We start from the raw sequence: 57,671 nt of genomic DNA, 5'->3' as shown, positions 1-57,671 counted from the left end.
CAGGTCGCCATAACTTCCGACAATTTGCGGGTACGGCGGGCTCACCTGGCGCCGCGGGGTCACCTGGCGCCCGCGGGTCACATGGCGTAGGAGTGCAGCCCCGAGACCAGCAGGTTGATGCCGACGAAGTTGAACCAGAAGGAGATCGCGCCGATGATCGCGATCACGGCCGGGACGATGGTTCGCCAGCCGGCGGTCAGTCGGGCGTGCAGGTAGCAGGCGTAGATCACCCAGGTCACCAGGGACCAGGTCTCCTTCGGGTCCCAGCCCCAGAACCGGCCCCAGGCGTACTGGGCCCAGATGGCACCGGCGGTGATGGTGAAGGTCCACAGCGGGAAGGCGAAGGCCAGGCACCAGTAGGCGATCCGGTCCAGGGCCTGGGTGCTGGGCAGCTTGTCCAGGTAGTTGCGGTGGGCGGTGCCGGCGGCGACGCGGTTGTCGTGGTGGCGCCGGACCAGGTACAGGATGGAGACGATCGCGGCGAGGTTGAACGCGGCCGCGCAGATCGCGGCGGCCGAGATGTGGAAGTTGAACCAGGCCGACTGCAGCGCCGGGATCAGCGGCACGATGTCGACGTAGAACCAGGTCACCGCCGCACCCAGGCCGATCGTCTCCAGCAAGGTGACGGGCAGCCCGAGGAAGGTCATACCGAACTTCAGGTTGGCCACCAGATAGGCCACCGCGATCATGCCCATCGCCATCGAGGTGAACTCGAACATGTTCGCCAGCGGCAGCCGCTCGGCGACCATCCCGCGGGTGATCAGACCGGCGAAGATCAATCCGGTGCCGACCACGCTCAGGCCCAGCCCCATCCGTCCCCAGCCGCTGGACTTCTCCTCCGCGACCTCGACCGCCTCACTGCTCGGGCGCGCGCCGGCGGAATCGGTCACCCCGGTCACCTCGGCACCCTTGGCGCCGGCGGTGGCCGCCGCGAGTTGTCTGCCCCGGGCCGCCGATTGCCGCCGCACGGTGGCCGTGGCCCATTCCGCGGCGTGCATCATCGTGGCGAACAGGAACACCACGGCAGCACTCACCGTGGACAGGTAGGACAGTTCGGACAGGCTCATGCGGGTTCCTTCCCACGCGATTCGTCACCGGGTGTGTGGTCCCCGCGCGATCGATCGATATCGGCATCCTGCACCACGCCCAGGACTGCCGCCAGTTCATCCTCCAGACCGATCCGGCCACCGACCCGGTCCAGTCCGCCCACCTCGACCCAGGTCGGGCCACTCGGCGCGACCGAGGCCGATTCCGCCGGCTCGGTATCCGCCGGGTCGACCTGCGTGGATCCGGCATCGGCCGTCGCGTTGCCGGCAGCTTCGCCAGCGGCTCCCATGGCAGCCGATTCACTGGCCTCGGTGGGTACGGGGTCCGGCTTCGGCGTACGGCCGGGCGGCGCCTCCCCGGTGCCTGCCTTCACCCAGATCCGTCGAGGCCGGACGAACAGCGACAGGCACAGGCCGGCCACCGCCAGCCCGATCGCCACCAGCGTCTCGGCCGCGCCGGGACTGCTCGAGTACTGCAACCGGACCCACCGGGTGTAACCGTCGAAGGACAAGGTCCCCTGCCCGTCAGGGAGCTGATAGCTCTCCCCCGGCGCCAGCCGGATCCGCAGCGGCTCGCCGTCGGCCGAGGTCAGCTGCTCCAAGCCGGTGGTGTCGAGCTGGTAGACGTTCTCCGGCACCCCGGTCTCGGCCGTGGGCTCACCGGCCCAGGCATTGAGAAAGAGCTCGGGGACGTAGGCATCGGGGAAGACCGAGCGCGGCCCCATCTCGTCGACGGTCGCGGTCGGCAGGAAGAAGCCCTGGAAGGCGACCTGCTCGGGTCGCGCATCGGGTGCCTTGATCACACCGGCAGAGGTGAAGTTCCCGTCCTGGGGCAGGAACAGCACCGGCCCGGAGTAGGCCACCTGACCCTCGCCGTCGGTGACGGTGACCACCGGCGCGAACCCGTACCCCAACAGGTGCACCTGCACCCCGTCGATGGTGATCGGGTGGTTGACGGTGATGGTCTCCGACCGCGGCTGAGCCCCCGGCCGGTCGATCACGGTGACATTGGTCTCGAAGTGCAGCGGCTGGGAGGCGTTCTGCGGGTCGCCCAGGTTGTACTCGACGGTGAAGTCGTCGACCTGCAGGGTGAACGGCGACAACTGGTCGGTACGGAACAGGCCGCCGGCGGTGACATCGTCGTAGAAGGCGAGGTTGTTGGAGAAGCCCCGGCCGACGATCGTCGCCGAGGTCCCGCGGAAGCCCCAGAGCACGCTGACGGCGATGGTGGCCAGGATCAGCACCAGGCAGATGTGGAAGGTGAGGTTGCCGACCTCGCGCAGGTAGCCCTTCTCCGCGCTCAGCTCACCGTCTCGGCGGACCACCCGGAAACGCTTGCGGCGCAGGAAGGCCGCGGCGGTGTCGAGTACCTCCTCGGGGTCGGAGCCGACCCGAGTCTCGGCGTTCTCCGGCAGCCTGGAGAGCCGCTTGGGCGCCCGCGGCGGTTCAGCCTTCACGGCCTTGTAGTGCTGACCGATCCGGGGAACGATGCAGCCGACCAGGGAGATCAACAACAGCAGGTAGATGGCGGCGAACCAGGGCGAGGTGTAGACCGAGAACATCCCGATCGCGTCGTAGAAACTGCCCAGGGTCGGGTTGTCGGCGATGAACTGCTCGACCTCGAAGGGTGAGATCGACCGCTGCGGTACGAAGGAGCCGGGGATCGCGGCCAGGGCGCCGAGGAACAGCAGCGCCAACGCGGTACGCATGGCCGTCAGCTGGTTCCACAGCCACCGGAGCCAGTCGGTCAGCCCGAATCCGGTCGAGGAGTCCTTGCGCCGTTCCTGTGCCACCCGGTCGGCGGCGGTGTCGTTGCCGACCTCGTCGGCGCTCGGTCCCTCGGTCAGCAGATCGTCCTTCGCCATCAGATCACCGTCATTCCGAATGCGCCGACCCATTGGCGGACCAGGCCGAGCAGCAGATCCCAGACACCGGTCAGCATCAACACCCCGATGGCGACCATGCTCAGGCCGCCGATCCGCTGGATCGCCAGGCTGTGCCGGCGGGCCCACTGGACGGTCCGGTTGAACCGCCCGAACGCGATCCCGGCGATCACGAACGGGATCCCGAGGCCGAGGGCGTAGACACCACTGAGGGCGGCCCCGCGGACCGCCGAGGCCTCGGTGTAGGCCATCGTCAGCACCACCGTCAGGGTGGGTCCGATGCACGGGGTCCAGCCGAGACCGAAGAGTGCGCCGAGCAGTGGCGCGGTGGTCAGGCCGATGCTGCTCGGGGCGGCGAACCGCTTGGTCGACTGACCGATCCCCACCCAGCCGGTGAAGATCAGCCCGACGACGATCAGCACCACCCCGAGGATCCGGGTCAGCAGACTGGCCTGGGCCAGCAGGAGTTGGCCCAGGCCACCGAAGGCGGCGCCGAAGGAGATGAAGACGAAGGTGAACCCGGCGACGAACAGGATCGATCCCAGCAGCAACCGGCCGCGCTGGCGTTCACCGCCGACGACCTCACTGGCGCTCATACCCGAGGCATAGGACAGGTACCCCGGAAGCAGGGGCAGGACACAGGGCGAGAAGAACGAGACAGCTCCGGCGAGCAGCGCGATCGGCAACGCCACCAGAAGCGTCCCCTGGACGAGTTCCTGTGCCCATGCAGCCAAGTCCATGATCAACATCCGTCCATGATCATTTGCCCTCGGCCGTGTCCTCGACCAGACCGACCAAGGTGGTGGCGGTGGTCGGCCCGAGGATCCGGGCAGCGACCCGACCCTCGGTGTCGATGATCAAGGTGCTGGGGATCCCGTTCGGCGGCAGGGTGTCGGCGAAGCTGACGATCGCCTGGCCGTCGACATCGAAGATGCTCGGATAGGAGACGCCGTTCTCCCGTTCGAAGGCGATCGCCGCGGCCGGGGCCTGGTCGCGGGTGTTGATGCCGATGAACTGGGCCACGTCGGCGGTCTCCTCCGAGGCCCGGACGAGCTCGGGGGCCTCCTTGCGGCAGGGCGCGCACCACGATCCCCAGACGTTGACCACCAGCACCTTGCCCGGGTAGTCGGCGAAGCTGATCGGTTCCCCGGTCAAGGTGGTCCCGGTGAGCACCGGCGCCGGCTGGCGCTCCTGCGGCGGCACCTGGGTCAGCCCCGGTTCGGGGGAGACGAAGCCGTCGGTGGTACGCCCCGAGGAGCACCCGGTGAGAACCAGCAGTGCCACCAGGGTCGCGACGACACCACCACGCAGCCGAGCCCTCACGACCCGGCCACGAACTTCTTGTCCCGGCCCTTGACGGGCAACAGGTCGGCGGCGGGCTCGTCGTAGCTGACCGAGGTGACCCGGCCGTCGACGACGGTCAGGGAGGTGATCGAGGCCAGGGTCGTCTCCCGGTTGCGGGGGTCGTGGGCCAACCGCCGTCCCTCGGCGGCACTGCGGGCCATCCAGATCGGCAGCTGGTGGGAGACGATCAGCGCCTGCCCGTCCGGTCCGGCCTGGCGGGCGGCGTCGCGTACCAGCTCATCCATCCGGGCGACGATCGCGGTGTAGGGCTCACCCCAGGACGGGCGCAGCGGATTGCGCAGCATCCACCAGATCCGCGGGTCGCGCAGGGAGGAGGCCTTGTCGGAGAAGACCCGACCCTGCAGTTCGTTGCCGGACTCGATCGCCCGGTCGTCGATCACCACGTCCAGTTCGGGATGATTGGCCGCGATCGGCGCCATCGTCTCCTGGGCGCGTTCCAGCGGTGAACAGCGCAGGTGGGTCAGCGGCCAGTCGGCGGTACGCGCGGCAACCCGCTCGGCCATCTCCCGGCCGAGTGCGGACAGGTGGAAGTTCGGCAGCCGGCCGTAGAGCACACCGCCGGGGTTCTCCACCTGGCCATGGCGGACCAGGTGGACGACCGCCCGGACGGGTCCGGGGGCGGTCTCGTTCTGCGGTTCGCCGTCGGCGGGGCTCATCTGGTCTCTCCTCAGGCTTGCGACGAACGGGACTGGGCTGCTGCCCGGGCGGCTGCGGGGAGCGCGCTGATGACCTTGTCGATGGCGGCGTCGTCATGCGCGGCGGACAGGAACCACACCTCGAAGGCGCTCGGCGGCAGGTAGACCCCGGCGTCCAGCATGGCGTGGAAGAAGGCTGCATAGGCGGTGGTGTCCTGGGCCGCTGCGGTGGCGTAATCGGGTACGGCCGGCGCATCGGTGAAGAAGACGCTGAACATGTTCCCGGCGTGCTGCAGCACATGTGGCACACCTGCTGCCGACAAGGCCTCGGTGACCGCGCTCGACAGTTCCCCGGCCCGCTTGTCGATCCCGGCGTAGACCTCCTCGGTCGCCAGTTTCAGCGTGGTCGTACCGGCGGCGGCAGCGATCGGGTTCCCGCTCAGGGTGCCTGCCTGGTAGACGCCGCCGAGCGGTGCCAACTGGGCCATGTACTCAGCCCGGCCGCCGAAGGCGGCGCAGGGGAACCCGCCGCCCATCACCTTGCCGAAGGTGACCAGATCCGGCTCCACCTTGTCGATGCCGTAGTAGCCCGATCGGGTCACCCGGAATCCGGTCATCACCTCGTCGGAGACGAACAGTGCGCCGTGTTCGTGGGCGGTCGCGGCGAGGAAGGCGTTGAACCCCTCGGCCGGTGGCACCACGCCCATGTTGCCCGGGCTCGCCTCGGTGATCAGGGCCGCGATGTCGGCACCGTGTTCGGCGAAGGCGGCCGTGACCGCTTCGCGGTCGTTGTACGGCAGCACGATGGTGTCGGCGGTGGTGCCCGCGGTGACCCCCGGGGTGCCGGGGATGCCGAGGGTGGCGAGCCCGGAGCCGGCACTGGCCAGCAGCGAGTCGGCGTGACCGTGGTAGCAGCCGGCGAACTTCACGATCTTGTCCCGGCCGGTGACGCCGCGGGCGAGCCGCAGCACACTCATGGTGGCCTCGGTGCCGGAGTTGACCAGTCGGAGTTGTTCGGCCGGAGCACGCTCGATGATGGTCTCGACCAGTTCGGTCTCGGCCTGGGTGGGAGCGCCGTAGCTGGTCCCCCGGGCCGCGGCGGTGGTGACCGCCTCGATCACCTGCGGATGGGCGTGGCCGAGCAGCATCGGCCCCCAGGAACAGACCAGGTCGACCAGTTCGTTGCCGTCGACATCGACCAGGTACGGCCCGTGCGCCTCGGCGATGAACCGGGGCGTACCGCCGACCGAGTTGAATGCACGCACCGGGGAGTTGACTCCACCCGGGATGACGCGTTTCGCGGCGTCGAACATGGCAGCAGAACGCGACGTCATGGTCACTATTTCTACGCGCTGTAGGAGAAAATCCCAAACCGGGAAGCGACCCGGTGCGCGACGGTCGCCGGTGCCGCCGGCGAGGCGGACCGGATCCGCCTGCGCCCGGCCCGGTGGTGCAGCCTCAGCGGTTCGTCGCCGACTTGTCGAAGCGGGCACCCATCGGGTTCGACGGCAGCACGCAAAGGATCATCACGATCAGCGAGGCGATCAGGTTGAGCAGCCAGAACCAGCCGCTGAAATTGGCATCGTGCAGCCGCCGCACGGTGAGGGGAATGAGCAGCAGCGAGATGATGACCGAGACGACCAACCACGCGATCAGCACGACGATGCCGGCAATCCCGACCGGCCCGGGCGAGCCCTCCGATGTCCGGACCGCTGGGTCGCTGAGCAACAGCGCGTAGCCGAGGATCAGCATGATCACCGACAGCAGGAACTGAGCCAGGATCACCCACCAGTACTCACCGCGGCTGGCCCGGCCGTCGAAGACGAAGGCCTTGCTGAAGGCGCGCTTGATCGCCGCAGTGAAACCGATTCCGTACCACGGCAGGTCCAGGGTTCCCGGGTCACCGGGGACAGGCGTGGCGGCGACCGGGTAGGCGGCCTGGGGCTGACCGTAACCCGGCTGCCCGTAGGGATCCTGGCCGTAGCCGCCCTGCTGCTGGGCGGATTGCCCGTAGGCGTCCTGGCCGTAGGAACCCTGGTCGTACGAACCCTGGTCGTAGGAACCCTGACCGTACGAACCCTGGTCGTACGAGCCCTGCCCGTAGGAACCCTGACCGTAGGAACCCTGGTCGTACGAACCCTGCCCGTACGGATCCTGACCATAGGAACCCTGGCCGGACGACTGCTGGCCGTACGCCTCATCGGCCGGAGTCGCCGACTGGTCGTTGTCGCGTGGGGTCCAAGGGTTCTGCGGGTCCTGGCTCATCGGAGTCCTTCTGGTTCGTGGGGGGCGTCCGGACGGCAACGAGCGCCCTGACGAGGCTGGTGCGGCGAGCCTAGCGGGATCGGGGTTCGTCTCCGGGATGTCCCACGCACCCCAGCGCGACACTCACCGAGCGAGAAGACCCCACCGGTTTCACCGGGGACATGCGTGGCCCCGACACCTACGAAGGTGCCGGGGCCACGGTTCGGGTGGGACTCACCCGTCGGCGCTCTCTGCGACTGCGCGATCACGCAGTGTCGAAGCGCGCACCCTCGGGCTTCGACGGCAGGATCGTCAGGATCAGCACGATCAGCGATCCGATGCAGGGGATGAGCAACAACAGCGCCAGCCAGCCGCTGAAGTTGGCGTCATGCAGTCGACGCACCAGCAATCCCAGGGTGAGCACGAAGAACACGAGGCTGATCAGATAGCTGATCATCGTGGTGGGGCCGCTGGAGGAGAACGAGGTGCCGGTGACCACTGCCTCGCCGGTCCCCAGGCCGATGGCCCCCAGCAGGGCACCGAGCACGGTCGAGACGATGACCACGAAGAGGGTCACCCACCAGTACTCGCCCCGGCTGGCACGGCCGTTGAAGACGAAGAATTTCTTGGTCCATCGCTTGAGGGCATCGCCGAAGCCGATGCCGTACCAGGGTTGGTTGAGCGGCGGTTCGCCACCGGGCGCGTATCCAGCACTCATGTTCTGTTCCTTCTGTGAGACAGGTTGTCAGGAAGGAACACTAGGCCACAGCGGGTTCACAGGTCGATGCCCGGAGCGCCAACTTTCGGCAACGATCCGAACACGCCTCACCGGTGACGTCGGGCGTACTCCAGGGCCCAGTAGGTGAGGATGATCGTCGCGCCTGCCCGGGTGATCGAGAGCAGGGTCTCGTCGATGGTCCGCTCCCGGTCCAGCCAGCCGTTCGCCGCCGCCGCCTCGACCATCGCGTACTCACCGGAGATGTTGTACGCAGCGACCGGTACGTCCACCCGCTCGCGTACCTTCGCGATCACGTCCAGGTAGGCAAGAGCGGGCTTCACCATGACGATGTCGGCGCCCTGCTGCAGGTCGAGCTCCACCTCCCCGAAGGACTCCGCGACATTGGCCGGATCCTGCTGATAGGTCTTGCGATCCCCCTGCAGGGAGGAGCCGACGGCCTCTCGGAACGGCCCGTAGAACGCGCTGGCGTACTTCGCCGAGTAGGCCATGATCACCGTGTCGGTGTGCCCGGTCGCGTCCAGCGCCTGCCGGATCACCGCGACCTGGCCGTCCATCATCCCGCTCGGCCCGACCACATCGGCACCCGCCTCGGCGTGCACCACCGCCATCTCGGCGTAGGCGGCCAGGGTGGCGTCGTTGTCGACCGTCCCATCGGTACGCAGGACACCGCAGTGGCCGTGATCGGTGAACTCGTCCAGACAGACGTCGGTCATCACCAGCAGGTCCTCACCGACCGCCTGCTTGATCGCCCGCACGGCCCGGGGAAGGATCCCCGTCGGGTCCAGGGCACCGGAACCGGCAGCGTCCTTGTGCTCGGGTACGCCGAAGAGCATCACCCCGGCAAGCCCGGCCTCGGCACACCGCCGCGCCTCGGCGACCACCGAGTCGAGGGTGTGCTGCACCACCCCGGGCATGGAGCTGATCGGTCGCGGCTCGGTCAGCCCCCCGGCGACGAAGACCGGCAGGATCAACCGGCCGGGATCGACCAGCGTCTCGGCAACCATGCGGCGGATCGCCCGGTTCGCCCGCAGACGCCGCGGACGGACCACCGGCGGCTGCACCGTGAAGTCGTCGGGCAGCGGTGAATCCGTCCCGCTCACCGGCGACGCGCCTTCCCCCGTACCTCCGAGGGGCGCAGGACCGGTTCGTCCTTGGCCAGGAAGGCATCGCGGCGTTCGGCGGCGAAGTTCGCCAGACCGTCGGCCAGTTCGATCGCCGACGGCTTGGAGGCCATCACATCGACACTCAGACCGTGCTCGATACAGGTCTGGGCGGTGGCCGGGCCAATCACCGCGATCACCGTCGAGGCGTGCGGTTTGCCGGCGATACCGACCAGGTTGCGCACGGTCGAGGAGGAGGTGAAGACGACCGCGTCGAACTTGCCGGTCTTGATCGCCTCCCGCACCTCGGCCGGCGGCGGCGAGGCCCGCACGGTCCGGTAGGCGGTGACATCCTCGACCTCCCAGCCGAGCTTGGTCAGACCGGCGGTGAGGGTCTCGGTGGCGATGTCGGCGCGCGGCAGGAAGACCCGGTTTATCGGGTCCAAGGTGTCGTCGTACGGCGGGAACTCCGCGGCCAGACCGGCCGCCGAGTGCTCCCCGGTGGGCACCAGGTCGGGTTCGATCCCCCAGGCCTGCAGGGCGGCACCGGTGGTGTTGCCGACCGCCGCGACCTTCAACCCGGAGAACGCCCGGGCATCCAGGCCGTAGGCCTCGAAGCGTTCGCGGACCGCGCGGACCGCATTCACCGAGGTGAACACCACCCATTCGTAGCGTCCCTCGACCAGGCCCCGTACCGCCTTGTCCATCTGCTGCGGGCTGCGCGGCGGCTCGACCGAGATGGTCGGCACCTCCTCGCTGTGCGCGCCGTAGCTGCGCAGACGGGTGGTCATCGGACCGGCCTGTTCCTTGGTCCGGGGCACCAGCACCCGCCAGCCGAACAGCGGCTTGCTCTCGTACCAGGACAGATCGTCGCGGGCGCTGACGGCCGGGCCGACCATCACGTGCACCGGGTCCTCGGGATCGGTTCCGCTGTCGGCGATGGCGGCGGTGATGTCCTCGGCGAGTTCGGACAACACACTCATCAGCGAGTTCTGCAAGGTGGTGCCACCGTCGAAGGTGACCAGCACCGCGTCCTCACCGGGGCGGCCGTTGGCCAGGGCGGCGTCGGCGATCTCGGCGACCAGTCCGGCCTTGGTGGAGATCACCAGGGTGCCGGAGTTCGACCACTGGGCCGACTGGGCCTTGGTCACCCGATCCGGGGCGGCGGCGAAATGGATACCGGCGGCATTCTGCATCGCGATCCCGGCGTACTCGGGTACGGCGGTCAGGCTGGAGACACCGGGCACCACTTCGAAGTCGATCCCGCCGCGGACACAGGCAGCGGCCTCATCGGCGATCCCGCCGTCCAGGAACGGATCCCCGGCGATCAGCCGGACCACCCGACGGCCGCCGGTGGACTGCTTCAGCACGGTCCGGGCGCGGCTCGAGGGCGGCTGCAGCTTGCCCGAGGGCTGGCGGCCGACCACCGTCACCGGTACGTCCTCGTTCTTGGTGCTGACCGAGGGGTGTTCGAGGATCGTCCGCAGATCCTCATGATCAAGAACCAAGGCATCGGCGTCGGCGATCGCGGCCACCGCGCCGAGGGTCAGCAGGTCGGGGTCACCGGGCCCGGTGCCGACGAAGATCACCCGGCCGCGGGTGGGCAGGGACAGCGAGGAATGGTCGGGTGGGGTGCTCTGGGAATCCGCGGAAGGGTCGGTGTCCGGGGTTCCTTGCACCGAATCGGGCATCGTTTGGCGGGCCGTGCTGGTCATTCGGTCACGCGTCCTTTCGCCCGCCGACGGTGGCAGTCCGCCGGATCAGGTCCGGTCAAGTCGAGCCAGCAGGTCCTCGGCCAGTCGAGCGCCGAGTGCTGCTGCTTCGTCCGCCGATCCACTGCCTGCGACCCGGATCAGCGATCCCTCGGCAGCCGTTTCGTCGAACGTGCTCGGATACGTTCTCCCAATTACCGCCGCCATAGTCAAATCGGAGGCAATATCACGTCCCCGGTCGAGCTCGGCAAGCGCCCCCACCGGAGCGGTGCAGCCGGCCTCCAGACGGGCCAGCAGTGACCGCTCGGCGATCACCCGCGTGCGGGTCGGTTGATGGTCCAGTACGGCGGCCAGTTCGGCCGCCGGCGAGCCGGCGACGGCCTCCACCGCCAGTGCCCCCTGGGCGGCCGCCGGCAGCATCACCTCGGGATCGAGCAGTTCGGCCGGACACTGCGGCACACCGGCGGCATCGATCACCTGCAGTTCCTGCCCGGTACCGCTGAGCCGGCCGAGTCGGCGCAGGCCGGCGGCGGCCAACAAGGTGGCGTCGACCTCGCCGCTGCGGACCAGCGAGATCCGCCGGTCGACATTGCCGCGGATCGGCTGCACGGTGATCTCGATCCCGCGGGCCCGCGCCCAGGCCTGCAGTTGGCTTGCCCGGCGTGGCGATCCCGTACCCACCCGGGCACCGTCCAGGTCGGCCAGCCGGAGCCCGATCAGCACATCGCGGGGGTCCTCCCGCTCGGGGTGGGCGACGACCTCCAGCCCGGGCACCGGGGCGGTCGGCAGATCCTTGCCCGAGTGCACGGCGAGGTCGATGGTGTCGGCGTGCAGGGCGTCCCGCACCGCACTGGCGAAGACCCCGGTGCCGCCGATCTGGGTGAGTTCGCGGCGATCGACATCGCCTTGGGTGGTGATGCCCACGACCTCGGTCGGAACACCCCGCAGCTGCAACTGCCCGGCCACCCATTCGGCCTGGGCGACGGCCAGCGGGGAACGCCGGGCACCGATCCGGATCGTCCCCGGCTCACTCACGTCCGAGGTCACCCCCGCCGACCGCCCGGACCGTCTGCGGGTCGAGGGCGAACAGCTCGCGCAGGGCACCGGCGTAGTCGGTGTCGGACTCCGAGGAGAGCTGGCGTACCCGCACCGTCGGCTGGTGCAGCAATTTCTCCACCACCCGCCGCATGGACTTGCCGACCTCGGCCCGTTCGGCCTCGGACAGCTCCGGGGTACGCGACTGCAGGCGGGAGAGTTCGGCGTCGAGGATCTCGCTGGCCATGGTCCGCAGGGCGACCACGGTCGGGGTCACCGCAGCGGCCCGGCGGGCGGCCAGGAAGTCGGCGACCTCGTCGGCGACCAGCTGCATCGCATCGGCCAGGTCGTCCTCGGAGGCGGCGTCGTACCCGCCCTCGGCCAGGCTGGCCAGGTTGATCAGCCGCAGCCCGGGGATCTCGGCGACCTCCGGGGCGATGTCGGCGGGAAGTGCGAGGTCGACCACGGTACGCAGCCCGCTGCCCAGCAGGTCGTCGACACCCAGTTGCAGGTCCCGGCCGCCGGTGCAGCTGATCAGCACCTCGGCGTCGGCGATCGCCGAACGCAGCTCGGACAGGTCGCGTACCTGCGCACCGAGGGTGCCGGCGAGCCGCTCGGCCTTGGACCGGGTCCGGTTCACCAGCACCAGGTCGGCACCGGCGGCCGCAGCCGTGGCGGCAGCCATCGAGGACATGGTCCCGGCGCCGATGATCACGGTCCGGCGACCTGCCAGGTCACCGATCTGGTCGAAGGCGGCGGTGACCAGCGAACGGCCGGCGGCACCGGCCGCGGTCTCGTGCTGGACCCGCTTGCCGACCCGCAATGCCTGCTGGAACAAGGAGTTCAGCGAGGTGCCGACGGTGCCTGCGCGCTGGCCCTCGGTGAGGGCGGAACGGACCTGACCGAGGATCTGCTGCTCACCGCGGACCATCGAATCCATACCGGAGGCGACCGAGAAGGCGTGCTGCACGGCCCGCTCGTCGTAGCTGACCGCACAGCCGCTCTGCAAGGCAGTCAGCGGCACCCCGGAGACCAGGGACAGCGCCCCGGCGAGTTCCTCCAGACCACCGTGGAAGCGGGACACCGCGGCATAGATCTCGGTCCGGTTGCAGGTGGACAGCACCAAGGCCTCGTCGACATAGGCGCTGCGTTCGAGCTCGGTGAGCACCTTCGCGCGCTGGTCGGGCACCAGCGTCAGCTCGGCCAGCAGGTCGAGGGACGCGGTGTGGTGGGAGGCACTCAGGGCGAGAATGCTCACAGTGGGTCAGCTCCGGCAAGTTCGTTGGACTGCTCGTTCCAGGCGGACAACAGGCTGTCCTTCGATCCCGGGACTCGACAGTGGTAGGCGAGGATCTGCAGCTCCGACCCGAGGTCGACCTTGCGTACCGTCACATTCGACGGGACCGACAACGCGGTCGGAGCGAAGTTGAGGATACCGATGATGCCACTGGCGACCAGACGGTCGGTCACCTGTTGTGCCACCTCGGCGGGGGTGGTGATCACGGCGATCGTGGCGCCGGTGCGTGCGATCAGCGTTTCCAGTCCGGCGTCGCCGACGATCGTCAGCCCCTCGACCTGTTCACCGGTCAGCGCCGGATCGGCGTCGACGAGGCCGACGACCTTGAACCCGCGGGAGGAGAATCCGGTGTGGTTCACCAGTGCTCGCCCGAGGTTGCCAACGCCGACGATCACCACCGGCAGGTCGAGACCGGCACCCAGGTGCTGGTCGAGCTGGATCTGCAGGTAGGAGACGTCGTAGCCGACCCCGCGGGTGCCGTAGGAGCCGAGATGGGACAGGTCCTTGCGAAGCTGCGCCGGGTTGGCCCCGGCGGCCTCGGCCAGTTCGTTGCTGGAGACCTTGCTCACCCCGGCATCGGCCAGGCGGGTCAGCACGGCGAGGTAGTCGACCAGGCGGGCGACGGTGGCACCCGGAATCGGTGACTCCGCATCGCTCATCCCCTGCTCCTTGCCGACCTGGCGACCCGGAAACCCGGGACGCCTCATCGTAGGACCTTGTGAACTTGTGCACAAAGTAAGGTATGGCGAAGTCCCGCCCCCTCGGGTGGTGCGCGAGGGCACCTCCCTCAGCGTCCCGTCAGCAGGTCCGCCCGCAGTCGGTCGGCGTCCACCCGCCAGTAGTCGTGCTGCCGTCCGTCCACGGTGGTCACCGGGACCTGGTCGGTGTAGCGGTCGGTCAGCTGCGGGTCGCCGGTGATGTCGACCTCGCGCCAGCTCTCGCCGAGTTCGTCGCAGACCTGGGCGATGGTGAGCATCGCCACCTCACACAGATGACAGCCCGGTCGCGTGTAGACCACGACCCGGCTGTCTGCGGTGTTCCCCGACTTCTCGGGGTCCCGGTCTCCCACGACCGGTGTCGGTCGCCTTACTTGCCTGCGCGGCGACGCTGGATACGGGTGCGCTTCAGCAGCTTGCGATGCTTCTTCTTCGCCATCCGCTTGCGGCGCTTCTTGATGACAGAACCCACCTGTGGCCTCTTTCGTCGTCGTCTCGTTCGGTGCGCTGGGGAGCGCTCCGGTTGATGTCGGATCTCGGCAGCTGCAGCCTGCGGGCAGAGCCCGTCGGTCGGCGCCAGCCGGTCAAGAAGCACAGCTTACCCGCGTACCCCGGGCATCGCCCAATCGTCGGCATCCGGACCGACTCGCCGGGCCGCTGCGCTGCTCTGTCGACCGCTGCCGACCGACCGCTGCCGACCGCCGCCGTTCAGAAGGTGTCGGGGTCCAGGCCCAGCTCGGGGAAGGCGGCCCGGCGGGTGGCCAGGATCGCCTGGTCGACCGGGTCGGCCGGGTCGATCCCGGCGGTGATCGGAGTGAACTCCGGTTCGGGTTCGCCGACGGTGGCCGGGCCCGGACCGGCGATCGAACGCCAGGTCTCGGGCATCCAGCCGCTCGGCATCGGGGTCTCGGGGTCCACCGGATGTCCCGAGACGACACCGATCAGCTGGGCCCAGGCCCGCGGCAGCACCCAGGGCATCGCGTACCCACCACCACCGGTGACCACCCACCGGCCGTGGGCGTACTGATCGGCCAGCTCACCGAGTCGCCGATAACTCTCCACCTGCCCGCCCAGGGTCAGGGTCAGGTCGGTCAGCGGATCGTCGGCATGGGAGTCGCAGCCGTGCTGGGTGATCAGGATGTCGGGCTGGAAGGCCTCCAGCACCGGCGGCACGATCGCCTCGAAGGCCCGCAGCCAGCCGGCATCACCGGTTCCCGGCGGTAGCGCCACGTTCACCGCCGAACCGAGTGCACCGACGCCACCGACCTCGGTCGGGTACCCGGTCCCGGGGAACAGGTACGCGGGATTCTCATGGATGCTGACGGTGAGCACATCGGGGTCGTTGTAGAAGATCTTCTGCACCCCGTCACCGTGGTGAGCGTCGACGTCGACATAGGCGATCCGCTTCGCCCCGTTGGCCTTCAGCCACTGCGCGGCGACCCCGAGATCGTTGTAGACACAGAACCCGCTGGTACCGGTCGGCATCGCATGGTGCAGGCCGCCGGAGACGTTGATCGCTCGCTGGGCGCGACCGGTCCAGACCTGCCGGGCGGCCTCGGTGGTGGCTGCGCAAATCTGCGAGGCGATGTCGTGCATCCCTTGCACCAAAGGATTGTCGGCGGTTCCGATACCGAAGATCGATGCCTCCCGATCAGCCCTCACCGCGGCGATGTAGATCTCGTCGTGGACGCTGGCGAGCAGCGACTGGTCCCCCAGCGGCGGCTCGATCACCTGTACCCCGTCGAGGATCCCCAGCTGTCGGGCCAGGGCCAGGGTCAGTTCGACCCGACCGGGGCCCATCGGATGATCAACTCCGAAGCTGTAGCGTTCCAGCTCCGGTGAATGGACCAGCACCGTCTTCATGATCAACCACCCAGTTCCACGCTTCGATCGCGAGCTGCCCGGGTGGCCGCGGCGAAGGCCGCCCGTACCCGGTACTCCTCCAGCTGTCCCAAACCGGCCGCGGTCGTCCCACCCGGTGAGGTCACCTGCTCGCGCAGCAGAGCCGGATGGGTTCCCGACTCCCGCAACAACGTGGCCGAACCGAAGATCGTCTGCACCGCCAGCTCGGTGGCGATGTCGCGGGGCAGGCCCAGGTTCACCCCGGATTCGATCAGCGACTCCGCGACCAGGAACAGGTACGCCGGCCCGGAGCCCGAGACCGCGGTGACGGCATCGAGATAGCTCTCCGGGACGATCACCGCCGTACCCACTGTCTGCAGCAGGTCGCGGGCCAGTTCGGTCTGCTCGGTGGTGGCGGCGCTGCCGGCCGAGACCGCCGCGGCGCCGGCACCCACCTGGGCGGGGGTGTTCGGCATCACCCGTACCACCGGCTGCCCGGCGGGCAGCGCGTCCTCGATCCGGGAACAGGAGATGCCCGCGCACAGCGACACCAGCACAGCCTCGGCGGGCAGCTGCTCGGCGAGCTCGGCCAGCGCCGCGTCGACGGCCTGCGGTTTGACCGCCAGTACCACGACCTCGGCGCCACTGATCGCCGACATCTCGGCGACGGCCTCGATGCCGTACTCCTGGCTGAGCTTCGAGCGCCGTTCGGCGCGGTTCTCCACCGCGACGATGTCGGCGGGTTGCCTGCCGGCGGCGAGCAGACCGGCGATCAGGGTCCCACCCATCATGCCGGCGCCGACGAAGGCCAGCCGCTGGCTCACGCAGTCACCCGGGAGGCGATCAGATCGGCGATCTGCACCGCGTTCAGGGCCGCTCCCTTGCGCAGGTTGTCATTGGACAGGAACAGCACCAGACCCTTGCCTGCCGGCGCCGACTGATCGGCCCGGATCCGGCCGACGTAGACCGGGTCGTTGCCGGCGGCCTGCAACGGGGTGGGGATCTCGGACAGCTCCACCCCGGGCGCGGCGGCGAGCAGCTCGGTCGCCCGCTCGGGGCTGAGGTCCTCGGCGAACTCGGCATGCACCACCAGCGAGTGTCCGGTGAAGACCGGCACCCGGACACAGGTGCCGGCGACCAGCAGGTCGTCGATGCCGAGGATCTTGCGCGATTCGTTGCGCAGCTTCTGTTCCTCGTCGGTCTCCCCGGTGCCGTCGTCGACCAGCGAGCCGGCCAGGGCGACCACGTCGTGGGCGATCGGGCGGGGGAACTTGTTCGGCTCCGGGTAGGCCGAGGTGTCACCGTCGAAGGCGAGCTTCGCCGGGTCCTCGACGGCTGCGAGCTGCTCGGCGAGCTCGGCGACACCGGCACCTCCCGAACCGGAGACGGCCTGGTAGGTGGCCACGACCAGCCGGCGCAGACCGGCCTCGTCGTGCAGCGGCTTCAGTACCGGCATCGCCGCCATCGTGGTGCAGTTCGGGTTGGCGATGATGCCCTTGGGCAGGTCCTCGACGGTCTCGGGATTGACCTCGGCGACCACCAGCGGCACCTCGGGGTCACCGCGCCAGCCCGAGGAGTTGTCGATCACCACCGCACCGGCCGCGGCGACCTTCGGCGCGAACTCCAGCGAGGTCTGCTTGCCGGCGGAGAACAGGGCGAGGTCCAGGCCGCTGAAATCGGCGGTGGCGGTGTCCTCGACGACCACCTGCTTGTCCTTGAACGGCAACGTCGACCCGGCCGAGCGGGCCGAGGCGAAGAAACGAATCTCGTCGACGGGGAAGTCACGCTCCTCGAGAAGGGCACGCATGACTCCGCCGACCTGACCGGTGGCACCGAATACTCCAACACGCATGCCGCAAGGGTACGCGGCAGACGGTGACCTCGCACACATCGAGGTCTCGATGAGACTCACTGAGCGAAAACCGCCACTCGATCGCCGAATCGCGGCCGGATGGGCGCAAAAGGCCATCGAGTGGCAGTTCTCGCTCAGCCTCGCGGCCTCACAACCAGTCGACGACCGGGGCCAGCAGCGCGTACCCGACGAAGGAGAACACATCCAGCAACAGGTGCACCACGATCAGCGGCCCGACCCGCTTCCAGCGCAGGAACAGCAGCCCGAAGACCAGTCCCATCAGGAAGTTGGCGATCCCCTGCCCCACCCCTTGGTACAGGTGATAGGAGCCCCGGATGAGCGCCGACAACAGCACCATCTGCCACCAGGACCAGCCCAGCTGGGTGAGCCGGATCAGGAAGTACCCGGCGATCACGATCTCCTCCAGCAGGCTGGCCTCCAGCGCTGCCAGCACCAGTACCGGGATGGTCCACCAGTTCTCGGCCAGGTTCGCCGCGGCGATGGTGGTGTTCAGGCCGAGGGCGCGGGCGCCGAGGTAGATGCCGATGCCGGGGATCCCGATCACCGCCAGCAGCACCGCTCCCCTGCTCAGGTCGAAACCGGGCCGGCGCAGGTCGAGGCCGAGGGCGGCGAACGGGCTGCGTCCCCACAGCATCGGCCCGGCGCGGAAGAGCAGCAGATAGACCGCCAGCGCCGCCGGTGCGACACCGAAGAGGATCTGCGCCAGCTGGTAGGACAGGTCCAGCCACGGCCGGTCGGGGGTGATCGAGGAGTTCATCGAGGTCGTCTGCGACGACAACGCCTCCGGCCGGGTCAGCTTCTCGATCAGGTTCAGCACCGAATAGACCGCTGACCGTCCGAGCGACAGCGCCAGGACGACCACGATCTCGACGCCGAGTCCCCGCGTCGAGGCCGGATCGAGTCCCGAGGACGCAGTCCCGATCGACGGATCGCCGCCGGATCGGTCAGGGACGCTCAAGCAGTCCTCGCAGCAGCTCCTGCCGATTCTGCGGTTGGGCCAGCAGGCGCATCGTGTACTCGTAGCCGAGCGGGCCGTAGGGGACGAAGACCCGTACCCGCTGCCCGAGGCCGGCCAGTTTGGCCTGCATGGCCGGGCGTACCCCGCGCAACATCGACAGCTCGTAGTCGTCGATGCCGCGGCCGGCACGCTGGGCGACGTCCTGGGCGACGGCGATCAACCGCGAGGAGTGGGTGGCGACGACCGGATAGGCCTCGCTGTACATCACCGCCTTCAGGCAGCGGACGAAGCTCAACTCGGCATCGGCGTTGTTCAGGAAGGCCAGATCCTCGACCTCTCGATGACCGCCGGCGTAGAGCCTGACCCGGGTGCCCGGAGTGGCCACGGCCGCGCAGTCGTCCTCGCTGCGCCGTAGGGAGGTCTGCACGGTCACCCCGATGGTCGGGAAGTCGGTACGCAGCTCGCCCAGCAGGGCGGTCACGTCATCCATCCGACGGTCGCCACCGGACAGGGTCACCGGCACGCCGAGGCGGGTGGCCCGGCGGGCGATCCGGCGCAGGCGTTCGGCGGCCTCGGTCGCACCATCGGGCAGGTCGAAGCCGATGCCGGCGATGTCGATCGACAGCTCGGTGACCGAGGTCAACTCGTTCAGTCGTAGTTGATCAAGTACCTGCAGGTGGTGCTCGGTGGTGTGATCGGCGGCACGGGGGTTGGCGGCCCGCGGGCCGAGGTGGTGGATCGTCGCCAGGCGCCGGGTCGCGGCGAGTTCGGCGACAGCACCGATCATCTCGTCGATGCCGTCCCCGGCGATCAACCGCTGCATCAGCGAACGGGTGAGCGGCAGCCGACTGGCCAGTCCCCTCACGGTGTCACCGTTCGACAGCTTCAGCATTGCTGCAGCCACCCTCTTGCTCCTACTCACCCACGAACTCCCGGTTACGGGCGCAATCCCACCGGCACACCCGACGTGACCGACATGATCAAGTGTGACAGTGATCGGCGGCTTCGGATACCGGATCTCACCGTGTCGTCACCGATCGGTAGCCGCACGCCTGAGGGGAAACGATCCGGTGGGACACAGAAGTTCCGTCACGCCTCAGGCGGTGGCGGTAGCGACCCGGGCGCCCGCGGCGAGGTGGGTACGGGCGAAGGCGAGCGATTCGCTCAGGTCGATCTCGCGCTGCTCCCGGCTGCCGCTGCGCCGGGTGTTCGCCTCCAGCACGACCTGCCCGGCGTACCCGGCCGAAGCCAGGTAGCGCAGGACCTCGTCGGCATGTTGATCACCGTGTCCGGGCAGCACATGTTCGTCCTTGATCGACCCGCGGCCGTCGCCCAGGTGGACGTGCTGCAGCCGCGTACCCCAGGCCTTGGCCAGGTCCAGCGACTGCTGCCGGGCGGTCGAGGCATGGGAGAAGTCGAGGGTGAGATGGGCGAAGTCGTGGTCGGTGGGGTCGAATCCGGGCTGGTAGGCCTTGAAGGTTCCGGGTTCCCGGCTGCCGGCCTTCGGCGCCCGCCACGGGTACATGTTCTCGACACAGAACCGGACGCCGAGTTCGTCGTGGAGTTCGGCGATCCCGGTGACGAAGTTCTCGGCGTACCCCTTCTGCCAGCGGAACGGCGGATGCACGACCACGACGTCGCAGCCGAGGCGCTGGGCGGCCTTGCCGGAACGGCGCAGTTTCTCCCACGGGTCGGTGCCCCAGGTGCGCACGGTGAAGATCAGGCAGGGGGCGTGGATCGAGAGCACCGGGACCTGGTGGAAGTCGCGGAGTCGCTCCAGCTCGTCCTCGTTGGTGGAGACACCGTCGATGCCGACCATCACCTCGACGCCGTCGTAGCCGAGTCGGCCGGCGAGTTCGAAGGTACGGGCGGTGCCCTCGGGGTAGACCGAGGAGCTCGACAGGCCGACCTGGTTCTCACCGGGTACCGGCGGCGTGGCCCCGTCGGTGACCGGACCGGCGCCCCAGACGGTACGCGAAGCTGCACTGTCATCGTCGCCGGCGTGCCCGGCGGCCGCCCCCTCCGGGGCGCTTCCCATGTGTGGACTCACCGCTCCAATGTACGCCTCAGGCCACAGAAGGCCATGTCGAGCATCCGGCTATCCGACCGCGGCAGGTGGGGCGTGCGGCCCGGGCCTGGCGGACGGATGACCCTGTGCCTGACCCGGCGACCCACAACGATCAGTCGTGCTGTCCGAACCCGACGGTCAGATGACCCCTATGCCGAACCGGCGCCCAGGACGGTTGAGTCACACAGCCCGACCCAGCAATCCCGCAGCGGTCAGTCGTGCCGCCCGGACCCATTGGTCAGGTGGTCCATGTGCCGCAGCAGCACCCCTTCACGCAGGGCCCACGGGCAGAGGATCAGCTGGTTCACGCCGAACAGGTCCATCACCGATTCGGCCACCACTGCCCCGGCAAGGATCTGCGGGGCGCGATCGAGCGAGACCCCGGGGAGCTTGGCCCGATCCGAGATCTCCATCTCGGCCAGTTTCGGCATCCACTGCTGCAAGTCGTGGCGTTCCAGGCGGCGGGTGACGAACGGTCCCTCGCTGCGCGGCGCGGCCCCGGTGATCCGGCCCAGGGCCCGGAAGGTCTTCGACGTACCGACGGCGCGGTCGAACGGCCCGTGACGGCTGAGGTCACCGATGACCGCTCCCAGGGTGATCCGGGCGTGCCGCCGCATCGCTGCCAGGTCGTCGCCGAACTCGCGGTACATCCGACCGGCGCCCAGCGGGACCGAGAGGGCGACATCGGGGTCCTCGTCCGGTCCGCCGGCGATCTCCAGCGACCCGCCGCCGATGTCGAAGACGGCGAGTTTGCCGGCCGACCAGCCGAACCAGCGGCGGGCGGCGAGGAAGGTCACCCGGGCTTCGTCGCGACCCGACATCACCTCCAGGGAGACCCCGGAGCGTTGACGTACCTGTGCCAGCACCTGTTCACCGTTGACCGCCTCGCGTACCGCGGAGGTGACGAAGGTCAGCAGTTCGGCACAACCCGCGTCGTCGGCACGCACCCGGCACTCGGTCAGGGTGTCGGCCAGCAGCCCGACGGCCTCGTCGTCGATCGCGCCGTCGGCGTCGAGATGTTCGGCCAGCCGCAGCGGCCACTTGTGGGAGGCGGCCGCCGAGGGCGCACCGCCCGGGCGTGCATCCACGACCAGCAGGTGGACGGTGTTCGATCCGACGTCGAGTACCCCGAGGCGCATGAAGCAGCACCCTAGCGGGACCGCGGCCGCTCCCGCGGGCGAACGGCTCTTCGCCCCGGCCGCTGCCGCGGGCGCACGACTCTTCGGCCCGAGCACGTCGGTGGAGACCGGACACCGCCGAGCTGAACACCGCTGACGTGGCGCCAGATCGACAAATCGGCCCCCAAGTCACCGAAATCAGCATCTGAAGCCACGAAAACGGTGCGCCACCCCCGAGAGCGAGCCCCGCACAGCAGCCGAACCCGTCACCGAGGAACCGGACGACCAGCACGGGACGAACACCGCTGACGTGGCGCCAGATCGACGAATCGGCCCCCAAGTCACCGAAATCAGCATCTGAAGCCACGAGAACGGTGCGCCACCCCCGAGCCAGCTACCGGATCAACCACCGAGAAGCCCGCGCCAGCCGCATGCGCCGTCCCAGTTACGGGGACAGCCCAATCCATCCAGTCCATGCCCCCACGGGCTGGACGAACACCGCTGACGTGGCGCCAGATCGACGAACCGGCCCCCAAATCACCGAAATCAGCATCTGGAGCCACGAAAACGGTGCAGCAGGACCCGCACGAAAGTCGATTACATGGGCAACCACCCGTGATGGCCGACTGCGATCACCACACCAGCCGATCACCGCCAGACCCCACCTGCGATCACCCACAGCAGCGGGCTGCCACCGAATGACCCACCGGGCTTCGACCCGGGGTCTATCGTGGCGACCATGCCCGAGGTGCTCTCCAACTTCCCCCGCGCCTGGGTGGAGTTCCCCGACCCGGCCGATCCCGAACAGGTCTTCCGCTGCGATCTGACCTGGCTGACCTCGCGTTGGAACTGCATCTTCGGTCAGGGCTGCCCGGGCATCTACGCCAACGCCCCCGATGCCGGCTGCTGCACCCTCGGGGCCCACTTCGCCGATGCCGAGGACGAGCAGCGGGTGGCGAAGTCGGTGAAGCGACTCACCCCGGAGCTGTGGCAGTACCGCAAGGAGGGGCGCCGCAACGGCTGGGCCGTCGATGAGGAGGCCGACGACCCGAACGATCCGCCCGAGCGCAAGACCCGGACCGTCGACGGTGCCTGCATCTTCCAGAACCGGCCCGGTTTCCCGGCCGGAGCCGGTTGTGCACTGCATCTGCTGGCGATGCGGGAGGGGCGCAGTTTCGTCGAGACCAAACCCGATGTGTGCTGGCAATTGCCGCTGCGGCGTACCTACCGCGAGGTCGAGCGCAACGACGGCACCAGCTACACCGAGGTGTCGATCGGCGAGTACACCAGGGACGGCTGGGGTGCCGGCGGCCACGACTTCGACTGGTACTGCACCTCGAACACCGAGGCCCACGGCGGCCGGTTGCCGGTGTATCAGGAGAACGTCGACGAGCTGACCGAGCTGATGGGTCCGCAGGGGTACGCCGAACTGGCGCGACACTGCCGCCGGTTCGAGAAGGCGAATGGGCTCGGCATGGACCATCCGGCCAGCCGCAAGCAGCTGAAACTGGTGCGGAAGTCCTGACCTAGGCGGCTACGTGTCGCTTATCACATTGACATCACGCCGCCTGCCCTACCCCGTGCAATGAGCCCGAAACATCGATCGGGAGAATGCTCCTCATGCGTGTTGACCATCTTTCCTTCGCAGCAGGCCCCGACGGGCTCCGCGGCACCGCCGACCGACTCAGCCAGGCCTTGGGCACCGATTCCCTCGACGGCGGTTTCCACCCTCGCTTCGGCACCCGCAACAGACTGATTCCCCTGCGCGACGGAAGGTACGTGGAGGTGGTCGAGGTACTCGATCATCCCGCGGCCGAGAGCGCGCCCTACGGGCAGATCGTCCGTGCCCGTTCCGAGGCCGGTGGCGGCTGGATGGGCTGGGTGGTCTCGGTCGACGACCTGAGCCCGTTCGAGGAGCGGCTGGGCCGCCCGGCCGTGCCGGGCAGTCGGCACCTGCCGGACGGCAGGCTGCTGGAATGGCGGCAGGTCGGCACCAAGGGAACGATGGCCGATCCGCAGTTGCCGTTCTTCCTCAAGTGGGTGTCCGAACCCTCGGTGCTGCCGAGCGCCCTGGACAGCGAGATCCGGTTGACCCAGTTGGACATCGCCGGTGACCGTGCCCGGTTGGAGGACTGGCTCGGCGGTTCGGCCGACAGCCTGCTCGAGGACCTGGAGATCAACTGGCTGGCACCGAACGGCCAACCGGGCATCTTGGCCGCCCACTTCGAGACACCGTCCGGTACGGTCAGTTTGTGAACATCCGGATCCGCCCCGAGATCAGCGCACTGCCCGCCTACAAGGCCGGAAAGCCGGCCCCGATCGGACCGAGCGGGGCATCGTGGAAGTTGTCGTCGAACGAGAATCCCTATGCGCCCCTGCCGGGTGTGCTGCAGAAGGTCGGCGAGTCGCTGGAGCTGATGAACCGGTATCCGGACATGGCCAATGCGGCCCTCACCGAGAGCTTGTCCGAGCATCTGCAGGTGGCACCCGAGCAGATTGCGCTCGGTGTCGGTTCGGTGTCGGTGCTCGGTCACCTGCTCGGCGCGGTCTGCAGCCCCGGGGACGAGGTCGTCTACGCCTGGCGTTCGTTCGAGGCGTACCCGATCTCGGTCCTGAGCCATGGCGCGACACCGGTCCAGGTGCCGCTCGGCCCCGGTTGGACCCACGATCTGGAGGCGATGCGTGCCGCGGTGACCGAGCGGACGAAGGTGGTGATGGTCTGCACGCCGAACAACCCGACCGGCACGGTGATCTCCCAGGCCGCGCTGGAGGCGTTCATCGATGATCTTCCGGACAATGTGTTGATCATGGTCGACGAGGCCTACGCCGAGTTCGTCACCGATGACCGGGCGGCGAACGGGCTGGCGCTGGCCAAGAAGTACGACAATGTGGCGACCCTGCGTACCTTCTCCAAGGCGTACGGGTTGGCCGGGATGCGCGTCGGCTACTGCGTCACCTCGCCCGAGTTGGCAGCGGCTGCCCGCACCCTGAATCCGCCGTTCTCGGTGTCGGCGCCGGCACAGGTTGCCGCAATCACTTCCCTGCAAGCGAAAGCGGAGCTTCTCGCCCGGGTGGCCGAGATCGTGAACCAGCGAGCGACCATGATCGACTCTCTGCGGGCACTGGGGTTCGAGGTGCCCGATTCGGGAGGCAACTTCGTCTGGCTGCCGGCCGGGAAACGTACCGCCGAGTGGACCGATCGCTTCGCCGCCGAGGGCATCATGGTCCGCGGCTATGTCGCCGACGACGAGTTCGACGGGGTACGGATCACCGTCGGCGAACCGGAGGCCAATGCGTTGGCCGTCGAAGTGGCGGCGAACCTTCCCCGCTGATCGCCACCGACATCCCCAACCGTTCCACAAAGACACCCGGCAACAGGCATCACCGGCAACGGCCGGTGGTGATTGCCGACCGACTGAGCACTGTTGATCATTTTGGGAAGGACCTCGCGATCTCCTGACCGATCCCGAAGAAGTTGATCATCCTCGCCCGAGGGTACGGCCGGATCAGCCGCGCCGCCGGCCGGGGAACCCGAGGAAGCCGAGGGCGTCCATCACGGTGGCCGCCGGTTGCACCGTGACGCCGGCCTGGGTGTAGGACTTCAGGCCCGTCTGCAGGCTGGCCGGCACGATCACGGTGTCGAAGCCGAGGCGTCCGGCTTCGGCGATCCGCCGGTCGACCCCGGGCACCCGGCGCAGTTCACCGGCCAGGCCGATCTCGCCCAGCGCAACCGCCCGCCCCACCCCTTCGGGCACGGCGTCGACATAGCTGGAGGCGACCGCCACCGCCAGGGCGAGGTCGGCGCTGGGCTCGGTCACCCGGGCGCCACCGACCGAGGAGGCATGACAGTCCTGGGTGTGCAGGGGCATCCGGCACCGCTTCTGCAGCACCGCCAGCAACATCAGCAACCGTTGCCGATCCAGCCCGGCGCTGACCCTGGAGGGGTTCTGCTGCGGGCCGGTGGTGCTGACCAGTGCCTGCACCTCGGCGAGCAGCGGTCGCCGCCCCTCCATGGTGACCGTGATCGCCGTCCCGGGGACTGCCACGGACTGGGAGATGAACAGGCCTGAGGGGTCGGGAACCTCGTTGATCCCGGCGTCGACCAGCTCGAAACAGCCGACCTCGTCGGCCGGGCCGTATCGGTTCTTGGTCGCCCGGACCATCCGGAATCCGGAGTGACGGTCACCTTCGAAGGCGAGCACCACATCGACCAGGTGCTCCAGCAGACGGGGGCCGGCGATGTTGCCGTCCTTGGTGACGTGACCGATCAGCAGCACCGCCATGCCGCGGGACTTCGCGATCCGGACCAGCGCCCCGGTGACCTCCCGTACCTGGGTCACACCTCCGGGGGAGCCGTCGGCCTCGGCGGTGGCGATGGTCTGCACCGAGTCGACGACCAGCAGACTGGGGTTGGTCTGCTCGACATGCCCGAGCACCGTCCCCAGGTCGGTCTCGGCAGCCAGGTAGAGCTCATCGGCCAGGGCATTGGTCCGCCCGGCCCGCAACCGGACCTGGGCCGCGGACTCCTCACCGGAGACGTACAGGGTGCGCCGACCGGCGCGGGCCCAGTGGGCGGCCACCTCCAACAACAAGGTGGACTTGCCGACGCCGGGCTCACCGGCGAGCAGCACCACGGCGCCGGGGACGAGCCCGCCGCCGAGCACCCGGTCGAGTTCACCGATCCCGCTCAGTGCACGCTCGGAGGCCTCGGTCGGCACCTCGGCGATCGGCACCGCCCCCCTGCTCGGCGGCTGGGCCCGTACCTCCTTGAGCTTCGGCGCCCCCTGCTCCTGCACGGTCCCCCACGCCTGGCACTCACCGCAACGGCCGACCCAGCGCACAGTCGTCCATCCGCACTCGGTGCATCGGAAGGCAGGTTTCGCCGCAGTTCTGGCCATGGCTGCGATCCTAGGGCCCGGCACCGACACCACCGGTACGACGACCCGGGACGCCGACCCGGTGCGTTCGCGCACCGGTCCCGAGACTCTCCCCTGCTACGTTCGGCCCCGTGGAATCACCGGTCGACACCGAGACCCTGCACCGGCATCTGGCGATGCTGGCGCCGGGGACCGCGCTGCGTGACGGGATCGACCGGATCCTGTCCGGCCGTACGGGGGCACTGATCGTGCTCGGCAACACCCGGCAGGTGGAGCAGGTCTCCACCGGCGGTTTCCAGATCGACGTCCCGTTCGTACCGACGAAACTGCGCGAACTGGCGAAGATGGACGGCGCGATCGTGCTGTCCGGCGATGCCGAGCGGATCATCACCGCCGGGGTGCACCTGATGCCGGATGCCGGATTCCCCACCGAGGAAACCGGTACCCGGCATCGGACCGCGGACCGGGTTTCCCAGCAGACCGGCAAACCGGTGATCTCGGTCTCCGCGGCATTGTCCACGATCACGCTCTTCCTTCGTGGTACCCGCCGGGTGCTCGAACGCAGCGAGGTGCTGTTGGGACGGGCCAATCTGGCGGTGCAGACGATGGAGCGCTACCGGACGCGGCTGTTCGAGCAGACCGATCGGCTCTCGGGCCTGGAGATCCGCGACCAGGTGACGGTGAAGGATGTGGTCGGGCTCGCCCAGCGGCTGGAGATGATCCGCCGCCTGGACGCCGAGACGATCGGGTACGTGATCGAGCTCGGGACCTTGGGCCGGCTGCCGGATCTGCAACGCCAGGAGCTCAGTGCCGGCACCACCGAGATCGGACAGTTGCTGGTGATGGACTATCCGCCGCCCGGCGGGGAGTCGCCGTCGCTGGAATCGCTTGCCACGTTGACCGATGCCGAATTGTTGGAGCCGCAGCTGATTGCCCGGACGCTCGGTTTCGGCGGCAACGAGCACCTGGACGCCAAGCTGCGCACCAAGGGGCACCGACAGCTGGCCCAGATCACCCGCCTGCCGGCGGCCTACAGCACCCGCCTGATCGACCATTTCGGCGATCTGCAGCATCTGTTCGCGGCCTCGATCACCGATCTGCTGCAGGTCGAGGGGATCGGTGAGAACCGGGCGAACCTGATTCGCGACGGACTGGCCCGGATCGCCGAGGCCTCCTACAGCGACGCCGCCGACTGAGCCGATGTGACGCGTTCCACACGCCGCTCGTCAACGAAAATCGTGCCGCTCCGCATTGATCGGATAGGCATTGCCACATTCCTCACATAGCATTCGGGTCGATATCAGATCGGCGAAGCACCGAGCGTGAGGCGGGGTATGAACGACAACGAGGGCTTGGCACTGTTCGATGAACCGGGCCAGCCCGCGCGATCCGCCGGACCGGTGAGTGAGGAGGAGCCGCAACGTCGGCGCGGACGCCCGCTGTTGATCCTGCTCGGTATCGCTCTTGCCCTGGTACTGATCGTCGGTGGCGTGGCCGCCTTCTACGTCGCCACGTTGCGCGGTGCGGTGGACAATTTCGCCACCGAACCGGTCGCCAACTATCCCGACCGGCCGGCTGCCGCGGAGCCGGCGGCCGACGGCTCGGTGGCCCGCAACTATGTGCTGATCGGCACCGATGCCGGTTCGGTCTCGGTCGACGACCCTGGCCGCAGCGATGCCCTGCTGCTGGCCCACGTACCGGCCGACAAGTCGCAGGTGTACCTGATCTCGATCCCGCGCGATCTGTACGCCGAGATCCCCGGGTACGAGAAGCAGAAGATCACCCATGCCTACGCCTACGGCGGGATGAACCTGACCGTGCAGAGCGTGGAAACCCTGCTCGACGTCCGGGTCGACCATGCCGCCAGTGTCGACTTCCAGTCCTTCGCGGAGCTGACCACCGCCCTCGGCGGGGTGACGGTGGACAATGCCACTGCCTTCCAGCGCAAGGCGATCGACGGCGCCCAGTGCGATTACCCCGAAGGTGAGATCACCATCGAGGGCACCTGCGCATTGCAGTTCGCCCGTGAGCGGAAGAAGTTGCCGAACGGGGATCTGAGCCGGGAGGAGAACCACCGGCTGATCCTGCAGGCCATCATGCGCAAGACGATGAGCCCGTCGGTGCTGGCCAACCCGGCCCAGTTCCGCGATGTGGTGTACACGATCTCGCGCTACGTGACCGTGGATTCGGAGCTGAACGCCGATGTGATCACCGACCAGGCACTGGAGTACCGGGACCTGGGCGATGAGATGACCTCCCTGCAGGCGCCGATCACCGGTTTCGGCCGGGATCCGCAGACCAACGCCAGCATCGCCGTACCGGACGAGGCGAAGATGGCCGAGCTGAGCGAGGCATTGCAGAACGACACCGTCGGCGAGTACGTCGAGAAGTACCCGGAGAATTGATCCGGCGATTTGCCGGAATCGGTTGCTGTGCTATCGATTCCGGCAATTGACCGGCAACAAGGGATGCCGCCGGGAACGGCAGGTCTCAACCGGGGATTGAGACCTCCGTCGCATCTAGGTCGCATTACCATGCGTTGCCTAGACAGCACATATGATTCCGATTAGCGTTCTTCAGACAGTGAAATGCGCCGAGGTTGACGCCCTGTGTGCTCTCGCTGCAGTTCTCGCGACGGACCCGCGGGGCTGATCCCCCCACTGACGCGCCGGACGAGACCCAAGGAGCTGCGGTGAACCCACGAGTGATGACCGTCTACGGCACCCGACCGGAGGCGATCAAGGTGGCTCCCGTCATCCGCGCCCTGGAGGCCTCGTCGAAGGTCGACTCCATCACCTTGGTCACTGGCCAGCACCGCGAGATGCTGGACCAGGTCAACCAGTTCTTCTCCATCACCCCCGATCACGACCTGAACGTGTTCGAACCGGGCCAGACCCTGAACGCCCTGGTCTCCAAGGTCTTCTCCCGGCTGGATCAGCATTTCGCCGAGAACGCCCCGGATGCGGTGCTGGTCCAGGGCGACACCTCCACCGCGCTGGCCGCCGCACAGGCGGCATTCCACCAGCAGATCCCGGTGGTGCACCTGGAGGCCGGTCTGCGCAGCGGCAACCTGCATTCGCCGTTCCCCGAGGAGGCGAACCGCCGGTTGATCTCGCAGATCAGCAGCCTGCATCTGGCCGCCACCCAGACCGCGCGTTCCAACCTGACCCGCGAAGGCATTGCCGAGCGCGACATCGCCGTGACCGGCAACACCGTCATCGATGCCTTGCTGGAGGCGGTGCAGAAGCCGGCCCGGATCGAGGATCCGCGGATCGCGCAGGCCGTCGCCGACGAGCGGCCGATCCTGCTGGTCACCACCCACCGGCGGGAGAACTGGGGTTCGGCGATGGAGGGTGTCGGCCGGGCGCTGCGGGTGCTGGCCGAGCGGAATCCGGAATGGCTGGTCGTGTTGCCGACGCACCGCAACCCGGTGGTACGCCAGGCGATCCTGCCGCAGATCGGTGATCTGCCGAACGTGCTCGCCGGTGAGCCCCTGCCCTACGACCAGTTCACCCATCTGCTCGCCGCCAGCCGGATCGTGCTGACCGATTCCGGCGGCATCCAGGAGGAGGCCCCCTCGCTGGGCAAGCCGGTGCTGGTGATGCGGGACAACACCGAACGTCCGGAGGCGGTGGTCGCCGGTACGGTGCAGCTGATCGGCACCGATGAGCACGTGATCATCCGGGAGGTCTCCCGACTGATCAACGATCGGCTTTGGTACGACAGCTTCGCGAACACGACCAATCCCTACGGTGACGGGCATGCAGCCCCGCGCGCCTGCGCTGCGATCGAGCAGCTGCTCGGGGTCGGTACGCGGATCAAGGACTTCGGCAGTGGCTATCCCGACGTGTCGACCTGGACGCTGGAACAGGCGGCCCGGGCCCAGAGTCTGCAGGCCGGTGCTCCGTTGAGAATGGGAGCCGCGTGAGCGCACACCGCCGTATCGCGGTGGCAGGACTCGGCTACATCGGCCTGCCCACCGCTGTCGTTCTGGCCGACAACGGCCATACCGTGATCGGTGTCGACCCCGATTCGTCGCGGGTGGAGCAGATCGGCCGCGGCGACCTCCCGTTCGTCGAACCGGGTCTGGACATCGCACTGGGCCGGGTCGTCGCCGACGGTTCGCTGACGGTACGTACCACGCCGACCGAGGCTGAGGTGCACATCATCGCGGTGCCCACGCCGCACACCGATGATCATCGGGTCGACACCAGCTACATCGACGCCGTGGCGAGGAATCTGGCGCCGCACCTGCGCGGTGACGAGTTGATCATCCTGGAGTCGACCGTGGCGCCGGGGACGACCGATCATCTGGCTGAGCTGCTGCTGTCCGAACGACCGGATCTGTCCCTGGACGGTGAGGCCGGGCGTCCGCTGATCCATGTGGCGCACTGCCCCGAGCGGGTGTTGCCGGGCAAGGTGATGGAGGAGCTGGTCACCAACGACCGGTTGATCGGCGGGTTGACCCCCGAGGCCGGACGCCGGGCCACCGAGGTCTATGCCTCCTTCTGCACCGGTGAGATCCGGTCCACCGCGGCGCGTACCGCGGAGATGGCCAAGCTGACCGAGAACGCGTTCCGGGATGTCAACATCGCCTTCGCCAACGAGCTGTCGGTCATCTGCGACCGGCTGGGGATCGACGTCTGGGAACTGATCGAGCTGGCGAACCTGCACCCGCGGGTGAATGTGCTGCAGCCCGGTCCGGGTGTGGGCGGGCATTGCATCGCTGTCGATCCCTGGTTCATCGTCGCCTCGGCCCCGGAGGAGGCCCGGCTGATCCATCAGGCCCGGCTGGTCAATGATGGCAAGCCGTTGACGGTGATCGACAAGGTGCTGGCAGCGGTCGACGGACAGGCCGATGCGGTCGTCGCCACCTTGGGACTGTCGTTCAAGCCCGACATCGACGATCTGCGGGAGTCTCCCGCACTCGACATCACCGTGAAGCTGGCCGACAAGTTGCCGAACGCTCCCCTGTTGGTGGTCGAGCCGTACGTGGACTCGTTGCCGGCGCCGCTGGCGGATGCGCCGAATGTCTCGCTGCACGGGCTGGGCGAGGCGATCGAGCGGGCGAGCGTCGTGGTGCTGCTGGTCGACCACCAGGAGTTCAAGCAGCTGGATCGGACCCGCTTGCGAGGCAAGACCGTGATCGACACCCGAGGTGCATGGCGTTGAGGACCGGGCCCGGGTCGCCGGGCCCCGGTGCCGCTGCGCGGCTGGTCGTCGTCGGTACCGCCTGCGTACTGCTGGCTGCCTGTTCGCCGCCTGCGCCGCCGCAGGTGCCGGCGCCGGCGCCATCGACGGAATCGGCCGGGCCGACGACGGTCGAACCCACTGCCGATCCGTGGGCCGATGTCTCCGATTTCGTACCCGGACTGGTCACCTGGGACAGTGCGCTGCCCGAGCAGTCAGTGGAGGGCGACCCGGTGGAGATCAGCCTGGGCGAGGGTGAGGACCCGGTCGGCAGTTTCCGGCGTACCAATGTCGGGCTGTCCTTCGAGGCCAGCGATCTGGCCGACGAGCGCTGGGAGCCCGGTACGTCCAGCCTGACCCCGCTGATCGCTGCCCTGAACCAGCCGTCGTTGCGCTTCGGTGGCAATGCGGTGGATCGCCGTGTCTGGTGGACCTCCTCGGATGAATCGGCGCCGGATTGGGCGGAGTTCACGATCGGCCCGGATGATCTTGACCGGATCGCCCGGTTCGCCGAGGCGACCGATGCCTCGGTCACCCTGGTGCTGCCGCTCGGCCATTTCGACCCCGAACGCGCGGCGGACATGGCCGCCCATGCCGAGCGGGCCTTGGGTGATCGGCTGGTCGCGGTCGCGTTCGGCAATGAACCGAACGGTTTCCATCACCAGTCACAGCTCGACCTGGCGCTGCGGGACGAGGGCTGGGACGCCGAGGCCTGGGTGGGCGAGGCCGAGGACTACGGCCAGGCGGTTCATGATCGGGTGCCGGAGCTGGCGGTCGACGGACCGGGCGCCTATGACGCGCCGTGGTGGCGCGCCTTCGGTGAGGCCGAGATCGAGAACAAGGTCGCGTTGTCCCAGCACTGGTACCCGTTGTGGTCGTGCCCGGACCGCAGCGGTGAGACCGAGGAGCGGGCCGAACCCGAGGTCGAGAACCTCACTTCGCAGTGGCTGCACGAGCGGGCCGAGACGGTGTTCGGCCAGGGCAAGGACACTGCGGACAACTATGACCTGCCGCTGTGGATCGAGGAGACGGGACCCACTTCGTGTCCGGGTACGAATGACTCCTCCCGCACCCATGCCCAGACCTTGTGGACCGCCGACTTCGTGATGATCGGCGCGGCCGTCGGCGCGCAGCGGATGAACCACCACTCCAGCCTGGCTGCCTGCCGCGGTGGCGCCCCGATGAGCATGGTCTGCGGTATGGGAGCGGTGCCGAACGAGAGCCCGCGAGTCATTGCGCAGTCGAACTATCTGGCGCTGTTGATGTTGAGCCAGGTCGGTACGGGCGAGCTGGTGGAGATCTCCAGCTCGGACCCCGAGGTACGCGCCTACGCCGTGGCCGGAGAGGGCTACACCGACATCGTGCTGGTCGACACCGGAGAGCCCGGAACCGACCGAGCCATGGACCTGTCGGTCGACGCCGACCGTCTGCACGGCATCTCCACGCTCACCGCCGAATCGCTCGAGGCGACCAATGAGGGGCGATTGCGGCTGCTGTCCGAGGCCGATGCCGTACCCGACTCACTGCCGCGCGGGTCGGTGACGCTGCTGCGTTTCAGCGACGAGTGATCAGCTGCGTTCCCGTTCGTACACGGTACGCAGATACCTTCCGTATCCGCTCTTGGCCAACCGGTCCGCAGTCGCCAACAGTTGGTCATCACTGATCAGACCGCGGCGCCAGGCGATCTCCTCCGGGCACCCGATCGACAGGCCCTGCCGGTGCTGGATGGTACGGACGAACTCGCTCGCTTCGTTCATTCCCTCGAACGTGCCGGTGTCCAGCCAAGCGGTTCCGCGCGGCAGGAGCTCGACCCGCAGTGCCTTGTCGTCGAGGTAGCTCTGGTTGAGGTCGGTGATCTCCAACTCGCCACGCGGCGACGGTGTGAGAGCTTTGGCCCGGGCGACCACGGAATTGTCGTAGAAGTAGAGTCCCGGCACGGCGTAACTGCTCTTCGGGCTGGTCGGCTTCTCCTCCAGACCGGCCACACTTCCATCGTCGTTGAACTCGACCACGCCGTAGGCAGTCGGGTCAGCGACCCAGTATCCGAAGATCAACCCACCGTCGGGATCTGCATACTGTGCAAGCTGGCTGCCGAGGCCCGTGCCGTAGAAGATGTTGTCGCCGAGGACCAAGGCTACCGAGTCATCGCCGATGTGCTCCTCGCCGATCACGAACGCCTGGGCCAGACCGTCGGGAGAAGGCTGGGTGGCATAGGTCAGCGTGATGCCGAACTGGCTGCCATCGCCCAGCAACTTCTCGAACTGATCCTGATCGGCCGGGGTCGTGATCACCAGGATGTCGGTCACCCCGGCGAGCATCAACGTGCTCAGCGGGAAGTAGATCATCGGCTTGTCGTAGATCGGCACCAGCTGCTTGCTGATGGCCTTGGTGATAGGCCACAAGCGAGTGCCGGACCCGCCTGCGAGGATGATTCCCTTCATCGGTTCTGCTGTCCCGTCTGGTCCGTCGGTTGATATCCGGTGGCGATGATCTTGTCCAGCGACAAGACGCTGTGGGTGGGTCTGGGGGCATGTGGTTTGTCACCGAAGTAGTCGGCCGTGCTGACCGGGGTCACCACACCGGCAGCACCGGACGCGTCGAACACCTGCGAAGCGATCTCTGCCCAGGTGGTGGCAGGGCCGGAATCGGTCACGTTGTAGGTGCCGTACGGCGCCTTCACCGAGAGCAGATGGGCGACCGCGGCGGCGATGTTGTCGGTATGGCTCAGGCGGCCGTGTTGATCACTGACGACCGACGGCGAGATGCCGCGCTCGGCAAGGCTGCGCATGGTGGCGATGAAGTTGTGGCCCTCGCCGATCACCCAGCTCGTGCGGATCAGGTAGTGCCGTGGGAAACAGGAGACCACCAGATCGCCGGCGGCCTTGGACTGTCCGTACACACCCAGTGGCGCGATCGGTGAGTCCTCGTCGGACACCTCGTCGGATCCGTCATGGACGTAGTCGGAGGAGAAGTGGACCAATGTCGCGGGGGTCCCGGCCAGATTGCGGACCAGCGCCGCCACCGACGTGGCGTTGACCTGCCAGGCCTCACGACGGCCCTCGTCAGTCTCGGCGGCGTCCACCTTGGTCATTGCCACGGCATTGATCACCGTCGAGAAGTCGCCGAAGTCGAACGACTCCACCGCGGCGGCATCGGCGAAGTCCAGCTCGGCGCGGCCGATCAGCCTTGCCTCCGGATACACCTTCTGCAGCGCCTTGGCGACCTGTCCCCCGCCCAGGATCGCGATCCGGCCCTCGGCGAACGGAACGGCGTCGGCCAGCAGCGGGTGCTGACGATCCTTGTCGGAGACTGTTGCCTGTTCCAACGGCACCGGCCAGGGGACCGCCAGCTCCGGGTCGGCCAGGTTGACCATGGAATAGGTCAGGTCGGGGCGCCAATGATCATTCACCAGGTAGCTGTAGGCGGTGTTCGGTTCCAGGGTCTGGAAACCGTTGGCCACACCCCGGGGCACGAACATCGACTCACCGGGCCCGAGTTCGCGAGTGACCAAGGTGCCGAAACCGTCACCCTCGCGCAGTTCCACCCAGGCGCCGAAGACCCGACCGGTGGCGACCGAGACCAGCTTGTCCCAGGGCTCTGCATGCAGACCACGGGTGGTCCCGGAGTCGGTGTTGAAGGACACGTTGTTCTGCACCGGCCCGAAATCAGGCAGACCCAGCGCCGTCATCTTCGCGCGTTGCCAGTTCTCCTTGAACCAGCCACGGGCGTCACCGTGGACCGGCAGGGTCAGGGCGAGCAGCCCGTCGATGGCGGTCTGTTCGATGCTGAGCTCTGCAGTCACTGGCCCACCTTGGAGTACTTGGCCTCGGTCTCGGCCTTGGAGCCCCGCCACCATTCCTCGTTGTCGCGGTACCACTCGACGGTTGCCGCAAGACCCTCGGCGAAGGAGATGTGCTTCGGGGCCCAGCCGAGTTCACTGGTCAGCTTGCTGGGGTCGATCGCGTAGCGCAGGTCGTGACCCGGGCGGTCGTTGACGTGGTCGAAGTCGTCGTCCGGCCGGCCGAAGATTCGCAGGAGATCCTTGACCACATCGAGATTGGAGCGCTCACCTTCGGCACCGATCAGGTAGGTGTCGCCGATACGTCCGCGGTCCAGAATCGCCATCACCGCGCTGTTGTGGTCATCGACATGGATCCAGTCGCGGACGTTCTGTCCGGTCCCGTAGAGCCGGGGCCGAACACCGTCGATCAGATTGGTGATCTGCCGCGGGATGAACTTCTCCACGTGCTGGCGCGGACCGTAGTTGTTGGAGCAGTTCGACAGGGTCGCCTCCACCCCGTAGGTACGGATCCAGGCCCGGACCAGGTGATCGGATGCGGCCTTGGTCGAGGAGTAGGGCGAGGACGGGTTGTACGGAGTTTCCGGGGTGAACCGGTTCGGATCATCCAGCTCCAGATCGCCGTAGACCTCATCGGTGGAGATGTGATGCAACCGCACCTTGTGCCGGCGCACCGCTTCGAGGACCTCGAAGGTTCCGATCACGTTGCTGCGGACGAACTCCGCCGGTCCGGCGATGGAGTTGTCGTTGTGCGACTCGGCGGCACAATGGATGATCGCATCGCAATCCTCCACCAGCGGGTCGATGACGCCGGCATCGCAGATATCTCCGATCACCACTTGGGCCCTCTCAACGGGAAGGCCCTGCAGCGACTCACGACGGGACGCGTAGCCTCCCTTATCCAGGATTGTCACTGAATGATCGGTCATCCGGATCACATGGTGTACCAAGTTCGACCCGATGAAGCCGAGCCCGCCGGTGATCAAAAATTTCACGGACAGACCCTAGCAAGGCCAGTCCCGCATTTGACCCTTCTTATACTCCTCGCCCCGGAGACGAACCACTTCATCAGGTGCCGATGAGCCGTGCTCAAAATTGACGCAGCGGCTGGACCTCGCTGAAGGTCAGTCCGTCGCCATCACGCGAACAACTCATCTGCGCCAGGCGACTTGATCCTTTCAAGTGCGCCAAGCCCAACGGGGTGACTCAGCGACAAGGCTCGTTCGCCTGAGTCCCCTCAAACCCAGCCCGCAAGGAGGAACTCAACACGGTGAATGCTCCGCACAGAACAGGCCATCGGACCAGTAGGGTGCCTACCGTGCAGAATCCCGCCGAGATCTCCAGCCCGCCGCAGTGGCATTCGAACGACTTCCTGATCCGGGTCCGGAGCGGAGAATTCGCAGGCACGACTCATGGTTCCGACAGCCCCCAGCTCCACGCAGAGACCGCGACCTCTCCCGGCGTGGGAGACGCGAGTCTCGGTTTGGTCGCTGGAGACCCCACACGTCACGAACACCTGTCGGTGCTGCGTTCGCCGGTGCTGCCGACCCCCCGAGTGCGTGCCTTCGCCGGCCGGCACGGCTCCACTTGGGCACTCGACTTGCTCGCCGAACGATACAGCCGCGGATCGCACGACTGGGGCAGCCTTCGCACGATCGCGCTCCGGTTCGCTGCCGCGCCCCGCGAGTTCGAGCCGACTCTGGATCGTCTGAAGCTGAAGGATCTCTGGACCATTGCCGAGGTGCTCCACGAGCGTGGTGTTGACCACGACGGGGAGCGAGCGCTCCTGACCTTCATCTCCACTCGTGTCCTCGAAGGTGCTGACTTCGACACGCCGTTGATGGAGTTGCTGCTCGAACGGCTGATTTATGCAGGGATTTCGGGCCCGGCTCGGGCGTTTGTCTCCCAACTCGACAGCAACAGTTGGCGCAAGCACGCGCTCGCCGTCGATCTGGAGCACCCTCGGTTCGGTGGCACCTATGACGGCATGCTGCTCGCCCTGAACTCGAAGTTCCACCAACTCGGACTGGAACGGATCCGCCTCGACGGGGACGGGCAGTCGGCGTTCCAGCGACTCGACGCCGACCCCCATGGGTCGGCACAGCCCGGGCCACTGGTCACGGTGATTCTGACCACGCGGAGCCCCGGGCCCGAGGCACTAACCGCGGCACGCTCGATCCTCGCCCAGACCTACCGGGAACTCGAACTCATCGTCATCGACGATGGCTCACCCGATGAGTGCGCTCCCCTCTTGGATCACATTGCCGCGATGGACCCGCGCGTTCGAGTCATTCGGTCCACCGACAATGCCGGCCCCTATGTGCGCCGCAACGAAGCTCTCGAACTCGCAGAAGGCGAGTTCGTCACCTTCCAGGACGCTTCCGGATGGTCACATCCGCGCCGGATCGAGATCCAGGTGCGTGATTTAGTCAACGCCCCTGGGAAACTGGCCAACCTCGTCCGCGCCGCACGCGCTCGCGAGGACCTCTCGTTGGTCGGCCCACGAGGTGCCCGGCTGGTGTTGTCCGAATCGTCGCTGCTGTTCCGGCGTGACCCAGTGCTCACTGCCATCGGCTTCTTCGACACCGTGCGTCGAGGCGCAGGCACCGAGTTCCGCAGCCGCCTCAAGGCCGCCACGGGCGCCGACGTCGGCTTCGTTGGACCGGACCTGCCATTGGAATTCTTGTCGACTTCGACCGATCGCGACGCCCAGAACGACTTCGAGAACGGCAGCTTCGTGGATCCGCAGTGGCTGGCCTATCGCGAAGCCGCCTCGCGGTTCCACGGCGAGATCCGGTCCGGCAGTCGGTCTGCGGTGGTGCCGTTTCCCCAGGCCCAACGCGCATTTTCGGCCCCGTCGAGTTGGCTGGCCAGCGAACCCTCTCAGCATGAGGTAGATCTGCTGCTGGTTCTGGATGCGCAGTGGTCCGAGCATCGGCGCGATTTCCTCAACGCAGTGGCGGATGAGTGCGTCGTCGCCCTCGCGGCGGGCATGCGCTTGGCCATTCTGCAATCCGATTCCACGACTGGCCCTGAGCCGGGGCCGATCGCAAGTGTGCTGCAGCAACTGATCGACTCCGGTCAGGTCACACGGGTTTTCGACATCGACCAGGTGCAGACTGCCGCAGTTGTTGTCCGGCACGCAGGAGCGGCGCAGGGACATGCGCCGGATCGGCGGCCGGTCACGGCTGAGCGGGTCGTGGTCGTCGAGGACCCGGCAGCCGGCGACACTCGTGGAGAGACCATCGCCTGTGTCGACGTGGATGCGACCGTCACCGGTTGGTTCGGCGTGGAGCCGTCATGGCTGGCGGCCAGCCCCGTGCGGCCGCGCCCGAGGCTCAGATCGGTCATCGTCAAGGAAGGCAAAGTCCATGTCACCCTCCAAGCGACCGATGCGAGACAGTTGCGAGCCGTCAGGATCGGTGTCGGTGCGGAGTCACATGACTTCCCTGTGACGATCAACAAGCGTGGATTTGCTGTCGCCGTCGGGGAGTTGGAACTGTTGCCCATCGGCCACCTTCCGGTCTCCGTGGTGCGCGGGGAGGGCGCGTCCGTGTCCCTCCAGGGTCTCCTGATCGCACCTGAGAACATCGTCGCGACTGGCGCCGGCCGACTCCTGATCGCCGATGGCCGAGTTCTGCGCGTGCTCCCGGAGGAGGCGTCCGCGGGCGAGACCGGAGCCCGCGAGTTCCGTGACCGATATCTGTCGGCTCGGATTACCTATGCGCGGGTCTTCCGTGACCAACTCGAACTGACGGTGAAATGTCCCCCTGGGGTCGAGGTGTCGGCGATCCACGCGGTGCGCGAGGATCGCGGTCGGATACGCCGCCGGGCCTTCGATATTGAGACAACAAAGGACGGTCGGCATCGAGGGATCCGGGAGCTGGGCGATGTCCTTGACCAACGCTGGCGGACATTTGCCATCTTCCAGACGCCGCTGGGCCCGGTGCAGGCACCGATCCGTTTCGATCGCAGCACGCTGCTCCAAGACTCCGCGGAGTATCAGATCCGCCAGCTGCACCGGGGCGGCCTCGATGTGATTCACGTGGTAGAGAAGCCCGCGCCGCCGGCTCCGGACCGGGTACCGATGCTGTCGATCGTCATGCCCGTGTTCAACGTGGGCCCCTACCTCGACACCGCCATCCAGTCGGTGCTGATGCAGGACTTCCAAGATTTCGAGTTGATCATCGTCGATGATGCGTCGACCGACAATGGACGCCAGGTGATCGATATGCATCGGTCGCTCGACCCCCGGATCCGAGTCATCGCTCTGGACCACAACACTCTCGGCGGAGCGGGAGTCCCGAGCAACCTCGGCATTCGTGCCGCCCGCGGCAGGTATCTGGCGTTCGTGGACAGCGACGACTGGGTGACGAAGACCGCGTTCGCGAAACTGGTGCAGCTCGCGGAGGACAACGACACCGAGTTGGTGATCGGCAATTTCTGCACCTTCGACGAGAACGACCGCACGGTCTCCGAGGCGTATGACAGCGATCGGTGGAGGGACGTTCCGCTGAACCAGGTGATCTCGGCCTCCAGCCACCCGGATTTGTTGCGGATCTCGCCGGTGCCTTGGCGCAAGCTGTACCGACGAGACTTCGTGCAGGCGCACCACGTGCTCTATCCCGAGGGCGACTACTTCTACGAGGACAACCCGCTGCATTGGCACGTCCTCTCCCGCGCCGAACGAGTCATCGCTTGTGACGAGATCGTCAGCTATCACCGGATGGCGCGCGAGGGACAAACGATGGGCGCCTACGAGTACAAGCTGGGCGCAATCGCCAGCCATGCCAACACGACGCTCAACTCCCTCACTGGAAGTGTGGCCGCCCACCGGGAACTGCTGTTCGAGCAGTTCATCGACTACGTGAGCCGGCAGCGTTGGATCGTGCGGCGGCAGACCCAGCCGGCGGCGGCTCACATGATTCAGCGTCGCCTCGCCGACATCTACGAACGTGCCCGGTCTGCCGAACCGGACGCCGACATTCCCCAAGCCACCATCGCTCATTTCACCCGCTACCAAAAGGCGTACCCGGAGCTTGACCTGACGATCGTCATCCCGGTCTACAACAGTGCAGACCTGCTGCGGGACACGCTCGACTCGGTGCTGCAACTCGAGGGGCTCGCCTACGACGTACTGCTGATCGACGACGGCTCGACCGATGAGTCGCTGGAGATCCTTCGGGAGTACGAGCAGAACCACGAGAATGTGCATGTCTTCGAGCAGAAGAACCGTGGCGCAGGCCGCGCCCGCAACGCGGTGATTCCCCTGTGTACTGGTCGCTACACCTATTTCTTGGATGCTGACGACACGATCGATGCGCGTGCACTGCGGGAGGCGGTGACCAAGGCCACCAGCGAAGATGCTGACCTGTTGTTCGTCCAGTACCGCATTGAATACACGGACGAGAACCGCTCCCGTGGCATGTTCAACGCCGATGCCGAGATCTGGCAACAGCTTCCCGACGCGACAGAGAACATCGAGAAGCAGGTTCTGCTGGCCGGGTTGATCAACTACCCGTGGAACCGGATCATCCGCACCTCCTTGCTGCACGATGCGAACATCTTCTTCGGCCCAACCATCGTCCATAACGACGTGCTCTACCACTGGCACAGCATCCTCAGCGCGACCCATATCAGCTACCTCGACGTGGAGGTGTGCACACACCGGAAGTTCACCCGACGGGCGCAGGTGACCAACATCGACGACGGTCGCCGCATGGCCGTGCTGGAAGCTCTGCGTGGCACACACGAACGAATCTCTGAGCTGGACGCCTATCTGGTCGCCCAGGGGCAATGGAAAGCGTTCGCGCTTCATGTGCTCGACTGGGCGAGAAGCCGGATCCCTGCATCCCTGCAATCGGCGTATCGCGAGCGGAGCGCCGCACTTGCGGAGACGCTGGATGGCCGAGCGACACAGGTCGATCACGAGGTATGGCACTGCTCGAGGCGACGCCCTCTGGCCGAGCGTTCCATGGCCAGCGATGCACAAGGGTGAGGCGAGAGCCTAGGACCTTTAGAGGCTCATCCGAATCGAGGGTGTAACTGCGGCCTGAAGCCGCCAGTCTCGAGCAGGGATCTCGCGATGTAGTTGGTGAGGTTTCGGAATCCGAGCGCGGAGCCGCGGAGGTGTTCTAGCCGGCCGTTGATCGCTTCTGTGGGGCCGTTGGACGTGCCGGGGCGGTCGAAAGTAGGCGAGCACGTCGTCGGTGCGCTTCTTCAGCGTCCGCCCCAGCGTGCGGACCTCGACCAGCGCGGTTGGAACGCCGTGGCTGATCGATTCGATGAGCTTGAGCAGTACCTCGCGGCCCTTCGACCGGTCGGGTTCGCGGTAGGCGGCGATCATCCGCTGGTAGATCGACCAGGTCACCTCGACCTCGACATGCCGGTCGCCGTGGGCATCGGGATCGAACAGAGCCGCGAGTCGGGCCTTCTGCCTGTCGGTGAGCAGGCCGGCGCCGGTGTGCAGGGTCCGGCGTGCGCGGTAGAGCGGGTCGTCCTTGCGGCCGCGGTGGCCGTGGATGGTCTGCTGCACGCGGCGCCGGCAGCGGTCGAGGGCGTCGCCGGCGAGCCTGACGACGTGGAAGGGGTCCATGACCGCGACGGCTTCGGGCAGTTCCTCGGTGGTGGCGGTCTTGAAGCCGGCGAACCCGTCCATCGCGACCACCTCCACCTGGTCACGCCAGGCCCGGGGGCGTTCGGCGAGCCAGGTCTTGAACGCCTGCTTGGAGCGACCCTCGACCATGTCCAGCAGCCTCGCCGGGCCGGTGCCGTCACGAATCCCGGTCAAGTCGATGACCACGGTGACGTACTTGTCGCCGCGCCGGGTGTGCCGCCAGACATGCTCGTCGACCCCGATGGCGGTGACGCCGTCGAATCGGTGCTCGTCATCGATCAGGACCCGCCTGCCTTCGGCCAGGACCGCGTCATTGGCGGTGTCCCACGCCACCCCGAGGCCTTCGGCCACCCTGGCCACCGTCAGGTGCTGCACGACGATGCCTTCCAGTGCCCACCGCAGCCCGCGCCGCGAGAGCTTCGCTCGCGGCCCGGCCACCTGGCTGGTGTCCTGGCGCCACACGTGCCCGCAACCGGTGCACCGGTAGCGACGGACGGTCACCTCCAGCGTGGTCGGTCGCCAACCCAGCGGCTCGTGCGCCAGCCGACGCACCACGCTGTCACGCGGCGCACCCTCGCAACCGCAGCGTCGGCACCACTGATCCGACTCGACGACCCGACACGCGAGCACCGCACGGTCGGGTTCAAGCCGTTGGCCAGTGGCTTCGAGCCCGAGTTCGTCGAGTCGGCAGAACACGGTCAGGTCAGGGCAGGCGAAGCCGGCCACCGAGGTAGCGTCAGACACGTCGAGGTCTTTCGGATGAGGCGTGTAGGAACCTTCATCTTCGGGAGACCTCGACCTCTCTCCCGGGACCGACGCGCGCCGACCACCTCACACCGCCACTACACCCTCATCTGGGAAGAGCCCCTTTAGAAAAGAAGCCGCAGAATTCGAGACAGTCCACAGTTGGTTGCAGTCAGCGCGCCTGCTGTGGGGGTGCAATACTAAACGCCCGAACTGGTGCGCGTCCTCCCATTGTGTCCCCGCTCGACACGTCTGACGCCGCGGCCACAACCTTCAGAGGGACAGAGAACTTGGCAAATTACTACTGACATTCCTCACGACCAAGGACACCGATTAACTTGCTCGCGTCGAACCCGAACAAGCGATTGAACTCATCAAACTGGAATTCTGACAAGCCGCCACTATAACTCTTTCCGCGCACCTGCTTCTCTAAGGGTCGAGGCTTCCAAAACTTGTTCGCCAGATTGGATCCGTGCAGCAATTGCCACCACAACACCCCTTCGAGTAGTATCGGCTGCAATTCTGTCACGTTTTGATGGTTGCGGAAGATGGATTCCGAGGTCCTGTTTTTAACAAAACGGGAGATGAATGGAGAGTTCACGTAGTGAAATGACTGCACTTGCCGTAGATCCGAGCGCTGACCATCGACCGCCACAAACCACTGGTCCGGCATTCCGGATTCGAGTGCCGCACGCGACAACCGCTCAACATAATCCGCCGTAATCAAATCATCCGAATCGACTCTCGACAGAAGCACATCGCTGCCAAAACCGTCGCGAGACAACGCTTTCCGCAACCCTGGATTTGACTCCTTTCCCGCAGGAATATATACCGGCCTAAAGACACTGGAGTCGATATACTTCTCAAAGAACGCTTCGTCACCCTCCGCTAATAGAAGATACGCTGCGTCGAACGGGGTTGACTGATGCGAAATGCAGTACCCCAGACCAACGTTGATCAATTCGGCGCGCCACCGCATCCATGCTTGGCGCGATTGCTCGTCTCCGAACGGCGTCTGCCATGTGCTACTTCGCACGCTAAATCGAGTCGCTACAACTGGATGCACTCCTGCAACATATCACCACCGCCACACTCGGTCGATTCGCAACATCTTGCTCCGAGCAGGGCATCACGACTTCATGCGCCTAAGCAACCCTCACCCCAAGACCCAACAACGGTATCCGCGGCCTTCTGAACAACGGTTTCGTGCCGCTCGCTCTTCCCAGTCCTCATCCCGCGGCAGCCAAACGTTAACCAGCGTCAGTGAACCAACCCGGCGATCCTGGCAGGAGACTCTGCCGCACAGACGACTGGTTGCGATGGTCATCCCAAATTTTCCGGCTTAGCGACTTCAGGGAATCGATCGCGTCAGCACGGAGCTTCGCCACCTTGTCCATCGGGACTTCGGGAACTCCACCTTCAATGATGTCAAACACTCGGCGATCATTCGCCGGAAGCGCCAAGTCCTCGCGATCAATCGATCGCATAAATGCCCGCGCCTTTGCAACGGGATTCATGGAAATTGTGGGGACACCATACATCGTCGCCACCAATGTCGTGTGCAACTTCATGCTAAGAACCAAGGAACACTCGCCAAGTGCGCGACTGATGTCGTCCAAGTTTTCGGTGTAGCAGGTTTCCTTGCCTTCCACTTTGAGCTCCGCAGCGTTCTCGAAGTCCTTCCGCCCGTGGCCGGCGACACCACCGATGATATGTCTGACACGCCATCCCTGTTCGATGAGGCGTCGCGACACTTCGGCCATCAGCACGTACTCTTTCGGATGCTTGATGTGGCGCGTGACCAACCCCAGAACTGGCGCACCATCTGGCCGCGGAGCAGGAGGCAGGGGAAGGGCGCAGACGAGGTCAGGGTGTGACGACACGGGCACGTTCGGACTGATGTGCTCGATGATCCATTCTGCGGAGCGTGGGTCCCGCGTGGAGATCGATCGAATATTGGGATCGGTCAGAAACCTCTTCCACTTCCCGACCGTGCTCTCGTCGATGTCGGTCCTGTTCAGCTCGACACCAATGCCCGCCACGTGCACGGGGCGCCTCAAGTACATCGGGTTGATGAAGTCTGGATCGACCTTCGGACGATAGGGACACAGGAGGTCCCCGCCGCCGAGAACCACCGCGTCCATGAGGTCAACCTGGGCGTTCCGCAGACCCCGGAAGTACTCCGGCCGGAAGATTCCGGTAAGGAGGGTGAGATCCGCCCACTGGCCAAGCCAGTGCTCGAATACCCGCACGTAAAGTTCATCGCCATAGTTCCCTCTGGCGTACGAACCCGTGACTCCGACACGGGGCTTCAGCAGACCTCTGAGCTCACCTTCAAGGCTCTCCTTCGATGGCTCCGGTCGGCTCGTTTCGGGCGGCTCTGCCTGACTCATGCGCTGGTCCTCCAAGTCAATGATCAGTTTTCGACGGCGGGCTCGCCCAACGCACGGCTGTGGTCGAACACTGTCGTTACGGCCGACGCTCGCAGGTTAGGTTGGGTCCACAGCGAACATCGCGCTGATTCTAGGTGCAGTCGTCTTCCGAACGTCAATCCAGGCATCCAATCCGAGATTCGAAGTCCTGCCAGTCAGGTATTGGTGGGCTGCGAACTACCGCCGGCGCGGGTGCTTCGCGGAGAAGAGCAGCTTCAGCGGCAATTCGGGCAGGCTTGCTTCACTTCGAGCTGAGCCGTCAGTACCATGCCGCTTGGGCATCGGTAGCCGGGCTGTTCGGTCACCGGCAGCACCCGCCAAGTGCCTGCCAGTGACCCCGATCCAGAAGCGAGCTCAATGACATCCCACCAAGTCGACATCTTGGTCGTGACCGACGCCAGATTGGTCGGCGGTGGCAACAAGTCCCTCGCTCAGGAGATCATCGCGCACGCAGCAGCGGGATACACGACCGGGCTCCTTTCATTGTCGGGGCCTGCGCGGGGCGGAGCGCGGCCGCTCGACGTCAGCCTGATGCAGCTGATCGACGATGGACTGCTCCAGATGTTCCGACCGGATGACCCCATCGAAGCAGGCTTGGTGATAGCCCGCGGACCGTCCATGTTCGAGCGCGAGCAGTCGTTCAAACCTCGCGTCCGGGCCGAGAAGTGGCTGCTCGTCGCGAACGCCTTCAACACCGATCCTGCCGTGTCCAACATGCTGTACGACCCGAATGTCGTGGCGGCACAGGCCGAGGAGCTGTTCGACCACCAGTGGCAGTGGGTGCCGCTGTCTCCGATCGTCCGGCACAAGATGCTCAGCACCCACCCGAAGCTCGCGCTGTCTCCCATGAACTGGTCGAACATCATCAACCTCGACCATTGGCACATCGACCGGAGTGACCGGCTGGAGCGGCCCGTTCGCATCGGCAGACACTCGCGGGATTCGCCCGGCAAGTGGCCCACCGACCGGCGCGAGATCTTCGACGCCTACCCGGCCGGGAGCGATTTCCGCATCTCGATCATGGGCGGCGCACGCACGCCACGGGCAATCTTGGGCCGTCCCCTACCAAGGAACTGGGACGTGTTCCCGTTCGGCGCGATGAGCCCGAAAGAGTTCCTGCGCAAGGTTGACGTCTACTCCTACTACCACCACCCTGCATGGCACGAAGCCTTCGGCCGGTCGATTCTCGAAGGAATCGCCACCGGCGCTGTGGCCGTCCTGCCGCCCTACTTCGAGGCGATCTTCTCCGACGCCGCCATCTACGCAGAGCCATCAGAGGTCAAGGAAGTCGCCCTCCGTCTGGCGGAGGATCCCTCGTACCTGCAGGAACGGCGGGCTGTTGCCCGTGAGGTGACCCACCAATACTTCGGCTACGGCTCACACGTCGAGCGGCTGAAGGATCTGATCGGGGCACCCCGACGCAAGTCCACCGCCACGACGAAGCTGCCCCGGCTGGACAAGCCGACCACGCCGAAACCCCGGGTGCTCTTCTACACCGACAACGGTCATGGGCTCGGCCACGTCACCCGCCTGATGGCCTACGCCAAGCGACTCGGTCCCGAGGTACAGCCCTACTTCCTGACGATGTCGGAGGCCTACCACTTGGTCGACGAGCAGGGTCATCCGGTCGAGTACTTCCCCTCACCCAAGAAGATGGGCTTCACCCCTAAGCAGAAGCCGATCTGGGAGGAAATACTGAACGTCCGGCTCCGCCTCCTACTCGACCGGCTCGAGCCGTCGGTGCTGGTGGTGGACCACGTGAACCCACCGGAGGTCCTGCGGAAGATCTGCGCCGATCATCCTGACACCACCTTCGTCTGGTCCCGACGCGGGATGTGGCGGCAACAGCGGAAACCGCCGAGCCTGCGGATGGCCGATGCGTTCGACCATGTGCTCGAGCCGATGGACCTGGCCGCCGCCGTCGACATGGGCTTCACGCCTCGCCTGTCAGCCGGCACCCTCTACGTGCCGCCGATCACCTTTGTCCAACGCGACGAATTGTTGCCGCGGGAACAGGCACGGGCCGAGCTCGGGCTTCCCCTCGACGGCACCTCGGTGCTGTTGAACCTGTCGGCCGACTCCACCGACCAGTTGGTCGAGTTGATGACACACATCCAGCGCCTGCTCCGCGCCCAGATCGGCGAGGACAAGCCACTGACCATCTTCGCGCCCCGCCATGCCCTGCACGCCGCTGGTCTGGAGAACGTCGACGGAATCGTCATGAAACCGGTGTATCCGGTGGCGAAGTACGCCAATGCGTTCGATGCGGCGATCTCGACCACGGGCTACAACTCGTATCACGAACTGGTGCATCTGGGCGTCCCCACCATTTTCGTGGCCCGGGCCACCGAGACCCTCGATGACCAGAACCGCCGGGCCGCGTTCGCACCGATTGCCGGCTTCGGAGCCTCGGCGCAGAGCGTCCACGGTTTGGAGTTCGACGAGGCCGTCCGGAGCGTGATGAATCCCCGGGTTCGGGCGCGGATGCGCAAGGCCGCCCTGGAGGCCTTCCCCGAGAACGGAGCCAATCAGGCCGCGCGGATCATCGAACGCCTGGTTCGCGGCGAACCTCCGACACCGCACACGGAGGCGACTGCCCCCGGCGGTACGGAAGCCGTCATGGCCACCGCCATCACCGACAGCAGAATCGGGGGAACGGCCGGTGCGACGGCGGTGAAGGAAAAGTTCTCCCTGCCCGACTCGCTGGAGCGAATGCCGTCGGGAATCTCTCTCCCCTCGAATGCCGTCAAATCAGCGATACGAGTGGTGATCGACGCCACCACCCACGGCGATGCCGACATTCCGGGTCTGGTCGACCACATCACCCACGTCCAACTCAGGTATCCCTACATCAAGCCCGTCTTCCTGATCTCGGCGCTCAACTCTGCGGCGCTGACCCGGGCCGGGTACATGTACGAAACCGTGGTGCCGGCGGACAAGTGGGAGGCGCTCGGCACCGCAATGAGCCACAGCGAGTACGTCGAACGCCGCTTCTACGAGATGATCACGGTGTACCAGCCGCAACGCATGGCCCGAATCAGACCAGGAGAAGCGCTCCCACGATGGATCTACGAGAGATAGGCACCCGGTGAAGAACGTTCGTATCATCCTTCTGGCCGTCGCGCTGGCGACGGTTGCCGCCACCGCAGTCCTGGGCATCACGTTGGGTGCCACGTGGGCAGTGATCGTCGCTGCCGCAGGAATCGTCGTCGTGGTGTTGCTGGTCGGCTACGTCCAGACCAAGACCACCCAGCTCGCCACCCAGCGCCTCGCCGGTCTGCAGAAGCAGAACGAGCGAATTCTGACGAATATGCAGATCATCCAGGCATCCGTACAGGCGGCCCGGATCGCCTCCAAGACAGCCGAGACACGCGTGGCCGAGCTCGGGAACGACCAATCAGCCCCACTCCCCAGGGAGGTTCAGCGAGCTTTCGAGGACCTCAGCCTGGCGTCGCGCTCGCTGACGGTTCCGCAGGTGCACTTCGATCAACTCTTGCGAACGATCTCGGCGAACACCGTTCGGACCGAGTCGGCCCTGAACGATGCCGTCGAAGAGATCCGGCTCCTAGGGCGTGACGGCAGCGCCCCAACGCCGCAGGAATCGAACGGACTGAACAACAGCTGATGCGGGGGCGGACCACAGATTGTTCCCGGGCTCCCGCAATGTGTGAGGTGGATGAGTGCCAAAGATCGATTTGGTGACAGTGTTCTTCGGTCTGGAGCTTCCGTTCATGGAGGTACAGGCCATGTCGATCGACAAGTGTTTCGATCCCGATCTGGTGAGCCGGATCATGGTCGTGGTCAACGAGCCCACCCACGCCGCCGAGGACGAGACCGTCCTCCAGTTCGAGAAGCATGTACTCCAGCGGTACGGCCAGTTCAAGGACAAGGTGACTCTCCTGCGCGCCAGCCAGTTCGGCGACCTGTCCGAGAAGGGATGGCTGACCCAGCAAGCCTGCAAGCTGGCAGTCGCCAAGCACAGCACGTCGGAGTACTACGTCGTCCTGGACGCAAAGAACCACGCCATCCGACCGGTGGGGGCAGCCACACTGTTCGACAGCACCGGCGTGCCGACGAAGATCTTCACCAAGACCCGGCAAGATCAAAGGCCTTGGCTCGATGCGAGCTTCTCCTACCTTGGAGAGCAGAACCTCATCCCCAGCTACCGTTGCCCGTCCAGCGCTCCCCCGTTTCCCATCCGGACCTCGGTCTGCTCGGATCTGGTGGACCTGATCGAGGACAAGGAGTCGACGAACATCACATCGTTCTTCCTCAACAAGCAAGACGTGAGTACGGAGTTCACCCTCTACGTCGCCTACACCGCCAAGATCGGGATGTTCGCCGACTGCTTGCGCAACGGTCGGTCGACCTACGCGTCATTGCGCGGAAAGATCGATCGGGCCAAGATCGCGGACACGAAAGCAAGGATCGAGAACGCGAACGTGTGGTGTTTTTCGGTGCACCGAAGGGCATTCCGCGACATCCGCGAAAGAACGTTGCGCACCATCGCCCAGGCATGGGCGATCGCGCTGTTCCCGACCTTCGACGAAGCACTCGCCAGTGCCCATCAATTGGCTGACAAGCTGTCGGATGTCAAGGACTTCACCGACCTGCGTGAGCGGGAACTGAAGTCGTGAGACGACCATGACTGCGGCCGGTTCCCCCGAAGGCCCCGGCAGCCCGGCCCCAGCCTGCAGCCGACCCGGCAGTGCGCCGCCATCGGCGACGATTCCAGCTTGGTCCATTGTCGTCGTCTGCTTCCCCGGCGAGTTCAACCTTCTGCGGCTGCTGCTCCGCTCGCTGTCCAAGCACCTCGACCCTACCGACTTGGACACCATCCTCGTGCTGTGGAACACCGATCCCGGCGACGACACGTCAATCGACCGCTACCGTCCGGGCCTGATCTCCGCACTCGACGCGGGTCGACAACTGTCACCGCGGCTGCAACTGGTCCCCGCGACTCCGTTCCTCACACCAAGTGAGCGGGGCATGCCGGGCTGGTCACGGCAGCAGATCCTCAAGCTGAAGGCCGCCGAAACCGTACCCTCCCCTGCGTATGTGGTGCTGGACGCCAAGAACATCGTGCTCGCTCCCGTCAGCCGCCAGACCTTCTTCGCGCCGGACGGACGTGCCTTCAGCAAGCGGGTCGACGCGAGTAGGCCGGGGAAGTTCACCGACTTCCTGCAGACCGCACTCGACCTGTTCGGTGCTGACACCGATCAACTCGCGCCGGAGCGTTCACTGCCCACAGTGACACCCGCGACACTCTTCGTCGATGTGGTCACGGCCATGAGGGCCGAACTGCTTCGACGCCACCACGAGACCCCGGCCACCTACATCAACCGCCCGAACCCCAGAACCAGCGAATTCCTGTTGTACGCCGGATACTGCGCGGCGCACGGACTGATTGAGGACCGTTACCGTTTCTCCCACCATGTCTCCTCGGCCACGCTCTACACCGTCGGCCCTGACACCCGCGCGGGTCTCGACAAGGCTCTCGCCAGGATGTCTGCCCAGAAGACGATCTTCATCGGCGTCCATCGCAGGCGGTGGCCACGACTGGCCGATGCCGACCGGGAGCGGTTGGGAAACCTGTTGATCGACCGCGGAATCTTCGACAATCGGACGCAACTGATGCACGAATTCGGGTACGCACCGGATAGGTCGCCCGAGGTCTAGGCCAGCGGGTCGCCACTGACCACCGTGGCAGAGGCCAACAGTTCCACATCTGCGGCCTGCCAGGTGTGCCCACCCTCGCCGCGCTGCTGCACGAAGTTGAATCGGTCTGCCGCGTAGATCCGACCACCCGCGTCGGCCACATCCCGCAGGAACGCGGTGTCCTCGCCTGTCGAGCGTGATTCGAAGGGGTGTGCCCGGAAGACCTCGGCCCGCGCGGTCAGGGTCGGCCCCATCACGAAGTCGGTGAACCGGTGCTCCCGATCACCGAACCGGATCGCCGTCGTCCCCGACTCGCCGAGGCGGACGTAGTGCGCCTGTTTCCCGACCACCTCGGCCCCGGAGTACCGAATCGCGTACAACAGGTCGAGCAGATAGTTCGCCCCGTACTCGTCGTCGTCGTCGATCTTGGTCAGCACCTCGCCGTCAGCCATCGCCACCAGTTGGTTCAGACACTCCCCGAGGGTCCTCTCCGCCGGGGCTTCGACGACCTTCAGATCGGTGACCCCGAGCGCGGCTGCCCGCTCGTGCAGATCGTCCGGCGCGGTATGTCCATGGGTGAGCAGACACAGTTGCACCTGCACACCGGTGAACCCGGCCACCGTGCGCAGGATGTGGTCCAACTGCTGTGGCCGGATGGTCGAGACCAGTGCCGAGACCGTCGGCAACGCCGCCTCACTGCCCGGCAGGCCCACCGAGCCCAGTACCTGCTCCACCCGGTGACCATAGGTGTGCTCGGACCAGATGTGGCGCTGAGCCTTGTGCACCATCCGATCCCGCAACTCCGGACTGCGGACCAGCGCCCGCAGCGCCAGCTCGGCCTCGGTCGACTCCTCGACCTGCACCACCTCGTCGGCGGGGAAGAACTCACTGATCGCCGGCGAAGGGGTCGAGACCACCGGAGTCCCGCAGGCCGAGATCTCGAACACCCGCCGGGCACACATCGACGGTGAATCGACCACCGAGTTCACGTTCAGGAACACCTTGTACGCGCGGTACGCGGTGAGCATCTGCCGATAGTCGAGCGAGCCGACCACGCGCTGGTCCAGTGGTGCCGGGAATTGGTATCGCTCGTCGTGGCCGAGGTAGCGGGAGAAGATCTCCAGCCCGTGCTCCATCCGCGCACTGACCCGATCGGCGGCGCCGAGCAGCAGATCCATCTGCGCGCGCCGCTCGGGATACTTGTGCGCGAAGTACATCCCGCCGAAACCGATGTCGCGGGCGGCATGTCCGCGGCGCGGTCGAATCGGGTTGTGAATCACCGGCTGCACCGCGAAGGGCAACACTCCTACTCGATCATGATCGAGATCCCGGCGGTAGTCGTCGAGCTTGTTCACATCGGTGGTGAACACCTGGTCGAAGAGCCGCGCGGTGTCCAGGAAATCGGCATAGTGCGCCGGATCCTCCTTGTTCCAGAAGACGGTCGGCACACCTGCCTCCCGCATCCCGGTGACCAGCTCCACCAGGGCCGGGCGAGGCGCGCTCGATCCTGTCAGGTGGTACTGCCAGGCGTCATCGTTGCCGTGCCAGGCCGATTCGACGAACAGCAGGTCGACCTGCGGTCGGCCCTGGCCGTCGAGGAGCCGACCCCGCCAATCATCAGGGGTGACCTCGAGCTGCTGCCACTCATACCCCAGTGCCAACCGGGTGAAGTCGTCGGCGATCACGGCCACCCGAAGATCACGCACCGGTGGCCGATCGGGGAACTCCCACGGCCGGAACGTCAGCCGACCGTCGACATCGTCGAACAGGTCGTCACCGATGATCTCCCGGCGACGACGATAGGTCCGCAACTGACGTAACCCACCATGCCGAAGGTGCCACAACTGGCGGCGCCATTCGCTCAGCCCCACGAGCGGTCCCCGCTTTCCCCGGCGTTGTGCCGGATTGCGATGTCGGCCAGGGCACCGGCGGCTTGGGCGGCCCCATTGCCCGGTCCCGCATTCTCGATCTGCGCGCGCATCCGGGCCCGGACCAGGTCGTCGCTCATCCGATCGACCGCCGCCGCCACCTCTTCGGCGGTACGCGCGCTGATCCCGACCCCTTGCGCAGCCACTCGCTCAGCCCGCAGTACTTGATCATCGGTCATCGTCGCCTCGGAAGGCACATAGATGCCGGGTGTGATCGTGTGCAGGTTCTCGTGCACCGAGTTGTAACCGGCCTTGGTCACGGTGAACTCCCAGGCAGCGGCGTAGTCGACCAGTGGGAAGACATTGTTGATCACCGGGAAGCGACCACCTTCTCCTTCATGGTCATAGCCGATCGGGGAACGTACGAACACCGGGACGAAACCGTTCCTGAGCACGGAATCGATCGCCGCCCGTTCCTGTTCTGCCGGACCGTCGCTGTTTCCGCCGGCGAGCTGGACCAACACATGCCGGGATGCCGGATCGAGCCCGAGGGCAGCCAACGCCTCCTCCCGGGGCAGGGCGAATGTCTGCGAGGCGAGTGAGATCGGATCGACCTCCACCAGCTCGGCCGACTCCGGCGAGGGTTCTGCCCCCGTCCCGGCGACATCTCCCGGGATGACCAGGGCATCGGTGAGCCGTTCGAACTCGCTGTACTTCGCCAGATCGACCGACTCCTGCCAAAGGCCGCGACGCAACCAGACGAACGGGATCCCGGTGACCCGCACCACGTCTCGTACTGCCAGGTACATCCAAGTACCGTCGAAGACGATGACATCGGCCGGCCATCGGGCCAGCTCACCGTAGAGGAACCGCGCGAAGCGGGTGTTCCACTGTTTCGCCGGGCTGTCCAGCGCCTTCTGGCTCGGGTGGTAGGTGACCGGCCAGCCGGCAGCCCGGACGGTCAGTGCGGCGGTCGACAGCGAAACGATCCGGGATTCGAAAACGCCGTCGGCAGCTCGTACCACTGCCGAACAGCGAGCGATGTGCCCCATCCCGCTGCCATTGCTGGTGACGAAGAGCACCCGTGGGGCATCAGGCAGGCCTGCCCTGCCGGCGGCCCCGCTGATGCTCAACGCCCCATAGGCCGCGGCCCGGGCGGAATCGGCCAGATCCTCGATCCGCTCCAGTGCCAGTTCCTGGTGGTACTCGTGCCGGGACTGGTCACCCCGGGCCTTCTGTACCACCTCGGTGGTCTGCTTCACCGCCCGGGAGAGACGCCGCTCGGTACGTGCCAACGACGCCCGTACCACCACGACGACTGCGATGCCTGCCGCACCTGCCGCGGCGAGCAGGGCGAGCTGGATCACCAGCGCCTGCAGATAGGTCAACGCCGTCACCGCCGCGAGCAGGACGGGTACGACCAAGATGACGGCGATGATCCCGAACGCGATGCCGTACCGCTTGATGCTCAACCCGGTCTCCTTCGGCGATCGCGGCCTGTGAACGGATGAACCTTAGCCACCTCCAGGGTTTCGGCGCAGGCGGCAGCAGTCGAGCGGCAGTGTTGTCGGACAGAGGACACCGGCGGCCGGCAAAGTCGGTAGGGTGCGGTCTGAATCAGCTCCCGACGCCCGGGTACGGCCCGTCCAGACCACCGCGTCCTGCCCCAGGAGGAATCGCCACCACCATGCGGATTCTTGTGCTCACCCAGCACTTTCCGCCCGAAGGCGGCCCCCATGCCTACCGCTGGGGTTGGCTCACCAAGGCCTTCGCCGAGCGTGGACATGAAGTGGATGTGGTCGTGCCCCGATGGCGCGCCGATGGTGAGGACACCGAGGAGAGCGTCGTCCGCGCAGGCCCCGGAGTTCGGGTGCACGAGACCGCCGCCCGGGTCTCCGGTGTGCAGTTGCGACGCCGGCTGGTCAACGAACTGCTGACCGCTGCCGCGGCCTACCGTGCCGGGCGCGGCTGCGGCAAGGCGGACGTGATCATCGGCACCGTACCGTCGCTGCCCACGCTGCCGGTGGCGATCGCGCTCGGGCTGCGTACCCGTACCCCGACGGTCGCCGAGATCCGCGACGCCTGGCCCGATCTGCTCGGTGAGTGGGAGCAGTGGGGCGACACCGGTACGGCCCGCCGCCGTCCGCGGGCCGGTCAGCTGGTGCGCCGGGTGATGCGGCGGATCGTGCCCGTCGCCGAAGCGGCCTACACCGCCCTGCAGCGCCGCGCCGGGCTGGTCGTCACCACCACCGAGAGCTGGGCGCGAGTGCTGCGCCGACGCCGGATGCGACGAGTCGTCGTGATCCGGAACACCAGCATGGCCATCTCCGAACCACTGCCGCTCCCACCGGCCCGACCCGGTGGCGCGCTGCACGTGCTCTACGTCGGCAACTTCGGCCGGGCACAACACCTCGCCACCGCCATCCGGGCGGCGTCGTTGTGCCATCAGGAAGGTGTCCCGGTCCGGCTGCGGTTGGTCGGTGTGGGTGCCGAGGCCGAGGCCATGCGCTCGTTCAACTCCCGCCTGGGCCAGCCGGCCGAGATCTTCGACCGGGTCGGGGTGGACGAGGTCCCCGCCCTCTACGATTGGGCCGACTCGGTGCTGGTCACCCTGCGGGCCTGGCAGCCGATGGAGTGGTCGGTGCCCTCGAAGCTGTACGAAGCGCTGACCAGCGGGCGTCACATCACCGTCACCGCACCGGGTGAGTCCGCCACCATCGTCGAGCACGCCAAGGCCGGGCATGCCGTACCTCCGGAGAACCCCGAAGCCCTGGCAGCACTGTGGACCCGGATGGCCAACGACCGCTCACTGCTGCGGACCGAAACCGACCTCGGCGCTGCCTGGGTGCGGGAGAACGCCGACCCCGACGAGCTGGCCGAACGCTATCTGGACGAACTCGAGTTGCTGCATCACCGGGCTGCCCGGTGAACCGTGCACGGCGCTACGGCATCGATCTGGCGTTGCTGGCGCGGACGGCCGGACGGATGGCGCTGGAGGATCCGCTGAACCTGCTGGTCCAAGGTGCCCGCCGGGTTCTTCCCCGCCTCCGGGGTGTCGGTGGCCCACGGCGAGGCCTGCTCGGTGCCTTGGTCGCATTCATTCAGGACCAGCCGGCGCTGGCTCGCCGACTGCTGGAAGCCACACCGGCGCCGGCGGACCGGCTGCGGCGCGAACTGTACGAACTGCTGTCGGTGCAGCTGGGACTCCGGCTCCCGCCGGGTTCGTCGGAACGCGCCCGTGCCCGGGCCGCCTGGCAGGCAGGTGAGCTGTCCGAGGCAGTCGGCCTGCTGAGCGACCATCCGCGCAGCCGGTTGCGGGCGCGCCTGTGGTCGGAGCAGGCGCTGATGCAGCCCGGCGCCCGACTGCGACCACTGCCGCGCACACCGGTGGTGGCTCGCGGTGACGGTGTGCTGGCAGTGATCACCAACGCCCGCCCCTACACCCAAAGCGGTTACACCATGCGTACCCAGCACACCCTGGGCGCCGTTGCCACCGCCGGCCGCCGGGTCGATGCGGTCACCCGGATCGGTTATCCGGCGACCGTCGGCCTGATCGGCACCGCCACCGCCTGGACCCTGGATCGCGTCCACTACCACCGCCTGCCGGCGCGGTCCCTGCCGGCCGCGCTGGATCGGCGACTGTCTGCCCAGGCGCAGGCACTGGTGTCGCTGGTCGACACCCACCGGCCGCAGCTGCTGCACACCACCACCGACTGGACGAACGCCGTCGTCACCGACAGCGTCGCACGTGCCTGCGATCTGCCCTGGGTGTACGAGATGCGCGGCCTGCTCGAGCTCACCTGGCTAGCCTCGCGTCCAGCAGAGCAGCAAGCCGCGGCTGCCGAGAGCGAACGGGTCCGGCTGCTCCGGGCGAAGGAGGCCGAACTGGCCCGGGCCGCCGACGCCGTCGTCGTGCTGTCGGAGGTGCAACGTGCCGAGATGGTCGCTCGCGGCGTACCCGACGAACGAATCCGGACGATCCCCAATGCGGTCGACTCGGCGGTGTTCGAGCGTGCCCGGGTCAGCCCCGCCGAGGCCCGTGCCTCCCTCGGATTGCCCCGCGAAGGCCTGTGGGTCGGATCGGTCACCTCGGTGGTCGACTACGAGGGCCTGGACACCCTGATCGACGCCGTAGCGCTGGCCCGCCGAGCCGGCGTCGACGTCCGCTGCGCGATCGTCGGCGACGGGGTCGCCCGACCGCAGTTGGTCGCCCAGGTCGAACGCCTGGGATTGGACGGGTACGTGCTGCTGCCCGGCCGCGTACCTCCGTCCGAGGCCGCCGGGTGGTACGAGGCACTGGATGTCTTCGCCGTACCGCGCAGGAACACCGAGGTCTGTCGTCTGGTCACCCCGGTCAAACCGCTGGAGGCGATGGCCATGCGGCGGCCCGTCGTCGCCAGCGATCTGCCGGCGCTCGCCGAGATCGTCGGCGACGCGGGCCTGCTCAGCCCGGCCGGCGACCCGGCCGCACTGAGTGCGTGTCTGGCCGAGCTGTCGGACCCGGCACTGCGGGAACGCTATGGTGACGTGGGACGGAAACAGGCCCGCACCCGGACCTGGCAGCGCGCGGCCGGGCAGTACGAGGAGTTGTACCGAACTATCGTGGATCGACATGGCAGAGGCTGAGGCCAGGGCCGGCCGCCGGTCCGGCGATCCACGACGGGCTGCCGGGCCGAAACCGGCGCTGCTGCCGATCGGCGGGCGTCCGCCACTCGGGGTCTACATCAACCAGCTGGCCAAACGCTGGCCGTTCGCGTTGGCCCAGGCACGTGCCCAGGCGATGACCGCGAACCGCGGAATGGTCCTCGGCAACATGTGGCTGGTACTGAATCCGCTGCTCGACGCCGCCATCTACT

At 66.9% G+C, this 57,671-nt stretch carries 46 protein-coding genes and 1 pseudogene (1 of these 47 running past the window's edge); 16 read left to right on the top strand and 31 right to left on the bottom strand.

What is annotated here, in order from left to right; genetic code table 11:
- Window positions 1–77: 77 nt before the first annotated feature.
- The 22 genes from ccsB to CLV29_RS14915 form a co-directional block, all read right to left on the bottom strand.
- Window positions 78–1,067: a c-type cytochrome biogenesis protein CcsB gene (ccsB, locus tag CLV29_RS15020; RefSeq protein ID WP_133755906.1), complete on the bottom strand. Its 990-nt coding sequence runs from the start codon at window positions 1,065–1,067 to the stop codon at window positions 78–80.
- A complete protein-coding gene (gene resB / locus CLV29_RS15015; protein WP_166649300.1) occupies window positions 1,064–2,911 on the bottom strand; it encodes a cytochrome c biogenesis protein ResB in 1,848 nt (615 codons plus the stop codon). The genes ccsB and resB overlap by 4 nt, the downstream gene beginning before the upstream one ends.
- Complete coding sequence (locus CLV29_RS15010; RefSeq protein WP_133755904.1) at window positions 2,911–3,669, bottom strand: cytochrome c biogenesis CcdA family protein; 759 nt, start codon at window positions 3,667–3,669, stop codon at window positions 2,911–2,913. The genes resB and CLV29_RS15010 overlap by 1 nt, the downstream gene beginning before the upstream one ends.
- A 19-nt stretch (window positions 3,670–3,688) precedes the next feature.
- Window positions 3,689–4,252, bottom strand: coding sequence for a TlpA family protein disulfide reductase (locus CLV29_RS15005; protein WP_243831970.1), 564 nt, complete (start codon window positions 4,250–4,252; stop codon window positions 3,689–3,691).
- Window positions 4,249–4,950, bottom strand: a complete 702-nt coding sequence (locus CLV29_RS15000) for a histidine phosphatase family protein (protein ID WP_133755903.1) — start codon at window positions 4,948–4,950, stop codon at window positions 4,249–4,251. Before CLV29_RS15000 ends, CLV29_RS15005 begins: the two co-directional genes overlap by 4 nt.
- Before the next feature lie 11 nt (window positions 4,951–4,961).
- Entirely contained in the window at window positions 4,962–6,263 is a 1,302-nt protein-coding gene (gene hemL, locus CLV29_RS14995; protein WP_133755902.1) for a glutamate-1-semialdehyde 2,1-aminomutase, read from the bottom strand.
- 124 nt (window positions 6,264–6,387) lie between these two features.
- Window positions 6,388–7,194 (bottom strand): DUF805 domain-containing protein, encoded by an 807-nt coding sequence (locus CLV29_RS14990; RefSeq protein ID WP_133755901.1) that lies wholly within the window; start codon window positions 7,192–7,194, stop codon window positions 6,388–6,390.
- Window positions 7,195–7,438: 244 nt separating this feature from the next.
- Entirely contained in the window at window positions 7,439–7,891 is a 453-nt protein-coding gene (locus CLV29_RS14985) for a DUF805 domain-containing protein (RefSeq protein ID WP_133755900.1), read from the bottom strand.
- A 107-nt stretch (window positions 7,892–7,998) separates the two neighbouring features.
- Entirely contained in the window at window positions 7,999–9,012 is a 1,014-nt protein-coding gene (gene hemB / locus CLV29_RS14980; RefSeq protein ID WP_279586500.1) for a porphobilinogen synthase, read from the bottom strand.
- Window positions 9,009–10,703: a bifunctional uroporphyrinogen-III C-methyltransferase/uroporphyrinogen-III synthase gene (locus tag CLV29_RS14975; RefSeq protein WP_208292996.1), complete on the bottom strand. Its 1,695-nt coding sequence runs from the start codon at window positions 10,701–10,703 to the stop codon at window positions 9,009–9,011. The genes hemB and CLV29_RS14975 overlap by 4 nt, the downstream gene beginning before the upstream one ends.
- A 69-nt stretch (window positions 10,704–10,772) precedes the next feature.
- Window positions 10,773–11,759, bottom strand: coding sequence for a hydroxymethylbilane synthase (gene hemC / locus CLV29_RS14970; RefSeq protein ID WP_133755898.1), 987 nt, complete (start codon window positions 11,757–11,759; stop codon window positions 10,773–10,775).
- Window positions 11,752–13,017, bottom strand: a complete 1,266-nt coding sequence (locus tag CLV29_RS14965) for a glutamyl-tRNA reductase (RefSeq protein ID WP_133755897.1) — start codon at window positions 13,015–13,017, stop codon at window positions 11,752–11,754. The genes hemC and CLV29_RS14965 overlap by 8 nt, the downstream gene beginning before the upstream one ends.
- Window positions 13,014–13,715 (bottom strand): redox-sensing transcriptional repressor Rex, encoded by a 702-nt coding sequence (locus CLV29_RS14960; RefSeq protein WP_133755896.1) that lies wholly within the window; start codon window positions 13,713–13,715, stop codon window positions 13,014–13,016. The genes CLV29_RS14965 and CLV29_RS14960 overlap by 4 nt, the downstream gene beginning before the upstream one ends.
- A 128-nt stretch (window positions 13,716–13,843) precedes the next feature.
- The gene (locus CLV29_RS14955) at window positions 13,844–14,125 is read right to left on the bottom strand and encodes a glutaredoxin family protein (RefSeq protein WP_243831969.1); all 282 of its coding nucleotides are present in this window, start codon (window positions 14,123–14,125) and stop codon (window positions 13,844–13,846) included.
- 17 nt (window positions 14,126–14,142) lie between these two features.
- Entirely contained in the window at window positions 14,143–14,244 is a 102-nt protein-coding gene (locus tag CLV29_RS14950) for a 30S ribosomal protein bS22 (RefSeq protein ID WP_042842924.1), read from the bottom strand.
- 236 nt (window positions 14,245–14,480) lie between these two features.
- Complete coding sequence (locus CLV29_RS14945; RefSeq protein ID WP_133755895.1) at window positions 14,481–15,635, bottom strand: acetoin utilization protein AcuC; 1,155 nt, start codon at window positions 15,633–15,635, stop codon at window positions 14,481–14,483.
- A 2-nt stretch (window positions 15,636–15,637) separates the two neighbouring features.
- Window positions 15,638–16,438: a pyrroline-5-carboxylate reductase gene (gene proC, locus CLV29_RS14940; protein ID WP_133755894.1), complete on the bottom strand. Its 801-nt coding sequence runs from the start codon at window positions 16,436–16,438 to the stop codon at window positions 15,638–15,640.
- Entirely contained in the window at window positions 16,435–17,466 is a 1,032-nt protein-coding gene (locus tag CLV29_RS14935) for an aspartate-semialdehyde dehydrogenase (RefSeq protein WP_133755893.1), read from the bottom strand. The genes proC and CLV29_RS14935 overlap by 4 nt, the downstream gene beginning before the upstream one ends.
- Window positions 17,467–17,614: 148 nt before the next feature.
- Complete coding sequence (locus tag CLV29_RS14930; protein WP_243831968.1) at window positions 17,615–18,445, bottom strand: CPBP family intramembrane glutamic endopeptidase; 831 nt, start codon at window positions 18,443–18,445, stop codon at window positions 17,615–17,617.
- Window positions 18,432–19,349, bottom strand: a complete 918-nt coding sequence (locus CLV29_RS14925; protein ID WP_133755892.1) for a proline dehydrogenase family protein — start codon at window positions 19,347–19,349, stop codon at window positions 18,432–18,434. Before CLV29_RS14925 ends, CLV29_RS14930 begins: the two co-directional genes overlap by 14 nt.
- Window positions 19,350–19,541: 192 nt before the next feature.
- Window positions 19,542–20,495 carry a sugar phosphate isomerase/epimerase family protein gene (locus CLV29_RS14920; protein ID WP_243831967.1) on the bottom strand — a complete coding sequence of 318 codons (954 nt, stop codon included), beginning with the start codon at window positions 20,493–20,495 and terminating at the stop codon, window positions 19,542–19,544.
- Window positions 20,496–20,725: 230 nt separating this feature from the next.
- Complete coding sequence (locus tag CLV29_RS14915; RefSeq protein ID WP_133755891.1) at window positions 20,726–21,652, bottom strand: Ppx/GppA family phosphatase; 927 nt, start codon at window positions 21,650–21,652, stop codon at window positions 20,726–20,728.
- Window positions 21,653–22,370: 718 nt separating this feature from the next.
- Here CLV29_RS14915 and CLV29_RS14910 point away from each other — a divergent pair.
- The 3 genes from CLV29_RS14910 (at window position 22,371) to hisC (ending at window position 24,963) form a co-directional block, all read left to right on the top strand.
- Complete coding sequence (locus tag CLV29_RS14910) at window positions 22,371–23,156, top strand: DUF3109 family protein (protein ID WP_133755890.1); 786 nt, start codon at window positions 22,371–22,373, stop codon at window positions 23,154–23,156.
- Window positions 23,157–23,251: 95 nt separating this feature from the next.
- The gene (locus CLV29_RS14905) at window positions 23,252–23,887 is read left to right on the top strand and encodes a VOC family protein (RefSeq protein WP_133755889.1); all 636 of its coding nucleotides are present in this window, start codon (window positions 23,252–23,254) and stop codon (window positions 23,885–23,887) included.
- Window positions 23,884–24,963 (top strand): histidinol-phosphate transaminase, encoded by a 1,080-nt coding sequence (gene hisC / locus CLV29_RS14900; protein ID WP_133755888.1) that lies wholly within the window; start codon window positions 23,884–23,886, stop codon window positions 24,961–24,963. The genes CLV29_RS14905 and hisC overlap by 4 nt, the downstream gene beginning before the upstream one ends.
- A gap of 174 nt (window positions 24,964–25,137) precedes the next feature.
- On the opposite strand, the gene radA is transcribed toward hisC, so the two are convergent.
- Window positions 25,138–26,529, bottom strand: coding sequence for a DNA repair protein RadA (gene radA / locus CLV29_RS14895; RefSeq protein ID WP_133755887.1), 1,392 nt, complete (start codon window positions 26,527–26,529; stop codon window positions 25,138–25,140).
- Window positions 26,530–26,639: 110 nt separating this feature from the next.
- Here radA and disA point away from each other — a divergent pair, with 110 nt between their 5' ends.
- The 5 genes from disA to CLV29_RS14870 all read left to right on the top strand — a co-directional run bounded on the left by disA (window position 26,640) and on the right by CLV29_RS14870 (window position 33,266).
- Window positions 26,640–27,704, top strand: coding sequence for a DNA integrity scanning diadenylate cyclase DisA (disA, locus tag CLV29_RS14890; protein ID WP_243831966.1), 1,065 nt, complete (start codon window positions 26,640–26,642; stop codon window positions 27,702–27,704).
- A 138-nt stretch (window positions 27,705–27,842) separates the two neighbouring features.
- Window positions 27,843–28,913 carry an LCP family protein gene (locus tag CLV29_RS14885; RefSeq protein WP_133755886.1) on the top strand — a complete coding sequence of 357 codons (1,071 nt, stop codon included), beginning with the start codon at window positions 27,843–27,845 and terminating at the stop codon, window positions 28,911–28,913.
- 287 nt (window positions 28,914–29,200) lie between these two features.
- Window positions 29,201–30,436: a non-hydrolyzing UDP-N-acetylglucosamine 2-epimerase gene (wecB, locus tag CLV29_RS14880; RefSeq protein ID WP_243831965.1), complete on the top strand. Its 1,236-nt coding sequence runs from the start codon at window positions 29,201–29,203 to the stop codon at window positions 30,434–30,436.
- Window positions 30,433–31,680 (top strand): UDP-N-acetyl-D-mannosamine dehydrogenase, encoded by a 1,248-nt coding sequence (gene wecC, locus CLV29_RS14875; RefSeq protein WP_133755885.1) that lies wholly within the window; start codon window positions 30,433–30,435, stop codon window positions 31,678–31,680. The genes wecB and wecC overlap by 4 nt, the downstream gene beginning before the upstream one ends.
- Window positions 31,671–33,266, top strand: coding sequence for a hypothetical protein (locus CLV29_RS14870; RefSeq protein ID WP_133755884.1), 1,596 nt, complete (start codon window positions 31,671–31,673; stop codon window positions 33,264–33,266). The genes wecC and CLV29_RS14870 overlap by 10 nt, the downstream gene beginning before the upstream one ends.
- Here CLV29_RS14870 and rfbA read toward each other — a convergent pair whose 3' ends face one another.
- Genes rfbA through rfbB form a run of 3 tightly spaced genes read right to left on the bottom strand, consistent with a single transcriptional unit; the run spans window position 33,267 to window position 36,492 of the window.
- Window positions 33,267–34,139, bottom strand: a complete 873-nt coding sequence (rfbA, locus tag CLV29_RS14865) for a glucose-1-phosphate thymidylyltransferase RfbA (RefSeq protein WP_133755883.1) — start codon at window positions 34,137–34,139, stop codon at window positions 33,267–33,269.
- Window positions 34,136–35,500, bottom strand: coding sequence for a sugar nucleotide-binding protein (locus CLV29_RS14860; RefSeq protein WP_243831964.1), 1,365 nt, complete (start codon window positions 35,498–35,500; stop codon window positions 34,136–34,138). Before CLV29_RS14860 ends, rfbA begins: the two co-directional genes overlap by 4 nt.
- Entirely contained in the window at window positions 35,497–36,492 is a 996-nt protein-coding gene (rfbB, locus tag CLV29_RS14855; protein WP_166649299.1) for a dTDP-glucose 4,6-dehydratase, read from the bottom strand. Before rfbB ends, CLV29_RS14860 begins: the two co-directional genes overlap by 4 nt.
- A 323-nt stretch (window positions 36,493–36,815) precedes the next feature.
- Here rfbB and CLV29_RS14850 point away from each other — a divergent pair, with 323 nt between their 5' ends.
- Window positions 36,816–41,495 (top strand): glycosyltransferase family 2 protein, encoded by a 4,680-nt coding sequence (locus CLV29_RS14850; RefSeq protein WP_133755880.1) that lies wholly within the window; start codon window positions 36,816–36,818, stop codon window positions 41,493–41,495.
- Between the two features lie 26 nt (window positions 41,496–41,521).
- Here CLV29_RS14850 and CLV29_RS14845 read toward each other — a convergent pair.
- From CLV29_RS14845 to CLV29_RS14835, 3 genes and pseudogenes are all read right to left on the bottom strand, one after another.
- A pseudogene (locus CLV29_RS14845) lies at window positions 41,522–42,857 on the bottom strand (ISL3 family transposase).
- 301 nt (window positions 42,858–43,158) lie between these two features.
- Window positions 43,159–43,923, bottom strand: a complete 765-nt coding sequence (locus tag CLV29_RS14840) for a hypothetical protein (protein WP_133755879.1) — start codon at window positions 43,921–43,923, stop codon at window positions 43,159–43,161.
- 184 nt (window positions 43,924–44,107) lie between these two features.
- Window positions 44,108–45,250, bottom strand: coding sequence for a polysaccharide pyruvyl transferase family protein (locus tag CLV29_RS14835; protein ID WP_133755878.1), 1,143 nt, complete (start codon window positions 45,248–45,250; stop codon window positions 44,108–44,110).
- A gap of 396 nt (window positions 45,251–45,646) precedes the next feature.
- Between CLV29_RS14835 and CLV29_RS14830 the strand changes: the two genes are divergently transcribed.
- The 4 genes from CLV29_RS14830 (at window position 45,647) to CLV29_RS14815 (ending at window position 50,968) form a co-directional block, all read left to right on the top strand.
- Complete coding sequence (locus tag CLV29_RS14830; protein ID WP_166649298.1) at window positions 45,647–48,370, top strand: glycosyltransferase; 2,724 nt, start codon at window positions 45,647–45,649, stop codon at window positions 48,368–48,370.
- Window positions 48,371–48,377: 7 nt separating this feature from the next.
- Window positions 48,378–48,914, top strand: a complete 537-nt coding sequence (locus CLV29_RS14825) for a hypothetical protein (RefSeq protein WP_133755876.1) — start codon at window positions 48,378–48,380, stop codon at window positions 48,912–48,914.
- Between the two features lie 106 nt (window positions 48,915–49,020).
- A complete protein-coding gene (locus tag CLV29_RS14820) occupies window positions 49,021–49,926 on the top strand; it encodes a DUF6492 family protein (protein WP_341799780.1) in 906 nt (301 codons plus the stop codon).
- Between the two features lie 7 nt (window positions 49,927–49,933).
- Window positions 49,934–50,968, top strand: a complete 1,035-nt coding sequence (locus CLV29_RS14815) for a DUF6492 family protein (RefSeq protein ID WP_279586499.1) — start codon at window positions 49,934–49,936, stop codon at window positions 50,966–50,968.
- Here CLV29_RS14815 and CLV29_RS14810 read toward each other — a convergent pair.
- Window positions 50,965–52,758 carry a glycosyltransferase family protein gene (locus CLV29_RS14810; RefSeq protein WP_208292981.1) on the bottom strand — a complete coding sequence of 598 codons (1,794 nt, stop codon included), beginning with the start codon at window positions 52,756–52,758 and terminating at the stop codon, window positions 50,965–50,967. The two genes, CLV29_RS14815 and CLV29_RS14810, sit on opposite strands and share 4 nt — an antisense overlap.
- A gap of 50 nt (window positions 52,759–52,808) precedes the next feature.
- Window positions 52,809–54,287, bottom strand: a complete 1,479-nt coding sequence (locus CLV29_RS14805) for a glycosyltransferase (RefSeq protein WP_133755872.1) — start codon at window positions 54,285–54,287, stop codon at window positions 52,809–52,811.
- 215 nt (window positions 54,288–54,502) lie between these two features.
- Here CLV29_RS14805 and CLV29_RS14800 point away from each other — a divergent pair, with 215 nt between their 5' ends.
- The 3 genes in view from CLV29_RS14800 to CLV29_RS14790 are tightly spaced (each overlapping or abutting the next) and all read left to right on the top strand, a layout consistent with a single transcriptional unit that may run on beyond the window.
- Complete coding sequence (locus CLV29_RS14800) at window positions 54,503–55,744, top strand: glycosyltransferase family 4 protein (protein ID WP_166649297.1); 1,242 nt, start codon at window positions 54,503–54,505, stop codon at window positions 55,742–55,744.
- Window positions 55,741–57,441 carry a glycosyltransferase family 4 protein gene (locus tag CLV29_RS14795; RefSeq protein ID WP_133755870.1) on the top strand — a complete coding sequence of 567 codons (1,701 nt, stop codon included), beginning with the start codon at window positions 55,741–55,743 and terminating at the stop codon, window positions 57,439–57,441. The genes CLV29_RS14800 and CLV29_RS14795 overlap by 4 nt, the downstream gene beginning before the upstream one ends.
- Window positions 57,428–57,671, top strand: partial view of an ABC transporter permease gene (locus tag CLV29_RS14790; protein ID WP_166649296.1) — the start only. Its footprint extends 653 nt past the window's final position; only the first 244 of its 897 coding nucleotides appear in the window; it begins with the start codon at window positions 57,428–57,430; its stop codon lies off the right edge, out of view. The genes CLV29_RS14795 and CLV29_RS14790 overlap by 14 nt, the downstream gene beginning before the upstream one ends.

This window comes from Naumannella halotolerans (assembly GCF_004364645.1).
GTDB lineage: Bacteria > Actinomycetota > Actinomycetes > Propionibacteriales > Propionibacteriaceae > Naumannella > Naumannella halotolerans.
The sequence above is the reverse complement of the archived record's forward strand: the minus strand, read 5'-3'. Positions and strand labels throughout refer to the sequence as shown.

Excerpts from the sequence above, each read along its gene's own strand:
- ccsB (WP_133755906.1), bottom strand. The coding sequence starts at position 1,067 with ATGAGCCTGTCCGAACTGTCCTACCTGTCCACGGTGAGTGCTGCCGTG.
- resB (WP_166649300.1), bottom strand. The coding sequence starts at position 2,911 with ATGGCGAAGGACGATCTGCTGACCGAGGGACCGAGCGCCGACGAGGTC.
- CLV29_RS15010 (WP_133755904.1), bottom strand. The coding sequence starts at position 3,669 with ATGGACTTGGCTGCATGGGCACAGGAACTCGTCCAGGGGACGCTTCTG.
- CLV29_RS15000 (WP_133755903.1), bottom strand. The coding sequence starts at position 4,950 with ATGAGCCCCGCCGACGGCGAACCGCAGAACGAGACCGCCCCCGGACCC.
- hemL (WP_133755902.1), bottom strand. The coding sequence starts at position 6,263 with ATGACGTCGCGTTCTGCTGCCATGTTCGACGCCGCGAAACGCGTCATC.
- CLV29_RS14990 (WP_133755901.1), bottom strand. The coding sequence starts at position 7,194 with ATGAGCCAGGACCCGCAGAACCCTTGGACCCCACGCGACAACGACCAG.
- CLV29_RS14985 (WP_133755900.1), bottom strand. The coding sequence starts at position 7,891 with ATGAGTGCTGGATACGCGCCCGGTGGCGAACCGCCGCTCAACCAACCC.
- CLV29_RS14975 (WP_208292996.1), bottom strand. The coding sequence starts at position 10,703 with ATGCCCGATTCGGTGCAAGGAACCCCGGACACCGACCCTTCCGCGGAT.
- CLV29_RS14960 (WP_133755896.1), bottom strand. The coding sequence starts at position 13,715 with ATGAGCGATGCGGAGTCACCGATTCCGGGTGCCACCGTCGCCCGCCTG.
- CLV29_RS14945 (WP_133755895.1), bottom strand. The coding sequence starts at position 15,635 with ATGAAGACGGTGCTGGTCCATTCACCGGAGCTGGAACGCTACAGCTTC.
- CLV29_RS14935 (WP_133755893.1), bottom strand. The coding sequence starts at position 17,466 with ATGCGTGTTGGAGTATTCGGTGCCACCGGTCAGGTCGGCGGAGTCATG.
- CLV29_RS14915 (WP_133755891.1), bottom strand. The coding sequence starts at position 21,652 with ATGCGCCTCGGGGTACTCGACGTCGGATCGAACACCGTCCACCTGCTG.
- CLV29_RS14910 (WP_133755890.1), top strand. The coding sequence starts at position 22,371 with ATGCCCGAGGTGCTCTCCAACTTCCCCCGCGCCTGGGTGGAGTTCCCC.
- CLV29_RS14905 (WP_133755889.1), top strand. The coding sequence starts at position 23,252 with ATGCGTGTTGACCATCTTTCCTTCGCAGCAGGCCCCGACGGGCTCCGC.
- radA (WP_133755887.1), bottom strand. The coding sequence starts at position 26,529 with ATGGCCAGAACTGCGGCGAAACCTGCCTTCCGATGCACCGAGTGCGGA.
- CLV29_RS14885 (WP_133755886.1), top strand. The coding sequence starts at position 27,843 with ATGAACGACAACGAGGGCTTGGCACTGTTCGATGAACCGGGCCAGCCC.
- CLV29_RS14870 (WP_133755884.1), top strand. The coding sequence starts at position 31,671 with ATGGCGTTGAGGACCGGGCCCGGGTCGCCGGGCCCCGGTGCCGCTGCG.
- rfbA (WP_133755883.1), bottom strand. The coding sequence starts at position 34,139 with ATGAAGGGAATCATCCTCGCAGGCGGGTCCGGCACTCGCTTGTGGCCT.
- CLV29_RS14835 (WP_133755878.1), bottom strand. The coding sequence starts at position 45,250 with ATGAGTCAGGCAGAGCCGCCCGAAACGAGCCGACCGGAGCCATCGAAG.
- CLV29_RS14830 (WP_166649298.1), top strand. The coding sequence starts at position 45,647 with ATGACATCCCACCAAGTCGACATCTTGGTCGTGACCGACGCCAGATTG.
- CLV29_RS14820 (WP_341799780.1), top strand. The coding sequence starts at position 49,021 with ATGGAGGTACAGGCCATGTCGATCGACAAGTGTTTCGATCCCGATCTG.
- CLV29_RS14815 (WP_279586499.1), top strand. The coding sequence starts at position 49,934 with ATGACTGCGGCCGGTTCCCCCGAAGGCCCCGGCAGCCCGGCCCCAGCC.
- CLV29_RS14800 (WP_166649297.1), top strand. The coding sequence starts at position 54,503 with ATGCGGATTCTTGTGCTCACCCAGCACTTTCCGCCCGAAGGCGGCCCC.